Source organism: Nocardia sp. JCM 34519.1, assembly GCF_020361265.1.
Classification (GTDB): domain Bacteria; phylum Actinomycetota; class Actinomycetes; order Mycobacteriales; family Mycobacteriaceae; genus Nocardia; species Nocardia arthritidis_A.
Genome location: NZ_JAIRBR010000009.1, coordinates 168,409 through 226,079, shown reverse-complemented (window position 1 = coordinate 226,079; position 57,671 = coordinate 168,409). Strand labels below are relative to the sequence as shown.

56 protein-coding genes and 1 tRNA gene are annotated in these 57,671 nt (G+C 67.0%); 24 read left to right on the top strand and 33 right to left on the bottom strand.

The features are described from left to right. Positions 1–214 precede the first annotated feature (214 nt). The gene (locus LGY53_RS23240) at positions 215–1,327 is read left to right on the top strand and encodes a hypothetical protein (protein WP_225728798.1); all 1,113 of its coding nucleotides are present in this window, start codon (positions 215–217) and stop codon (positions 1,325–1,327) included. Positions 1,328–1,356: 29 nt separating this feature from the next. Here the strand turns inward: LGY53_RS23240 and LGY53_RS23235 are convergent, their stop codons facing one another. The 6 genes from LGY53_RS23235 to LGY53_RS23210 all read right to left on the bottom strand — a co-directional run bounded on the left by LGY53_RS23235 (position 1,357) and on the right by LGY53_RS23210 (position 7,264). After that, positions 1,357–2,280 (bottom strand): EamA family transporter, encoded by a 924-nt coding sequence (locus tag LGY53_RS23235; protein WP_225728797.1) that lies wholly within the window; start codon positions 2,278–2,280, stop codon positions 1,357–1,359. 139 nt (positions 2,281–2,419) lie between these two features. Then, the gene (locus LGY53_RS23230; RefSeq protein WP_225728796.1) at positions 2,420–3,307 is read right to left on the bottom strand and encodes a dihydrodipicolinate synthase family protein; all 888 of its coding nucleotides are present in this window, start codon (positions 3,305–3,307) and stop codon (positions 2,420–2,422) included. 10 nt (positions 3,308–3,317) lie between these two features. Continuing rightward, positions 3,318–4,358, bottom strand: a complete 1,041-nt coding sequence (locus LGY53_RS23225) for a C45 family peptidase (protein WP_225728795.1) — start codon at positions 4,356–4,358, stop codon at positions 3,318–3,320. Beyond that, entirely contained in the window at positions 4,355–4,615 is a 261-nt protein-coding gene (locus LGY53_RS23220) for a hypothetical protein (protein WP_225728794.1), read from the bottom strand. The genes LGY53_RS23225 and LGY53_RS23220 overlap by 4 nt, the downstream gene beginning before the upstream one ends. Beyond that, positions 4,560–6,095 carry an AMP-binding protein gene (locus LGY53_RS23215; protein ID WP_225728793.1) on the bottom strand — a complete coding sequence of 512 codons (1,536 nt, stop codon included), beginning with the start codon at positions 6,093–6,095 and terminating at the stop codon, positions 4,560–4,562. Before LGY53_RS23215 ends, LGY53_RS23220 begins: the two co-directional genes overlap by 56 nt. Positions 6,096–6,109: 14 nt before the next feature. After that, a complete protein-coding gene (locus tag LGY53_RS23210) occupies positions 6,110–7,264 on the bottom strand; it encodes an acyl-CoA dehydrogenase family protein (protein WP_225728792.1) in 1,155 nt (384 codons plus the stop codon). Positions 7,265–8,293: 1,029 nt separating this feature from the next. On the opposite strand from LGY53_RS23210, the gene LGY53_RS23205 reads away from it, so the two are divergent. The 5 genes from LGY53_RS23205 (at position 8,294) to LGY53_RS23185 (ending at position 13,389) form a co-directional block, all read left to right on the top strand. Continuing rightward, positions 8,294–9,634, top strand: coding sequence for a TrpB-like pyridoxal phosphate-dependent enzyme (locus tag LGY53_RS23205; protein ID WP_225728791.1), 1,341 nt, complete (start codon positions 8,294–8,296; stop codon positions 9,632–9,634). A gap of 4 nt (positions 9,635–9,638) precedes the next feature. Beyond that, positions 9,639–9,923, top strand: coding sequence for a phosphopantetheine-binding protein (locus LGY53_RS23200; RefSeq protein ID WP_225728790.1), 285 nt, complete (start codon positions 9,639–9,641; stop codon positions 9,921–9,923). Next, positions 9,920–10,621 carry an alpha/beta hydrolase gene (locus LGY53_RS23195; RefSeq protein WP_225728789.1) on the top strand — a complete coding sequence of 234 codons (702 nt, stop codon included), beginning with the start codon at positions 9,920–9,922 and terminating at the stop codon, positions 10,619–10,621. The genes LGY53_RS23200 and LGY53_RS23195 overlap by 4 nt, the downstream gene beginning before the upstream one ends. After that, positions 10,584–11,498, top strand: a complete 915-nt coding sequence (locus tag LGY53_RS23190; RefSeq protein ID WP_225728788.1) for a hypothetical protein — start codon at positions 10,584–10,586, stop codon at positions 11,496–11,498. Before LGY53_RS23195 ends, LGY53_RS23190 begins: the two co-directional genes overlap by 38 nt. Positions 11,499–11,589: 91 nt before the next feature. Further along, on the top strand, positions 11,590–13,389 hold the full coding sequence (locus tag LGY53_RS23185; protein ID WP_225728787.1) for an amino acid adenylation domain-containing protein: 1,800 nt from the start codon (positions 11,590–11,592) through the stop codon (positions 13,387–13,389). Between the two features lie 92 nt (positions 13,390–13,481). Here the strand turns inward: LGY53_RS23185 and LGY53_RS23180 are convergent, their stop codons facing one another. The 6 genes from LGY53_RS23180 to LGY53_RS23155 all read right to left on the bottom strand — a co-directional run bounded on the left by LGY53_RS23180 (position 13,482) and on the right by LGY53_RS23155 (position 21,831). Then, positions 13,482–14,147 (bottom strand): S1 family peptidase, encoded by a 666-nt coding sequence (locus tag LGY53_RS23180; RefSeq protein ID WP_225728786.1) that lies wholly within the window; start codon positions 14,145–14,147, stop codon positions 13,482–13,484. Between the two features lie 461 nt (positions 14,148–14,608). After that, positions 14,609–15,112, bottom strand: a complete 504-nt coding sequence (locus LGY53_RS23175; RefSeq protein WP_225728785.1) for a hypothetical protein — start codon at positions 15,110–15,112, stop codon at positions 14,609–14,611. Positions 15,113–15,126: 14 nt separating this feature from the next. Beyond that, positions 15,127–15,906, bottom strand: coding sequence for a BPL-N domain-containing protein (locus LGY53_RS23170; RefSeq protein ID WP_225728784.1), 780 nt, complete (start codon positions 15,904–15,906; stop codon positions 15,127–15,129). Continuing rightward, positions 15,903–17,135 (bottom strand): heparan-alpha-glucosaminide N-acetyltransferase domain-containing protein, encoded by a 1,233-nt coding sequence (locus tag LGY53_RS23165; RefSeq protein WP_225728783.1) that lies wholly within the window; start codon positions 17,133–17,135, stop codon positions 15,903–15,905. The genes LGY53_RS23170 and LGY53_RS23165 overlap by 4 nt, the downstream gene beginning before the upstream one ends. Then, the gene (locus tag LGY53_RS23160) at positions 17,132–17,887 is read right to left on the bottom strand and encodes a BPL-N domain-containing protein (RefSeq protein ID WP_225728782.1); all 756 of its coding nucleotides are present in this window, start codon (positions 17,885–17,887) and stop codon (positions 17,132–17,134) included. The genes LGY53_RS23165 and LGY53_RS23160 overlap by 4 nt, the downstream gene beginning before the upstream one ends. After that, positions 17,884–21,831, bottom strand: a complete 3,948-nt coding sequence (locus LGY53_RS23155) for a Pls/PosA family non-ribosomal peptide synthetase (protein WP_225728781.1) — start codon at positions 21,829–21,831, stop codon at positions 17,884–17,886. The genes LGY53_RS23160 and LGY53_RS23155 overlap by 4 nt, the downstream gene beginning before the upstream one ends. Positions 21,832–22,378: 547 nt before the next feature. Between LGY53_RS23155 and LGY53_RS23150 the strand changes: the two genes are divergently transcribed. Continuing rightward, positions 22,379–23,014 (top strand): LysE family translocator, encoded by a 636-nt coding sequence (locus tag LGY53_RS23150; RefSeq protein WP_225728780.1) that lies wholly within the window; start codon positions 22,379–22,381, stop codon positions 23,012–23,014. Positions 23,015–23,029: 15 nt separating this feature from the next. Here the strand turns inward: LGY53_RS23150 and LGY53_RS23145 are convergent, their stop codons facing one another. Next, a complete protein-coding gene (locus tag LGY53_RS23145; protein WP_225728779.1) occupies positions 23,030–23,512 on the bottom strand; it encodes a hypothetical protein in 483 nt (160 codons plus the stop codon). Between the two features lie 95 nt (positions 23,513–23,607). Between LGY53_RS23145 and LGY53_RS23140 the strand changes: the two genes are divergently transcribed. Further along, complete coding sequence (locus LGY53_RS23140; RefSeq protein WP_225728778.1) at positions 23,608–23,814, top strand: hypothetical protein; 207 nt, start codon at positions 23,608–23,610, stop codon at positions 23,812–23,814. 625 nt (positions 23,815–24,439) lie between these two features. On the opposite strand, the gene LGY53_RS44470 is transcribed toward LGY53_RS23140, so the two are convergent. From LGY53_RS44470 to LGY53_RS23090, 10 genes are all read right to left on the bottom strand, one after another. Continuing rightward, a complete protein-coding gene (locus tag LGY53_RS44470; RefSeq protein WP_225728897.1) occupies positions 24,440–24,757 on the bottom strand; it encodes a trypsin-like serine protease in 318 nt (105 codons plus the stop codon). Between the two features lie 35 nt (positions 24,758–24,792). Continuing rightward, a complete protein-coding gene (locus LGY53_RS23130; protein WP_225728777.1) occupies positions 24,793–25,590 on the bottom strand; it encodes a HEAT repeat domain-containing protein in 798 nt (265 codons plus the stop codon). Between the two features lie 59 nt (positions 25,591–25,649). After that, positions 25,650–26,504, bottom strand: coding sequence for a polymorphic toxin type 34 domain-containing protein (locus LGY53_RS44185; protein WP_225728776.1), 855 nt, complete (start codon positions 26,502–26,504; stop codon positions 25,650–25,652). A 202-nt stretch (positions 26,505–26,706) separates the two neighbouring features. Continuing rightward, positions 26,707–26,904 carry a hypothetical protein gene (locus LGY53_RS23120; protein WP_225728775.1) on the bottom strand — a complete coding sequence of 66 codons (198 nt, stop codon included), beginning with the start codon at positions 26,902–26,904 and terminating at the stop codon, positions 26,707–26,709. 4 nt (positions 26,905–26,908) lie between these two features. Further along, a complete protein-coding gene (locus LGY53_RS23115) occupies positions 26,909–27,208 on the bottom strand; it encodes a WXG100 family type VII secretion target (protein ID WP_225728774.1) in 300 nt (99 codons plus the stop codon). Beyond that, positions 27,205–27,555, bottom strand: coding sequence for a WXG100 family type VII secretion target (locus LGY53_RS23110; RefSeq protein WP_225728773.1), 351 nt, complete (start codon positions 27,553–27,555; stop codon positions 27,205–27,207). Before LGY53_RS23110 ends, LGY53_RS23115 begins: the two co-directional genes overlap by 4 nt. Before the next feature lie 569 nt (positions 27,556–28,124). Next, a tRNA-Val gene (locus tag LGY53_RS23105) sits at positions 28,125–28,196 on the bottom strand. A 29-nt stretch (positions 28,197–28,225) separates the two neighbouring features. Further along, positions 28,226–28,690 carry a peroxiredoxin gene (locus LGY53_RS23100; protein WP_167473694.1) on the bottom strand — a complete coding sequence of 155 codons (465 nt, stop codon included), beginning with the start codon at positions 28,688–28,690 and terminating at the stop codon, positions 28,226–28,228. 91 nt (positions 28,691–28,781) lie between these two features. Beyond that, a complete protein-coding gene (locus tag LGY53_RS23095) occupies positions 28,782–29,204 on the bottom strand; it encodes a DUF3052 domain-containing protein (protein ID WP_225728772.1) in 423 nt (140 codons plus the stop codon). Between the two features lie 153 nt (positions 29,205–29,357). After that, complete coding sequence (locus tag LGY53_RS23090; RefSeq protein WP_225728771.1) at positions 29,358–29,909, bottom strand: hypothetical protein; 552 nt, start codon at positions 29,907–29,909, stop codon at positions 29,358–29,360. Between the two features lie 338 nt (positions 29,910–30,247). On the opposite strand from LGY53_RS23090, the gene aceE reads away from it, so the two are divergent. From aceE to LGY53_RS23060, 6 genes are all read left to right on the top strand, one after another. Next, on the top strand, positions 30,248–33,043 hold the full coding sequence (gene aceE / locus LGY53_RS23085) for a pyruvate dehydrogenase (acetyl-transferring), homodimeric type (RefSeq protein WP_308102977.1): 2,796 nt from the start codon (positions 30,248–30,250) through the stop codon (positions 33,041–33,043). An 11-nt stretch (positions 33,044–33,054) separates the two neighbouring features. Then, positions 33,055–34,389 (top strand): CdaR family transcriptional regulator, encoded by a 1,335-nt coding sequence (locus LGY53_RS23080; protein ID WP_225728769.1) that lies wholly within the window; start codon positions 33,055–33,057, stop codon positions 34,387–34,389. A gap of 128 nt (positions 34,390–34,517) precedes the next feature. After that, positions 34,518–35,432: an ACP S-malonyltransferase gene (locus LGY53_RS23075; RefSeq protein WP_225728768.1), complete on the top strand. Its 915-nt coding sequence runs from the start codon at positions 34,518–34,520 to the stop codon at positions 35,430–35,432. Positions 35,433–35,549: 117 nt separating this feature from the next. Next, positions 35,550–35,855: a meromycolate extension acyl carrier protein AcpM gene (gene acpM, locus LGY53_RS23070; RefSeq protein ID WP_167473698.1), complete on the top strand. Its 306-nt coding sequence runs from the start codon at positions 35,550–35,552 to the stop codon at positions 35,853–35,855. Positions 35,856–35,865: 10 nt separating this feature from the next. Next, positions 35,866–37,116: a KasA/KasB family beta-ketoacyl-ACP synthase gene (locus LGY53_RS23065; RefSeq protein WP_167473699.1), complete on the top strand. Its 1,251-nt coding sequence runs from the start codon at positions 35,866–35,868 to the stop codon at positions 37,114–37,116. A 123-nt stretch (positions 37,117–37,239) separates the two neighbouring features. Then, positions 37,240–38,673 carry an acyl-CoA carboxylase subunit beta gene (locus LGY53_RS23060; RefSeq protein ID WP_225728767.1) on the top strand — a complete coding sequence of 478 codons (1,434 nt, stop codon included), beginning with the start codon at positions 37,240–37,242 and terminating at the stop codon, positions 38,671–38,673. 49 nt (positions 38,674–38,722) lie between these two features. On the opposite strand, the gene LGY53_RS23055 is transcribed toward LGY53_RS23060, so the two are convergent. After that, a complete protein-coding gene (locus tag LGY53_RS23055; RefSeq protein WP_225728766.1) occupies positions 38,723–39,427 on the bottom strand; it encodes a vancomycin high temperature exclusion protein in 705 nt (234 codons plus the stop codon). A gap of 79 nt (positions 39,428–39,506) precedes the next feature. On the opposite strand from LGY53_RS23055, the gene LGY53_RS23050 reads away from it, so the two are divergent. Next, positions 39,507–40,376, top strand: coding sequence for an SAM-dependent methyltransferase (locus LGY53_RS23050; protein ID WP_225728765.1), 870 nt, complete (start codon positions 39,507–39,509; stop codon positions 40,374–40,376). Next, on the top strand, positions 40,364–40,972 hold the full coding sequence (locus tag LGY53_RS23045) for a TetR/AcrR family transcriptional regulator (protein ID WP_225728764.1): 609 nt from the start codon (positions 40,364–40,366) through the stop codon (positions 40,970–40,972). The genes LGY53_RS23050 and LGY53_RS23045 overlap by 13 nt, the downstream gene beginning before the upstream one ends. 43 nt (positions 40,973–41,015) lie before the next feature. Here the strand turns inward: LGY53_RS23045 and LGY53_RS23040 are convergent, their stop codons facing one another. Next, the gene (locus tag LGY53_RS23040; RefSeq protein ID WP_225728763.1) at positions 41,016–41,378 is read right to left on the bottom strand and encodes a hypothetical protein; all 363 of its coding nucleotides are present in this window, start codon (positions 41,376–41,378) and stop codon (positions 41,016–41,018) included. A 109-nt stretch (positions 41,379–41,487) separates the two neighbouring features. Here LGY53_RS23040 and LGY53_RS23035 point away from each other — a divergent pair, with 109 nt between their 5' ends. Beyond that, positions 41,488–43,452 (top strand): Eco57I restriction-modification methylase domain-containing protein, encoded by a 1,965-nt coding sequence (locus tag LGY53_RS23035; RefSeq protein WP_225728762.1) that lies wholly within the window; start codon positions 41,488–41,490, stop codon positions 43,450–43,452. A gap of 6 nt (positions 43,453–43,458) precedes the next feature. Here LGY53_RS23035 and LGY53_RS23030 read toward each other — a convergent pair whose 3' ends face one another. From LGY53_RS23030 to LGY53_RS23015, 4 genes are all read right to left on the bottom strand, one after another. Further along, entirely contained in the window at positions 43,459–44,082 is a 624-nt protein-coding gene (locus LGY53_RS23030) for a TetR/AcrR family transcriptional regulator (RefSeq protein WP_225728761.1), read from the bottom strand. A gap of 126 nt (positions 44,083–44,208) precedes the next feature. After that, complete coding sequence (locus LGY53_RS23025; protein WP_167473706.1) at positions 44,209–44,394, bottom strand: hypothetical protein; 186 nt, start codon at positions 44,392–44,394, stop codon at positions 44,209–44,211. A 132-nt stretch (positions 44,395–44,526) separates the two neighbouring features. Continuing rightward, on the bottom strand, positions 44,527–45,042 hold the full coding sequence (locus LGY53_RS23020) for a gamma carbonic anhydrase family protein (protein WP_225728760.1): 516 nt from the start codon (positions 45,040–45,042) through the stop codon (positions 44,527–44,529). Positions 45,043–45,182: 140 nt separating this feature from the next. After that, positions 45,183–46,193 carry a GlxA family transcriptional regulator gene (locus tag LGY53_RS23015; protein WP_225728759.1) on the bottom strand — a complete coding sequence of 337 codons (1,011 nt, stop codon included), beginning with the start codon at positions 46,191–46,193 and terminating at the stop codon, positions 45,183–45,185. 72 nt (positions 46,194–46,265) lie between these two features. Between LGY53_RS23015 and LGY53_RS23010 the strand changes: the two genes are divergently transcribed. Continuing rightward, the gene (locus LGY53_RS23010; protein ID WP_225728758.1) at positions 46,266–47,027 is read left to right on the top strand and encodes an MBL fold metallo-hydrolase; all 762 of its coding nucleotides are present in this window, start codon (positions 46,266–46,268) and stop codon (positions 47,025–47,027) included. A 47-nt stretch (positions 47,028–47,074) separates the two neighbouring features. Here the strand turns inward: LGY53_RS23010 and LGY53_RS23005 are convergent, their stop codons facing one another. Further along, complete coding sequence (locus tag LGY53_RS23005) at positions 47,075–47,959, bottom strand: helix-turn-helix domain-containing protein (RefSeq protein ID WP_225728757.1); 885 nt, start codon at positions 47,957–47,959, stop codon at positions 47,075–47,077. 78 nt (positions 47,960–48,037) lie between these two features. On the opposite strand from LGY53_RS23005, the gene LGY53_RS23000 reads away from it, so the two are divergent. Together LGY53_RS23000 and ald are read left to right on the top strand one after the other, a co-directional pair. Then, entirely contained in the window at positions 48,038–49,207 is a 1,170-nt protein-coding gene (locus tag LGY53_RS23000; RefSeq protein WP_225728756.1) for an MFS transporter, read from the top strand. A 304-nt stretch (positions 49,208–49,511) separates the two neighbouring features. Next, positions 49,512–50,627 (top strand): alanine dehydrogenase, encoded by a 1,116-nt coding sequence (gene ald / locus LGY53_RS22995; RefSeq protein ID WP_225728755.1) that lies wholly within the window; start codon positions 49,512–49,514, stop codon positions 50,625–50,627. Position 50,628: 1 nt separating this feature from the next. On the opposite strand, the gene sigJ is transcribed toward ald, so the two are convergent. After that, complete coding sequence (sigJ, locus tag LGY53_RS22990) at positions 50,629–51,570, bottom strand: RNA polymerase sigma factor SigJ (RefSeq protein ID WP_225728754.1); 942 nt, start codon at positions 51,568–51,570, stop codon at positions 50,629–50,631. A 360-nt stretch (positions 51,571–51,930) separates the two neighbouring features. On the opposite strand from sigJ, the gene LGY53_RS22985 reads away from it, so the two are divergent. Together LGY53_RS22985 and LGY53_RS22980 are read left to right on the top strand one after the other, a co-directional pair. After that, positions 51,931–52,587, top strand: coding sequence for an MspA family porin (locus LGY53_RS22985; protein WP_225728753.1), 657 nt, complete (start codon positions 51,931–51,933; stop codon positions 52,585–52,587). Between the two features lie 54 nt (positions 52,588–52,641). After that, positions 52,642–53,586 (top strand): cobalamin biosynthesis protein, encoded by a 945-nt coding sequence (locus LGY53_RS22980; RefSeq protein WP_225728752.1) that lies wholly within the window; start codon positions 52,642–52,644, stop codon positions 53,584–53,586. Between the two features lie 166 nt (positions 53,587–53,752). Here LGY53_RS22980 and LGY53_RS22975 read toward each other — a convergent pair whose 3' ends face one another. Both LGY53_RS22975 and LGY53_RS22970 read right to left on the bottom strand, forming a co-directional pair. Beyond that, a complete protein-coding gene (locus LGY53_RS22975; protein ID WP_225728896.1) occupies positions 53,753–54,640 on the bottom strand; it encodes an SURF1 family protein in 888 nt (295 codons plus the stop codon). A gap of 2 nt (positions 54,641–54,642) precedes the next feature. Next, positions 54,643–55,152, bottom strand: a complete 510-nt coding sequence (locus tag LGY53_RS22970) for a low molecular weight protein-tyrosine-phosphatase (protein ID WP_225728751.1) — start codon at positions 55,150–55,152, stop codon at positions 54,643–54,645. Here LGY53_RS22970 and cobC point away from each other — a divergent pair. Both cobC and LGY53_RS22960 read left to right on the top strand, forming a co-directional pair. Continuing rightward, complete coding sequence (cobC, locus tag LGY53_RS22965; protein WP_255663944.1) at positions 55,122–56,234, top strand: Rv2231c family pyridoxal phosphate-dependent protein CobC; 1,113 nt, start codon at positions 55,122–55,124, stop codon at positions 56,232–56,234. The two genes, LGY53_RS22970 and cobC, sit on opposite strands and share 31 nt — an antisense overlap. A 128-nt stretch (positions 56,235–56,362) precedes the next feature. Further along, positions 56,363–57,484 carry a Nif3-like dinuclear metal center hexameric protein gene (locus LGY53_RS22960; RefSeq protein WP_225728749.1) on the top strand — a complete coding sequence of 374 codons (1,122 nt, stop codon included), beginning with the start codon at positions 56,363–56,365 and terminating at the stop codon, positions 57,482–57,484. Positions 57,485–57,671 lie beyond the last annotated feature (187 nt).

Here is a 57,671-nt window from a genome sequence, read left to right as displayed (position 1 = left end):
CCGTGTCGCCGAGATGGACCGGATGCTGCCGAGATCATTCGCCGACGTGAACCGTCTTGTGCCGCAGCGTCGAATCCGCGTCGGCGGCCATCGAGACCGGACGGGTTGCGGCGGACAATCGCGGCTAATGGACGAATCTCGGTTCGGACCAATCGAAACGGGCTCGGGCATCGAAGCAGTTGGCGAGTGGTCTTGTTCGAGTAGAGGTTTGGCTATGCGATTTACGGCGGGTATTTCCGCGGAACGAACGATTGCGCGTGCGGTGCTCCTTCCGGACGCGACCGACGAGGCGGAACACCTCCGATTCATGGAGTTGCGCGGTCCCGGTGGTGTGGACCGGATCGGACCCCGATCCGTACTCGACCAGCTAGCGGCCGAAATCGATGAGCCGGACACGATCGATGATGTCGGCGTCGTCTACCGGACCGCCGAGGAGCGGCGCGCCATGGTCGCCGAACTCGCCTCGGGCGCATGGCATTCGGCGTCACTGGTGTCGGTGCGGTCCGCGCTGCTCGCCGCGATCGGGAATGCGCGGGAACTCGATGATTTCGGCACGGTCGCGGCCTTCGACGTCGCCGAACATCAGGTGACCTTCGTTGCCGTCGGCGCCGATCGGGACCGCATCGTGGCGACCGGCTCGTGGCGGTCGACGGTCGCGGCCGCCGGTGTCGCCGACGCGATCTCCCGCGCGTGGCGCTCGGCCGATACCCCGGAACTGCGCATCGACGCGGCCATCGTATGTGGTTCTCTGGCAGGGGAATCGGCCATGTCCGCGGTCCGCCGCCTGGGCTCGCGAAAGTCCCCGATCGAGGTGCGGTATCGCCCAGAGGCGGTGACGCTGGGCGCCGCGCTCGTCGCCGCCGGTCCGAGACACAGTGCGCCGGTGACGATTTCGAGCACGAGATCACGCGGCCCGCTGCTCGCCTTCGGCTGCGCGGCATTGGCCGTCGCGATCGGTCTGATCGCCATTCGCGTCGAAACCGGTCGCCCTTCGGTGGCGCACGCCGCAGGCGTCCCGGTCGCACTGCCGACGCCGGGCCTGCCGCACCCACCGCCCGCGCCACCGCTGCCCGCGGTGACAATCGCCGCGCCGACACCCGAAATCTCCTCGATACCAACACAACCCGTAGCAACCGATGCGCCGGGGCCGACTACGGAAACCCCATCGGCCACCACCCAGCCCCCGACAACCGTCGGCGCCCCGAACATCGTCGGCCTGTTCCCCAGCGAATCCCCGCCACCCCCCATCGGCGCGGGCCCAACCGAATGGCAGACCTGGTGGGACAACCACCTGAAGCTGAACCGCCAATGGCTGAACGGCGGCTGAATCCACCTGCCGCAGTTCGCACCTGAGCGTCACAGGCGGCGCCGCCGCGCGGGTATGGCGGGGTCGCCGACGGTTACGGCGTGGGGGCGCGGCCCGGCCGATTGGGGTTGGGCCAGCAGCGCGGCGCCGATGATCGCCAGAATTCCGATCAGCTGGAGTATCGACAGCGTCTGATGCAGAAACAGATATCCGAGCAGGGTCGCCACGATCGGGCTGCCGAGGGAAAGGAAGGACACTGCCAGCGCGGGCAATTCGCCGATGCCGCGGAACCAGATCGCGTAGCTGATCACGGCGCCGATGAAGATGAAATAGGCGAATCCGGCGATATTCGTCCCGGTGATGGCGGTCGGCAGGCCTTCGGCGCACAGCAGGAATGGCAGCAGCACGATTCCGCCCGCCACGAGCTGCCAGCCGGTGAAGGTGAGCAACCCGACCCCATCCGGACGTCCCCATCGTTTGGTCAGCGTAATGCCGGTGGCCATGCAGATCGCGCCGCTCAGCGCCGCCGCGACACCGGCGAAGTTCAGTCCCACCGTTCCCTTGAATACGAGGAGTACGGCGCCTCCCGCCCCGAGGGCGCAGGCCACCACATGCACCGGCCGGATTTTGTCCCCGATGAACAGCGCAGCCAATATCAGGACGAACATCGGCTGCATCGACATGATCACCGCGATTATGCCGCCCGGCAGCTGAAAGGTTGCGACGAACAGTAGGTAGAAGAACGCACCGATATTGAGCGTCCCGAGTATCAGCGACCGCCACAGCCAGATTCCGCGCGGCAAGGTACGAGTGCAGGCCAGCAGAATCAGGCCGGCGGGCAGCGCGCGGACGGTGGCGGCCAGCAGCGGCCGATCCGGCGGCAACCATTCGGTTGTCGCCAAATACGTGGTGCCCCAGGACGCGGGCGCCAGCGCGGTCACGCCGGTGGTGCGGAGTCGCTGACCGGCTTTCACGCCGTATCGCCGAATCGCCGGCCGCGTGACATATCCGCGTTCACGTTGAATTGCTCCTTTACGGTTGCGCCCAACCGGTACCGGCGGCTCGGCGCACTGGCTGAAATTGTCAGTGCGCCACCGCTTTTCAATACGGGCGTCACACCCGGACGCCCAGTGCGTCGAGCGCCTTGGCCACCTCCTGCCGGGCGGGCGCCGGAAGTTCGCGAAGTGGCCGGGGAAGGTTCGGCGCGTGCAGGAATCCGAGCTGTGCGGCGGCGGCCGTGAGGACGCGCAGGCTCCCGTAGCGGCGGAACAGATCCCAGAACGGTTCCATCCGGTCCGACAACGCCATGGCCCGCTCGGTATCGCCGTCCGCGATGGCTCGCACGATCGTCAGGCATTCCTCGGGCAGCAGGCCGCCGATGACACTGAACCACATATCGGCACCCGCGATCAGGCCGCCCGCGCCGAATTCATCGAGGCTGAAGCCGATGGCGACGTCGCCGCGCACCTCGGCGCGCAGCGCGGCAATTCGGGCGGCCGCCTGATCAGCGGTGGCGCCGGGAGTTTTCACCGCGCCGACATTCGGCAATTCCGCGACCCGCCCGTGCAGTTCGTCGCTGAAGGTGAACTTCGTGGTGCGCGGGTTCTCGTACACGCACAGCGGCACCGACAATTCCCTTGTGACGTCCTCGTACAGCCCGAATACCTCCTCATCGGTGAGCGGCTGGTAGGAGACGGGGGAGAGCAGCACCGCCGATGCGCCCGCATTTTGCGCATCCTCGGCCAACGAGAGAACGTCCTTCGTGGTCAATGCGCCGATGCTGATCATGACCGGAACGTCGCCCGCGGCATCGACGGCGATTTTCGCGATGCGTTCGCGCTGCGCGCGGGTGAGATAGGCATAGTTTCCGGTCGAGCCGAGCGCGCCGATCAAATCCACGCCCGCCGTGACCAGCCGGGTGACGAGGTGCCTGAATCGTTTCTCGTCGACGTCGTCACCTTCGGTGGGGGTGAGGGGAAAGGCGCTGAAACCAGTGAACATGGAAATCCTTTCAATTCCCGACAATATGTGGCAGGTGAGCCGCCGAAAACACGTGCTCGTTCGCGGTCGATGGATCGCCGGGCCACAGCCGCAGCTCGCCCAGATCCGGCCGCAGCAGCACAGCGGCGACGGTCCGTTCCCGGCGGATATCTCCGTTGTCCGGGACGCATATCGGTGCCGCGGCGAGCAGCCGGTGATGCCCCCGGATGTCATCCGCGGCCGGAATGCCAACCGCGCGAACCGCTTCGAGACGCCGCCGGGACGAGTTCCCGGCGAACACATTCAGCTCGTCGCGCGCCCCGAAATCCGGATGCAGGAAGTGGTTGGTGTGGAACAGCTTGTCTCCCTCCAGGATTCGCCGCTCGCAGGCCAATGCCTCGACGCATACGGTGCGGTCCGCGTCGCAGAGCAGGAAGGCCCGCGAACTCGCCAGCGGGAGGTCGTGCAGGATAGCGACGGCGTGCTCGACGCTGTCGGCGGTGTCGAGCAGATACCGGATCGCCAGGTAGGGCGGTACACCCGGCCCCCAATTCCCGCCGAGGACGAGATTGAGGCCGATGGCAAGCCCCGCGTCGTTGACGCCCAGATAGCCGAGGAGTCCGGCGAAGCTCAGCACCACCGAGCGGTGGCGCGGACCCGAGACGGCCAGCACCGCGATCTGATCGTCGAGATTGCCGTTCAGGTCGATGGTTTGGCCGAGCACCGGCGCGCCGCGGCTCGTCGCGTAGCTGGTGCAGTCACCCGCGGTGATCCGGTTGTAGCCGAGTATTTCGCGACGCAGTTGCAGCAGCCACGCCTCGTCCCGGCTGATGCCCGCGCCGATCGCCAGACCGTCGACCTCTTCGGCCAGATCCGGTAGCGCGGTGATTACCGCATCGCGATGGGCCGCGATGCGGGGCCGCACCGATTCGAGGCTCACCGGCCGATCGGTCAGGTGCCCGAGGCGGGCGAGCGAATCGTCGAGGAAGTCGCGCAGTCGCCCGGCGACGGCTTGCCCGTGGGTGAGTCCACGGGTGCGGGCGGATCCGGCGATTTCGAGCAGCGGCGTCAACGGCCGCGCCCATTCGATCGGAGTGCGGTGACGACGTCGCCGAGGGTGCGCATCCGGGCGAGGTCGTCCTCGGTGAAGTGGTCGAGCCCGACCTCGGCCGCTTTACATAGGGAGGTCAGGAACAAGATCTTGTTGAGCGAGGTGAGTCCGTAGGCCTCGACCAGGTCCAGGTCCGGGTCGAGCGCCGCGGGTTCGGGACCGTTACGCAGTACCTTCGCGAGCTGGTCGCGGGCCAGGGTGTCGAGATCGGCCGGCATGGATGCCCTCCTTCTGGTCGTCGAGTTGGTCGCGGTACCGTTCCCGGATCCGGTTCCTTATCGGCTTGAATTGACCGGTGATCAGCCCGTTTTCGAGGGTGAAAGGTTCGTCGGCGACGACGGCCCGCGCGATGCGCTCGTCGGGTTCGCCCGCGGCGTTGACCGCGTCCAGCGCCTCGGCGATGGCCGCGGCGCCGCCCGGGCCGGGTACGACGACGGCGACCAGTTCCGTCTGATTCGGGCAGAACACAACGCATTCGGTGACGGCGCCCGTGTCGCGGAATCGGGTCTCGATGGGCCGCACGACGATCTTCTTACCGTTGTCGAGGACGATGACGTCATCGGATCGGCCGAGGATATAGAGGTAGCCGTCCTCGTCGAGTCGCCCGAGATCGCCGGTGCGCACCACACCGCCGGGTTTGAACATCCGCTCGCTGTCGCCGGGTGCGGCATAGGTGTACGCGGTGTTGACGGGATGATCGCTGCGGACGCAGACCACGCCGTCGTCATCGATGACGATCTTCTTGCCCGGCAACGGTTTACCGACGCTGCCCGGGCGGTGCGCGCCGGGATGGTTCTTGGTGGCGATGCAGGTTTCGTTGAGGCCGTAGCCCTCGAAGATCGGCAGCCCGGCGTCGTCGAAGAACCGCAGCACGGCGGGGTCGGCGGGCGCCGAACCCGTCCACAGGTAGCGGATGCGGTCGCCGAACAGTTCCTCGGCGGCGGCCCCGTCGCCCGAACGGCTTTCGATATGCCGTTTGGCGGCGTCGAAGAATCCGGGCACGCCCATGACGACGGTCGGCCGCACGGTGGGTAGCACCGCGAACACCGACTGGTAATTGGTGATGGTGATGTCGTGGCCCCAGCGCAGCGCGGAATACAGCCAATAGCGTTGCTGGAGTAGCGAAAGCGGGAGGAAGACGAGCAGGTTGTCACCGGGGCGGTGGTCGAAGATGCCCTGTACGGCTTCGATGCTGGAGTCGATGCTGCCGACGGTGGCCTCCAGCCCCTTCGGCACTCCGGTGGAGCCGGAGGTGAACTTGACGGTGGTGCATTCCAGGGGGCCGTATCCGACCGGATCGAGTTCGGCGGGTGGTTCGTCGGCGTAGGCGGAGATCTCGGCGATCGGCAGCACGCCGGGCGCTGCGTCGATCACCTTGTCGCAGTAGAGCATTCGTAGCCCGTAGCGGTCGATCAGGTCGGCGCCCGCGGTGAACTTGCCCGGCTCGAAGCCCGCTGTCTGCGCTTTGATCATCAGTGCCGCGAGGTCGAGCAGCGCCCATTCCAGGCCGTTGGCGGCGAGTACCCCGATTCGATCGCCTTCGCTGATACCCTTGCGCCGCAAGGCATTCGCGACGGCTCGGGCCCGGTCGTGGAATTCGGTGAGCGGCATCGTCCGAGTTCCGCCGAGGCTTGCGACAGTGAGGGCACCGGCGTGTTCGGGCCGGTGCGTGACGATGTGGTTGATGACGGATGTCACTGGCCTCCCTTCGTTCACAGGGCGTCGGCGATGATCATTTCGAGCACCTCGGACGGCCCCTCGTAGATGCGCAGGGATCGGACCTGGCGGTAGAGCCGCTCGACCGGGCTGTCCGCGACGAGCCCGGCGGCGCCGAAGATCTGTACCGCGGCGTCGGCGATCTCGCCCGCCGCCTCGGTGGCGTTGAGTTTCGCGACCGCAGCGTGTTTGGCGTATTCCGCGCCGTTGTCGGCGGACCAGGCGGCGCGGGCGGTCAGCAGCGAGGCGGCCGCGATCTTGACCTCCATTGCCGACAGCGCGGATTTGACGAGCTGTAGGTCGGCGAGGCGGCCGGAGTAGGCGCGCCGCCCGCGGGCCCGTTCGAGCGCGTATCGGTAGGCGCGCCGGGCGAATCCGATGGCGGCGGCGGCGACCGTGACGCGGGCCCGTTCGAGCACGTCCAGGGCGACTATGTAGCCGTGGCCGCGCTCGCCGAGTATCGCGTCCGGTCCGACGCGGCAGTCGGTGAAGGTCAGTTCGGCCCAGGAGCGTGGTGCGATCGCGTTGATCGGCGCGGCCTTCAGTCCGGGGGTGCCGCCGTCGACGAGGAAGGCGGTGAGCCCCAAAGGGCCTGGCCCGTCGCCGGTTCGGGCGAGTACGACGCACAGGTCGGCGATATCGCCTTGGGCGATCCAGGTTTTGCTGCCGTTGAGGACGAATCCGGTTCCGTCCGTTGCGGCTTGGAGCGTTACCGCGCCGAGGTCGGAGCCGGCTGCCGGTTCGGACAGGGCCAGCGCCCCGGCGCTGGTTCCGGCGGCGAGGCCGGGCAGATATCTGCGGCGCTGTTCGGCGGTGCCGTGGCGGATGACGGCGGCGGCGCTGAGTTCCTGGATGGAGTAGACGAAATCAGCCAGGTCCTCGTGGAAGCTGAGGGCCTGGCGTCTGATGCAGACCGAGCGGAGGTCCGAGCCGTCGCGGTGTTCGGGGTGTAGATGGTGAAGCCAACCGGACTTGCCGAGGTCGGCGAGTAGGGCGCGGCAGCGTTGCGCGGGACCGATTTCGGTGGGATGCGCCCAGCTATCGGCTCGTTCGGCGCACCAGCGTTCGATCCGCTGGGCCAGTGCCCGGTGTTCGTCGTCGAACAGCGGGAGCTCGAGTATGCCGGGCTCGAACGTGGTCGGAAGGGGCACGGTTACAGACCATTTCTGATCGTCAATGGATTGTACGTGTTTCGTCCGCGAGTTCGTCTTGATTCTTGACGGGGTGGTAATCCTTATTTACCGCATCGACAATCGGGATGCGCTCAACGACTCTGGAGCGAATCTCCGGAAATGGCTCGGCGACGCGTGTCGAATTCGATTATCGTCCGCTGAAGATCTCGACGTCCCCCAATGCAAAGAAGTGCTACCGGCCTCGCCACCGGTCCCTCTCCGGAGGGCTGGTTCAGTGTATCACGATATGCAACCATCTGGAAGGGATTTAATTGGCTGCTGGTGCAAGGTGTTTCGTCTCCGGCCTCGATGATAGTGGATGGATTTCCTTGAAAGGGCTTGGCTGCCAGGTCGATTCATGGATGCGCGGTTCCGTGGTCGCAACCATCGACTTCAGCGGAGGCTGGGCCGACTTGAACTGTACGGCCGTCCGTCTCGTGTGGTCTACATGCCGAGAGTGGGTGTCTAATACATTGCACGCTACTGACTTTCGCTCTTTTCTGACCTCCGAATCGGCGGGGAGCATATCGTTCGCACAACGAAGGAGTTGTGGTCGTCCACGCGATCCGTGTCCCGGCTGGCGGGACACGGCGAGGACCGAATCCGCCTGTGGCCAGCGGCATTTCCGGCGGCTGTCGGCATCCATGATCGTGTCAACGGGTCCTGTCACGATGCCGAACGGCCGCCGTCAACCGCCCTCGATCGTGAAACAGATTGGGTGGCAACAGATATACCCGATCGCCAGCTGCATCGAGCAATCATGGCATCGCGACCTCGCCGCATCGGTAGCGGTATCGACACCGCTGTAGACCTCGTTCGGCGAGCAACCTTCCGCGATCTTGAAATAGCAGCCGGACGTATATTCAAACGATCATTCTTTTACCGGTTGTGTAGCCCCGATAACTCGGGGCACCCGCACAGTGAACGTCTTGACTGATGCGGCACAACGGGATTGAATAGCATCGACGTGGATTAACCAAGAATCATCCCAACCCTGTGAAGGCGCAGATGACGAGACCTTCCGCGAACACGGGCGACGCGCCGAAAAATTGGTACAACATTCTCGCCGACATTCCGTTCGAGCTGCCACCCGATATTCCGCCGCCCGCCCGTTCCGGCCAGCCGGATGCGATGAAACTACAGCTGCCGCTCGCGCTGGTCCGGCAGAGCATGACTCGCGAGCGGCTGATCCCCATTCCGGAGCCGGTTTTCGAGAAATATCTGTCCTGGCGCCCGACGCCGCTGCGGCGAGCGCGGGCGTTCGAACAGCACATCGGCACCCGGGCACGCATCTACTACAAGTACGAGGGCGGCAACGCGAGCGGCAGCCACAAGCTCTGTTCGGCGGTGGCGCAGGCGCATTACTACGCGGCCGCGGGGGCGCAGCGCCTGGTGACCGGCACGGGCGCGGGCCAATGGGGTACCGCGCTTGCGGTGGCGTGCCAGCAATTCGGGCTGGCCTGCAAGGTCTACATGGTCGCGAAGAGCTTCCGCGAAAAACCCTACCGCCAAACGATCATGCGGATGTACGACGCCGAGGTCGTCCCGAGCCCACATCCCGATGCCGCGCCATCCGCGCGCCGGGGCGAGGTCCATGCGGAGAATATCGCCTACGCGGTGACCGAGGCCTTCGAGGACGCGCTGGCGCATCCGGGGACGCAGTTGAGCGTCGGCAGCGGGGAGGCGTACTCCATCCTCCACTCCACCGTGGTCGGCCAGGAGGCCCGTGAACAACTCGGGCCGGCGAATCAGCCCGACATCGTGATCGGATCACTCGGTGCCGGAAGCAATTTCGGCGGTATCGCCATGCCGTTCATCGGTGCGAAACTGCGCGGGGAGGCCGAGGTGCGCTGCATCGCCGTCGAGGCGCAGCGGTGCCCGAAGCTCACGCGCGGCCGGTACTGCTACGACTACACCGACGGCTCCGGCGTATCGCCGCTGCAGAAGATGTACACGCTCGGGTCGCGGTTCACCACGGCGGGCGGGCATGTCGGCGGCCTGCGCTATCACGCCTGTTCGAAGATCATCAGCGCGCTATACCACCACCGCATCGTCGAGGCGCTCGCGTATCCCCAATTGGATGTCTTCGCCAGCGGAGTGCTCTTCAGCAGACTCGAAGGCATACTGCCCGCGCCCGAATCGGCGCACGCCATCCACGCGGCGATCGAATTGGCCAAACAAGCGGACGCGGAAGGCGCCGCCCCGGTGATCCTGTTCTGCCTCAGTGGTCACGGCCTGTTCGACCTGGCCTCCTACGAGGCGTACCTGAACGGAACCATGCAGGACATGCCGGTGTCCGACGAAGAGATTCGCCGGTCCCTGGCCCAGCTTCCGCAACTGAACGGATAAGGCAGTGGAACCGAAAACCCTCAGCAGACAAGAGATTCGCGCCACGGTGGTCTCGGCGCTGCTGGCGACCAAACCGGATCAGCAAGCCGCCGCGCTCGTCGACGACGAGACGGCCATCGGTGGCGCGGGCCTCGGCATCAGCTCGCTGAATATGCTGCAGGCACTGGTGCGGATCGAGGACAGCCTGGGCATCGTCTTCGACGACCGAACCGTCGCCGACGCGGCGCTGAGCTCGGTGGGCTCGGTGGTCGATCTCGTCGAACATATGCTGGCGGAGCAGCGCAGGTGACGAACGTCCGGCAGCTGCATACGGGGCTCGCCGTCGCCGAGGAGCGGGTAGCGGGCGCACCCGCCGTCGTGCTGTTGCACGGCTTCGGCAAATATCACGGCCATCTCCTCGATCTGTGGCCGCGATCGGATATCGACTGGTCGGTGGCGGCGGTCCGAGCGGGTTTCCGGATGGGGCCCGCAGTTTACCGGTGGTTCGGCTACGAGGATCTTCCGGACGGCAGCGTCGCGATAGTGATGGAGGAGGAACGCCGCAGCCGCGCGGCGCTGATCGCATACCTCGACGAAACCCGCAGGGACGAGCCACTTTTCCTGTTCGGCCACAGCCAGGGCGCGATGATGGCGTTGAGCGTCGCGCTGCTGCGACCCGACCTGATAGCCGGCTGCGCGGTGGTGAACGGGCGCATCCTTCCCGAAACGCTGGCCCTGCTACCGGAACGTCCGGACCTGGATGGCATGCCCATATTCGTCGGCCACGGCATCTCGGATCCCATCGTGAAGATCGACAAGGGCCGGAACGCGCGAGACCTGCTGGAAGACATGGGAGCCCGCCTGACCTATCGCGAATACCGCGGCGGGCACGACATCACGCCGGACATGGTGGCCGATGTCGTTGCGTGGCTTCGAATTACGTTGGATCAGGGGTTCGGAGGGAGGTGTCGTGAACGTCCGGGTATCGGTTCGGGGAGCATCCTATGAACTCGGCGAGCATGCGGTCGGCTACCGCGGCGCCCATCGTTTCGCGGAGAAGATCGTCAGCTACGAGATGCTGGACGACGCCGAAACATGGGGCTGGGGGCGGTATTTCAAATCCGATCGCGATCGCGCGGACCTCGCGGTGGCATCGGCGCGCCGCACACTGACGATGACGGGATGCGCCGGTACGGATGTGGACGCCGTCATCCTCTGCGCCGCGGAATTCCCGTCGAGCGTGGACTGCCATGCCAGTTACTGCCGGGTGGTGCTCGAAACGCTCGGCCTGGAGAACGCGTTCGTCATCGGCGTGACGCTGGGGCGGTGCAATACCCTGCTGTCCGCGGTGCATCTCGCGGACCGGCTCGTCGCCTCCGGGACGTATGAGAGCGTACTCGTCATCGTGAGCGACCGAATCACGGACGAGGAGAAGCGGTTTCAGCAGTTCGCACTGTTCAGCGACGGTGCGGCCAGCTGCCTCGTCACCGCACGGCCCGGTGATCTGGCCATCATCGCGACCGGATCCGCGCTCGACCCTTCGGCTTTCGACGCGATGGGGCGGTTCAGCGGGCGGCTCGGCCGCGTCGCCGCCGACGGGATCACCCGACGGTGCGGTGTCCGGCCGGACGAGATATCCGTTGTGCTGCCACCGAATCTGTTCGTGCCGATCGTCCGGATGAGCGAAGGCCAATCCGGCTTCCGGCCCGATCAGTTGTATCTGCGGAATATCGCGAACCGGGGACACTGCTTCAGCGCGGACCCGCTGGTGAATCTCGTCGATCGGCAGCGTACGGACGGCACGCGGCCCGGCGAATACGTCCTGCTGACTTCGAGCGTGCCGGGATCGCGCGTGAGCATCCTGGCCCAGGTGCTCGATCCTTGATCTCGGCTATTTCGATGTGCTGCCACGGAATTGGTGCGGATAGGCGAGGCGAACTCATACACGTTGTGTCACAAGATATTTGGAGGATGCCATGACACACGACGTCGGCATGCTGGATGCGCGGGAAAGTTGGGAAAGCGCAAGCGGTTCGACCACCCTCGCCGAACTCTGGGAGCGCACGGTCCGGGCCTACCCGGGCAATACCGCGATCGTGTCGGATGAGGAAACCCTCACCTACGCCGAAGCCAACGAACGGGCGAACCGCCTGGCCCGCTTGCTGATCGAGCGCGGCGCGGGCCCGGAACGCATGGTCGCGCTCGCGCTGCCCCGCTCGGTCCACATGGTGGTGGGCGTGATAGCCGTCGCGAAGGCCGACGCGGCCTTCCTGCCGATCGATATCCGGTACCCGGCCGAGCGGGTGCACGCGATGCTGGCCGATGCCGCGCCCGCCCTGCTGTGCACGACGAGCGCCGCCACCAGGAACCTGCCCGACGACCCGCCGGTCCGCCGAATCATGTTGGACGGCACCGAGGAGGCCGCCGCGCTCGCCGCGCTGGACGGCGCCGATATCGTCGGCCGCAGGGGGTCCACCGCGAATCTCGCGTACGTGATCTACACGTCCGGATCGACCGGTCGGCCGAAGGGCGTCGCCGTCACGCACGCCGGGCTGGCCGGGCTCGCCGCGGTGAAAGTCGCGTCGCTGCAGGTCACTTCGGACAGCCGGGTGCTGCAATTCATGTCGCCGAGCTTCGACGCCTTCCTGACCGAGCTGCTGGGCACCTTCGCGGCCGGGGCCGTGCTCGTGGTGCCCGCCGGCGCCACCCTCGTCGGCCAGCAGTTGACAAAAGCCTTGCGGGACAATGCGATCAGCCATGCGGTGCTGCCACCGGCGGCGGCCGCGACGGTATCGCCGTCGGATGTTCCCGACCTGCGGACGCTGGTACTGGCCGGTGAAGCGTGCCCGCCCGATCTGCTCGCCCGCTGGGCGCAGGGACGCAGGGTGATCAATTCGTACGGCCCGACCGAGGCCACGGTGTGCGCGTCGACGAGCGATGCGCTCGACGGCAAGGAGGAGGTCACCATCGGCCGCCCGATACCGGGCGCGTCGGTGTACATCCTCGACGACCAGCTGCGCCCGGTGCCGCCCGGCGACGCGGGCGAAATGTACATCGGCGGAGTCGGATTGGCCCGAGGTTATCTCCGGCAGCCGGGCCGCACCGCGGAACGATTCGTGGCGAATCCGTTCGGCGGGGAGGGCGCGCGAATGTACCGGACCGGTGATCTCGCGGCGTGGCGCGCGGACGGCGCCATCCGATTCCACGGCAGGCTGGACAACCAGGTCAAACTGCGTGGATTCCGGATCGAACTCGGCGAGGTGGAGGCCGTGCTCGGCACGCACCCGGATGTCGGCCACGTCGTGGCCGTCGTGCGCGGGGACGGTGATAACGACGCACGGCTCGTCGCCTACGTGGTACCGGCGAACGGCGCCGCGCCGACACCGGATGCGTTGCGCGAGCACGCCGTTCGCTATCTGCCCGCCTTCATGGTTCCCTCGGTCTATTCGATGATCGATGCCATTCCGCTCACCCCGAACGGTAAGGCCGATCGCGCCGCACTGCCCGATCCGACGGTTCCCGCGCCGCGGCCCGCCCGGCCGCCGCGCACACCCGCCGAGGAAGCGCTGTGCTCGATCTTCCGCCAATTGTTCGACGACGCCGAGATCACCGTGTACAGCAATTTCTACGAACTCGGCGGAACCAGCATCCGCGCAATGGATCTCATCCAGCTCGCCCGCGAACAGGCCGGTCTGAAGATACTGCCGTGCGGGGTGGTCAACCATCCCACCGTCGAGGCGATGGCCGCGGCCGCCACCCCGATCGAGGTCGGGTGAGGATCGCCGATGTCCCGGGCGCGGATGGTCGCGTCCGCACCGACTCGCCGGAGTCCGAATCCGTTCGGAGCGGCCAGGTTTCGGCCTAGGAGCTAGATGGGCCGGAAGCCGGAACCGATCACGCCACGTCCGTTCAGATCGGCGACGATGGCCGACATATTCGTGCCCACCTCGGGTCCGAGGCAGGGCACGCCGAGATAGGCGTTCACCATGCCGACAAGGTTGGTGCCGACGACGACCGGACTGCCCGAGTCGCCTTCGACGACACACATCTGCGTCCAGGTTTGCGCACCGGCTTGCGCGTCACCCCAACTGATTCCGCAGGTGTTGCCGGTGGTCCTGCCCTCTTTGCACGCGACCTCCGGAAAGTCCGGCGGCGCACCGATTCCGGTAATGGTGACGTTGCCGATGCGGTTCACCGGGATTATCGTGCCGGGTTCGAATTCGATGATCCCGTAGTCGAGATCGGGGTTGGTGTAGGCGACATGCCCGATGCGTCCCGCGCCGCGGTCGGCCTCGGCGGAGATCGCGGCGCCGACGCCACCGCAGTGCCCGGCCGTCAAGCCGACCAGCCTGCCCTGCGCGTCGTGCCCGACCGTGGTGACGGTGCACAGCGCTTTGTCGTCGATGACGATTCCGGATCCGCCGCCGATCACCGGCGGACCGGGCTGCGCATCCGCGACGGCCGAACCGAGCACCAAGATGGCCAGAAGGCCGAAAACTATTGCCGCAGTTTCTTTTACAGACTTACGATGCATTGGTCTTCCAATCTCTTGTGCTAGTTCGCCACCGCGTCCAGTCGTCCCGCGGTGCCGACTCGATCTATCCGCGGAACGCGGACTCTGCCAGATTTGCGCACGGGTGATGTCTCCCACATTCCGGCCGCCATGGCCACGATATGTCTCGCCATGGCAGTTATCGCCCCAAGTTAGCAATTGATAGGCAATTCTGCAAAAGGTCCCATGTATTGCATTTCGGCATGGGTCTGCCTCTGGGTTGACGTGGGGTTTTCCTGGACCTAAAGGGGATTTGGTTGAACATTGCTTCCTATTGGAAGCCTCGAGGGTAGACGCAGGATAACTGAACGAATGACCATCATGAATATGGGCAAATATTCAGTTAATGCTCAGATTCCGGAGGCGGACGGTGCGATCGAGAACGGTCGCCCGCACCGACCCGTACTCCGAGCCAGCCGACGCCGAAACGAACGGCGCGGGCTTCAGCGGCCCGGCGGCGTAGCCTCCGGTGTCGTCGATGGGCCGGGCGCCCGCGCGTCGTCGAGGGAATCCAGCTCGCACTTGTCGTTCGACGTCGTCTGCATGAAGACCGCGTCGACCGTATCGGGGTAGATCTTGTGGAAGTCGACCTCGATGCTGTTCTGGCCCGCCGCAATATCTTTCGTGCGGACGGCCACCCGGTCCGAATCGTGCAGCACCGTGACGGTGACCCGGCCGGGCTTCGTCATATTGCGCATGTTGACGCGGATGCCGCGGCCGTTCGGCGCGGAGGTCCACAGCGCCGTTTCGGGGCAGGCGTTCACCCCGGCGCGGGCGGCGGCCAGCGCCGAGCCGGTGGGCGCCTGCGCCCGGTGCGCCGTCGACGCGGAATAGGCGGACAGGCCGAATGCGAGCGCGATTCCGGGAACCGCGAGCAGGACGGCGACCGCGATGGTCACCCGGGAGGTGCTCTTCAGCCATTGGGGAATGGCTCGGTTACTGGACATGGCTTCCTGTTTCCTCAGACGGGTGGGGCGGATTGCAGTGGGGTGAGGGCGGATTCGATGAGGTCGTGCCCGAGTTCGGGGTGGATCGCACCCTCGGGGGAGAGCTCGGGCGGCTGGAACCAGGTCTTGTCGGCCTCGGGATGGGGGCCGACCAGACCGAGCTGCCCCTTGCCGCAGGTGGTGACGAGTGCGGCGGGCTCGCCGGTGGTGTAGGTGGCCAGCCGCAACGCGGGCGCGGCCGCGTTGAGCCGGAAAGCCGGACCGTCCTGGAAGAACAGGCGGTAGCGCCGATCGCGCCAGTCGATCGGGATCACCGTGTCGCGGGTGGAGGTGACGATGGCGTGCGGTGTGCTGATGTATTGATCGACGTGACCGTCCAGCAGCCGGTACCCGAGTTTGCCCGCCAGATAGGCGCCGAGGCAGAACCCGAGATAGATACCGCCCGCGCGGACCCAGTCCCGCACGGGTTCGGCGTGTGCGCGCAGGCTCGGCCACGCGTCCTCCACCTCACCGCCGCCGGGCTGCGCGAAAATCGTTGCGCTGGAGAGTGTTTCGGCAGTCAACGGAAGCTGTTCGCGCGGGCCGACATAGGCGACCCGCAGCGCGGTGGCGGTGGACGACAGCAGCGCGGCCACCGCTTCCGGGCAGCCGGGTTTACTCGCCGGGCCGCGATACACCAGCGCCAGCGGATCCGGCTCGCGGTGGCGATAGGTTTCGTAGACGGCCGCGCCACCGGCCGCCGCCGTCCCGGTGACGGCGGCGGTGGCGATCAGGAAGGTGCGGCGGCGGATCACGGCGCGGGCTCGCTCGATCGGGTGCGGCGCACGGCCGCCGAAGCGCGTCGTGCCGCGGTGGTGACGAGGGATTCCAGCGGTCCGCGCCCCGCGGTCGTCGTCCAGGCCAATCCGAGGAAAAGCACTGCGGCGGTTTGGATCACGAAGCTGACGGGGCGCGAATAGCGGTCGTAATCGGAGTTGATGAACACCAGGTGCAGCGTGTAGAGCGTCAGCGTCATCCGGCCCGCGGCGGCCAGCGGCACCTGGATGGCTGTGACAACGCGCTTCGCGGAGAGGTGTTCGGCGAGCAGCATCGCACCGATTACGGCGTAGGCCGCCCCGATGGTGGTGAGCAGATCCAGCGGCGCGCCGGTGTGCGGCAGATCGACGGCCAGCCACCACCAGGTGCTGTTCGGCACGGTGCCGTCGGCGCCGAAGTCGAGTAGTTCCTGAGTTTCGTCGAGGGTGCGATCGCTGCCGGGCTGGGCCGCCAGGATGTGGTCGATGCCGTGGTAGGTGCCGAGCAGTTCGAGCGAAAGTACGTGCGCCGCAACAGCTATCGTGATGCCGATCGCGGTGAGCGCCAGCGCGGTGCGCAACCGGGTGAGGGTCAGCCTGCCGATCACCAGCCCGGCGCACAGATAGGCCATCCACGTCAGCGCCGGAAACTCGCCGGTGACAGTGATTTCGGAGAGCAGCTGCACGGGGCGGGTGATCAGATCGGTGAAACCGAAGTTGTCGCCGGTGGAGTCGGGGAGCCGGTCCAGGAGCAGGTGGGTGGCCACCGGCGCGCCCGCGACGAAGCCGAGCCCGGCCAGCGCGACACCCCAGGTGGGCAGGAATACCAGCGGAATCGTCGCGAGGAACATCACGGCGTAGTACGGCAGGATGACCGTCGCGAGCGCGGGATCGGTATAGCCCAGCAGCAATCCGATCACGGCGACGACGCCCGCGCGCGCCGCGAGCCCGGCGGCCGTGCCCGCGCCGTCGGCGAGCCGGACCCGCCTTCTGCGGGTGATCAAGGCGATGGATACCCCGGCCAGCGTGGCGAACAGCGCGGAGGCGCGGCCGCCGAAAAGGGTGAAGCTCCAGGTCGGGTCGCCGTCCACGGTGGCGTCCGGCAGCACGTGCACGGCCATCATGCCGATCAGCGCGATACCGCGGGCGGCATCGACACCGCGCAGCCGGATGGCGGAAGTGCCCGTGTGCGAAGGGGATTCGACCGGTGCGGGAATGGTCAGGGTCATCGGGTCAGCACCGTATCGACGAGATCGATGGCCAGGTCGTGCCCGTAGGCGATATGCGGATCGGCCGCGCCCCGGCCCGGATCGCGCAGGCCCGCATCGGTGAACCAGTCACTGGTCGCCTCTGGATGCGGTCCGCACACACCGACCCGCCCTCGGCCGAATTCGGTGACCGCGGCGGCGATGGTTCCGTTGGTGTAGGTGGCCAGAACCTGTGTGCCGCCGTCGGTTTCGATATCGAAAATCGGGCCGTCCTGGAAGTACAGCTGCCTGCGCTGGCCGCGCCACCGCACCGAGATCACGGTGTCGTCGTCGTGGTCGACGGTGGCGCCCCTGGTATCGATATAGCGGTCGGTATCCCCGGGCAGTAGATCGAATCCCGGTGTGGCGCCTGCCAAATAGCCGCCCAGGCAGAATCCGAGATAGCCGCCGCCGTCGCGCACGAAGTGGCGGATTTCGCCGCGATGCGACTTCAGGTGCCGATAGGCGGGCTCGAGTTCGCCGCCGCCGGGCTGGACGTAGATCGCGGCCCCGGTCATGGCGGAGTCGCCGAACCGGAGGTGTTCGCGCGGGCCGATGAACCGGATGTCGAAGTTCCAGCGGGAGGCGGCCAGCACTGCGGCGGCCGCCTCCGGGCAGCCGGGCAGGGTGGCCGGGCCGCGGTAGACGAGTGCGATGGGCCTTGCGGATTCGGCGTCGGATCGGAAGTGTCGAAACAGATTCATGGATTGCTCGCAGTCGTCGGATGTGGTCATCCGGCGGCCGCACCCGCGAGTTGCGGTGCGCCGCCGATGGTTTCGCGGATGTTCTGGATGACGGCCGCCCGCGGCTGCGCCGGAATGCCGCCCCAGCGGGTGGCCGGGGTGAGGTGTTCGCCCTTCATCAGCAGCGATAGCGAGTCGAGCACCACGTCATCGCCGACGACGGCGTCGTAGAGCACGATGGCGCGGGTGCCGACGGTCGCGCCGGGCCGGATGGTGACGGTGGACATCTTCATCACCCGGTCCTCGAAAAGATGGGTCTGTAGCGACACTTCCAGTCCGACGGCGGCATCGTCGCCGATGACGCACAGGTCGAATTCGGTGAGGTAGGTGGTGCCGATCCAGGTGCGCTTGCCGATATCGGCGCCGAACCAGCGCAGCATCATCGGTAAGAAAGGAGTCCCGGTCAGCAGGGCCAGGCAGGCGGGCACGGCCGCCGCCTCGTACAGACCGGTGACGAATTCGCTCTTGCGCACGAACGTATCCCACAGCGGCTCGACCCGCGGCCGGTAGCGCCCGATGACGTTGCGCTTCACCGCCGCGCAGTAGCCGGCGATCGCGACGCCGACGGCCCCGGCGACCAGCGGCGACAGCACCGCGGGCAGGCCGATGTCATTGCCGTGCGCCAGCCCCGACAGCGTCCACAGGTACAGGTAGAACCCGGTGCCGAGCACGGTCGCGGGCAGCGTCGCGCGGAAGAATTCGATGGCCAGCCGCTGACGCACCAGCCGTGCCGGCGGGTCATAGGTCGCCGCCTCCGGAAAATCGCCGGAATCCTGCCGCACCGGCAGATGCATCGCGGGTGAGCCGAGCCACGAAGTCCCGTCCGGCACACCGGATTCCGGCGGCAGCGTGCCGACCCCGACGAGCGCGCCCGCGCCGATGGTCGACCCGGCGGCGACGACGGCCGCGTTGCCGATGAACGAGCGCAGCCCAACGGTGGTGGGCGCGAAGGCGATTCGGCCGTGTGCGAAGGTGGCCGCACCCACGCTGGCCATATCGGCGACGAAGGTGCCCGCATCGAGTTCCAGCAGATCCGGATCGAGGTGCGCGACGGTCGACACCTCCGAGCCGCGGCCGATCCTGGCGCCGAGCAACCGCAGCCACGGCACCGTGTACAGGGTGGCGTACAGCGAGTTGGTGAATTCCAGGCTGTACTCGAACAATTTGTCCGCCACCCATTTCCTGATGCCCAATCCGGAACGCGCGGAATGGATTCCGATCGGCAGCCGGGGCAGGATCAGCAGTTTGCCCGCCGCCACCACCGCGCACACCGTCACCAGGAAGATCGGCCCGACGATCAGCGTGGACAGCAGCCCGACGAGGATGTCGAACCGCAGCAGCGCCCACCAGACGAAGGCCGTCGCGGGCACGATCATCGCGATCGCGGCCACTTCGACGACGAAGGCGGCGAATCCGATGGCCGCCAGCTGCGCCGCCGTCCACGGCGTGCGGTCCGGCTCGATGGCCAGCAACGTTTCGACCGTATCGGACAATCGATCGGTGACGGTGGCGGGCGAACCCGCCCAGCGGCTGCCCGCCGTCACGGTCTGCCCCGCGCCCAGCGCCGACTGCTCGCCGAGCGCGCCGCCCGCCTCGACCGTCGCGCCCGGATCCAGCATCGCGTGCGCGCCGACGAACGCGTCCGCGCCGACGGTGATCGGTGCGACCACCACCCAGCCGTCCTCGACCCGCCACGGCAGCATGGTCACCCCGTAGCCGACGGCGGCGCCCGCACCGATATCGAGCATCGTCGGCAGGCTGACCGTCGCGGTGGCGATATGGGCGCCGCGCCCGATCCGCGCGCCGAGCAGCCGCAGATAGACATTGGCCAGCGGCGAACCCGAAAGCACCGGCAGCGGGCCGACCGAAAGCAGCAGGTGCAGCGTCCAGATGCGCAGATAGGTCAAGCCCCACAACGGATATCGGCCCGGCCGGATACCCGCGACGAGCAGTCTGCCGAGCAGCACCGGGACCACCCAGCGCACGTTCAGGTAGGCGACGAGGATCGCCACCAGCAGCTGCCCCAGCACCTCGAACGACACATCACCGTCGTTGACGGTGTACACGTACACCACCGGCAGCGTGATCACGAACAGCAGCAGGTACAGCGCCGCCGCCTGTGCCAGTCCGCCGCGGGCCACCGCGATATTGCTGTGCCGCAACGGTTTCGAAGCCACCTCGGCCGCGACCGGTTCGGCTTCGGGAAGTTGCCCGGCCATCGCGCGTACGTTGCGATACCGGTAGAGATCGCGCAGGGCGGCGTGCGGTGCGACCCCGCTGGACCGCAGCAGCGTCACCGTGCGCGCCGCCAGCAGCGAATGCCCGCCGAGGTCGGTGAAGAAGTCGGCGGTCACCGAAACCGCCTCGGCGGGCAGGCCGAGCGCGTCGGCCCAGATATCGCGGATGCTCTCCTCGGCCGGGCTTGCGGGCGCGACCACCGGCCCGGATCCGACGAAGCGGTGTCCGGACGGCGCGGGCAGCTGTTTGCGGTCGACCTTGCCCGACGGCATCGTCGGCAGCGCCGGCAGCAGTTCGACATAGGACGCCACCATGTAGGCGGGCAGTCGCTCGCGCATGCGCTGATGCAGCCGGGCCCGCAGATCGTCCTCGACCGGTGCGTCGTCCGCCAGCACCACATACGCCGCCAGGTCCGGGCCACCGTCGCCCGCCGTCGTCGCCACCACCGCTTCGGCGATCGACTTGTCCTCCAGCAGCACCGATTCGATCTCGCCGAGATCGATGCGATGCCCGCGGATCTTGACCTCGGCGTCGGCGCGGCCGTGGTACTCGATCTCGCCATCGGCGTCGATGCGGCCGAGATCGCCGGTGCGGTACAGCTTTCCGTCCGGCGCCGCCGGGTGGTCGATGAATTTCTCGGCGGTGAGGTCGGGCCTGCCGACATAGCCGAGCGCCACCCCGGGCCCGCCGATGCAGATTTCCCCGATCTCCCCGTCCGGCACCGGATTTCGATCATCGTCGAGCAGCACCACCGAGTAGGTCGGCAGCGGCCGCCCGATGGTCACCGTGCGGCCCGGCAGCAGCACGCCGACGGTCGCGGTGACGGTGGCCTCGGTCGGACCGTAGGTGTTGAGCATGCGGCGGCCGGATCCGGCCCAGCGCTCGACCAATTGACCGGGGCAGGCCTCGCCGCCGACGAGAATGCTTCGGATGGCGGGCAATTCGCGCGGGAGGGTCGCCAGCAGGGTCGGCACGCAGTACAGCACCGTCACCCCGGACGACTCCAGGAAATCGGCGAGCTCGGCGCCGAGGCGGCGCGAATCCGTCGGTCCGACAACCAGCGTCGCGCCGCGGGCGAAGGTCGGCCAGATCTCCTCGATGGAGAAGTCGAACGAGATGGTCATGCCCTGGTACACCCGGTCACCGGGGCGTACGTCGTACACCTCGGGCACCACATCGAGGAAATTGCAGATGCTGGACTGGGCGATCAACACACCCTTCGGCCTGCCGCTCGAACCCGAGGTGTACATGACATAGGCCACCGGGTCCGCGACATCGTCCGCCAACGGCTCGGGCCTGCCGCACGGTGCGGCCGCGATCCGCTCCGCATCCGCGTCGACCCGCACGACGACGCGGTCCAGTCCGGCCAGCGCGGAGTCCAATTCGGTCGAGGTCACCACCACCGCGACCGCGGCGTCCTCGATGATGTAGGCGACACGGTCGGGCGGCGCACCCGGATCTATGGGTACGAATGTCGCGCCCGCCTTGCCGATGCCGAGCAACGCGACATAGGTCTGTTCCGAGCGCGGCAACAGGATCGCGACCCGGGTGCCCGAGGATACGCCCAGTTCGCGCAGGTGATGCGCCAATCTGTTCGCGCGTGCGTCCAATTCGGCGTAGCTGTAGGTCGTGCCGTCCCGGTCCACCGCGATCGCGTCCGGCGCCGCGTCACAGCTGGCCTCGAACAGATGATGCATTCGTCGCGCACGATGAGCCCCATTGTTGCCCGCGACCGCGATCCGTCTGTCGATCGCGTCCATGTCCCCCAAACCAACCACCCAGTCCTTAACGGCACTCACCCCTGCTGCGAAACGACTTATGTTGCAACGGGTTTCGCCTGGGCTGACGTTTGTGTTACGGAATCTAACAAAGAGCGCTATTGGGGAACCAGCTGTGCGGGACAGATTTCCCTGTGCGGCAACCTATCTGGGGAGGTGTGGTTACCGCCGCTTCGGCGACAATTCAAGGAACGCACCGAGCCGAATTCTTGACAGTTTGTACGTTGTGATCACGTGCGATGACGACCGAATGTGCGCGGTTGGCCCTCGTGTGCCGGAACAGTCCGGCAATTCGGTCATGTTACCGCCTCACTCCGAAATGTCCGTTTCGTTTGGAATTTCTTTCACATTCGGTAGCTGGACAATCGCCGTGGACTGCGAGATGTCTCCAGCAACTTCGTGAGAGGGGAACCTCACCAAGGCAATTCGCTTCGATCATCCGGTGGTAAGGGGTTACGCTGCCGAGGTGGTGCCTGTTTCACATGCGGCCGCCTTCGCGCTCGCCGCGCTCATCATCATCGTCATACCGGGCCCGAACGTGCTGTTCGCCATCGGGCGGGCGCTGGCGCTGGGGCGTCGGTCGGCCATCCTGTCGGTGGCGGGCACCGTCGCCGGATCGCTCGTGCCGTTGCTGGCGGTGGCCCTGGGGCTGGGTGCGGTGTTGACCGCCTCGGCGGCGTTGTTCTTCATCGTGAAGATCGCAGGGGCCGCGTATCTGATCTATCTGGGCATCGCGACGATCCGGCACCGCAAGAAACTGGTGGCGGCGCTGGCCGCCGAAGTCCCGGACGCCGATGCCAAGCGGGTCCTGCGGCAGGGATTCGTGGTAGGCGCCACCAACCCGAAGACGATGGTCTTCTTCGGCGCCGTACTCCCGCAGTTCACGGCGCCCGAATCCGGTTCGCTGCCAGCCCAACTGCTGATACTCGGCCTCATCTTCCTGGTGATCCAAGCACTTTCGGACGGACTGTGGGCACTGCTCGCCGCCACCGCCCGAACATGGTTCGCGCGCTCACCGCGCCGCCTCGAGGCGATCGGCAGCACCGGCGGACTGATGATCATCGGAGTCGGCACCAGCGTGGCATTCTCCGGAACCAACTGAACCGAACCAGTTCTGCTAGTGACTCGGTGGGGTCACCTGGGATGCGGGCGGATTCACGGGCGCCCACTGCTGGAGTTCGACATTCCAGCCCAGGACCTTGCCGTGCAGCGAAGGGGCGGTGGGATCGAGATCGAGCAGCGCGAGCCGCGCTTCATCAGGCAGATCGGCAGTCACCAGGATGGCCGCGGAATTCGCGTCCCCGATATCGATCACGGTGGACAGCTCATCGGTGCCCGTGTTCTGCGTTGGTCTCCGAAACCAGCGTTGACGCAGTTTTCCCGGCATCCCCGCCACACTCTCGGCGGTCCGCTTGGCCAGCGCCTCCAAAAATGCTTTCCCGAAGATCGTCGCCACCGGCGCCGTCGCACTGAACGCCGTCGACCACTCCAGGACCCCGTCCGGCATAGAGCCAGGCGCGACCATCGGCGGGTCGGCCGGAATCGGCTGCGGCACACCGCTGCTCGGCTGCCTCACGATCGGCCGCGTCGGCTCCGTCACGAACCTGCCCCCAATCCTGTTGACGTGCAACGTGATCGTACTCCAACGGCCGCATCACGCTCCAGGGCCACCGAATGCGGCACCCGTGATGGCGAATGCGGAGAAACAGGTCGAGTACCCACGAGCAGCTGCTCGCCGCCAACGGGCAGACCTATCTCGGCGCCACGTTCCCCGCGGCCGACCCCTACCGGGGGTTACTGATCGACTACGGCCTGCGCGTCGGGGAGGCGCTGTGCGCCAAGGGAATCGAGCGCGGAGACTACGGGGTCGACTTCATTGTGGTCGGCCGCGACGGGGGCTGAAACACGCGTATGTCTTTTCTCGAATATCGCGCGCCGCCGCCACGCCGCCGAATGCGCGAGCCAGAGCGCGAACCCATCGACATCCTGAGGCACCACCGAACTCGGATGCGCCGTCGGTGAGAAGTGCTGTCTACAGCCATGTTTCGCATGCGGCCCGGCATGAGCTGGCGCCGATGTTCGGTCAGGTGGTCGGCATCTCCGTTCGACGGTCGGACGGAGTGCCTTCAACTCGCGACCGGACGGTATCGAGAATATATTATCGACACCGGTGCTGAATATATTCAGAAAAACGTACTCGGCTTCCGTATCCAGAATCTAGAGACATGGATATCTCAGCAGAGGCCGGGCAGCGGATAATTCAGAGACACAGCTGATCCCAGACTCGACGGCAAGGCGTCCGAGTCACCCGTCATCGCAGTTGTATCAGTTGAGCCCCAACACATGACCTATGCCGTTGAACAGGGCATAAACCCCTCCTATCGCTATGAGGGGCGCGAGGATCACGAGCCAGATAAGGGCGCCTTCCGTATTATTGACATCCATTTGCCAGATCCTTCCAACGAGCTTGCGAATTGCATTGTACGCAATGCGGATATTCATCTTATCAGATCGACAACAGCAGATGTTACCGCCATCGGAAAATCGGCAGCAAATTTCCCGATCCAGCCGACGCCGACAGGTCCGGACCAGAACCCTCCGAGGTCCGGATCGCCCGGCGGCATGCTGTGTTCGTGCCAGATTTGTGCGGTTGTCCGCTGCGGTTGTTGTCGATCCAGGTGCGCAGGTCGCCGATTCGGGTGTAGATATCGGGATAGCCTCGCGTGCCGCAGCCGTTGCGCCAGGAGTAGAGGCCGATCAGGACCTTGTACGCGACCAATGGACCGCCGTCGTCGCCCCGGCAGGCTCCGGTCCGCTCGCCGCTGGCGCTGTTATGGGCAGGCAGACCCAGGGAACTGGCCCACGACCCCGGGGAATTGCCTATTTCGGGAGTTTGTCGCGGATGGCCCCGGCTTGCCGCGAGTAGAGCGGCCAGCGCATCGCGACCACATTGAGAATGGTCTCGATGCGCGCAGCGTCTTCCGGAAGTGTTGGTGGTTGCGGGCTCCGCAGTAGATCTTCGATGTCGTTGAGGAGGCGGGCCGATTCGTCCTCGTCCAGTCGGGCCGCGTCAGCGGCGATCTCGTCGAGCTGTGTTTGATCGCCCAATCGGTATGCGGCGATGCGCAGTTGGGGCCCGATCTCCGGCTCGTGTCCGAATTCGGCTACCAGAGTGGACATTTCGGCACAGGTGAGGTCGCCGGTGCGGGCGAGTGAGCCTATCGCGTAGCGCCGCACCTCCCCGAATTCGTCGACCTCGCGCACGCACCGGACCAGCGCGGCGGCCGCCTGTCCGGGGTAGGCACCCAACGCCTCGGCGATCGAAGCTCGAACCATCCACGACTGTTCGGTGCCCAACAGTGACACCAGTGCGTCGCCCGCGGGCTGATACCGAACGATGCCGAGTGCCTCTGCTGCCTCGTTACGAACCATCTCATCCGAATCCGACAGCATCCGCATCAGCACCGGACCGATAACCGGCGCCTGCGCGATACCCAGGTAGCCGATCGCACGCACCGCTTCGCTACGAACCGCGGCATCGTCCGAATCGACGAGAGGCAGAATTTTGGCAACCGCGGCGCCATCGCCACCCTTGATCAGTTCGATCAATGCGTCGACCTGCTGATCCGGATCGCCTGAGACGAGTGCCGAATCGAGAGGGGAACTTCCGCCGTCCACCTGTCCTCACATTCTTCGACTACGGCCGAGCGGCACGGGCTGTGTCGGCAGCGCATACACTATCGACCACCGCCGCCACTGGAGTGACGACAATCGTACTTCTTCTGCGTGCGCTTGATCCGCTGCCGCCGTGCGTTATCCCCTTTTGCTTGATCCCATAGTTTCGCCAGAGCAGCACAGTTGCCGATCGCCGCGCCGGCGGCAATCAACGCACGCATCTCATCCTCGATTCCCGTGTCGCCGCCGTTCTGCTTTCCGCCCTTTGCCATTTCGGCGACAAAAACGCCGGCAACGGTAGCGGCAACGAGCGATGCGATCTCGTCCAATTTGGACTGGATATCGAGAGGGTTGACAGCATTGATGGCTTCAGCAATTCCAACCCCGACTTCGAGCGTCTGGAACAACCGGCAGATGTTCCACAGATTCCGAATCCGTGTGGCAGCAGTCGCTACCGCGGCGGTTCCCGCGGCCGTCCCTGCGGCGGCCTCTGCCTCGGCTGGCCCCAGGGTTGCCAAGCCTGCTGTCAGGATCTCGGTCAGCGCAACAGCGGCCGCAGTACCGATGGCGATCCAGAACAGGTCTTTCATCAGGCTGTTGACGTGACCGTCGAGGTCGGATCTGAACGCCACCAAGTTCGTATAGTACTCAGCTACCGCACCGGAAAGCGACACCGATACCGAGGCGATAGCGGCTGCGCCGTTCGACAGGGTGGTGAGGTGCGTCTCGACATCGGCTACATCCGGTGCAGCGGTGTTCGCCGAGTGGATATCGGTGATGATCGCTTTTATCCCGTCGGCGGCGTTCTTGACAGCTGACGTTTCAGCGAATGTCTTCCATGCGCCGGCTGCGGATTTCAAGCGATCCGTATCGCCGTTTGGCACCGTGTAGCCGATCTGATCCAGAAGTCCGGGCACACTGGTATCAAGCCCTTTGGCTGAGCCGCCGAAAGCCGATGGAGGAGGCTTTATGTCATTTTGGAAAACCACACCCTGCGGGACATGGAAGGGCCGGGCCCTTCGCTGGATCCGGATTTGCATTCCAATTCGAGTACGCCCAATTGTCTCCCGCAGTGTTCAAAATATTGGAGAAATTTGCGAGGGCATTCGTCAATGAGGCTCAGGTACTGAGCATATCGGCCGTGTTCTCGTCGTACCCGGAAGCCCAACCGGCCGCCTTGTCATAACTACCCGCCATTTGGCTGGAGTTCTGCGGCGAGTTCCACAACGCCGATAAGGCGGAAAGGATCTCGCTGTTTATCTTCGCGCATTTAGCGGCGGCGTCATAATAAGTTTGCGGGTCGACGTTGATGGCCACCCGATCACCCGCTGCGCATCATCTTCGAGTTGACGTCCGCGGCTTCGGAGTACGCTCCATGGGCTGTCTTGGCCGCATCGCTCATGTCGCGGATGCCCTGCGCGAATTCCCGCGCACCCGAGATCCACTGTTGATGAGCCGCCGAATACGCTTCTGCGGCAACACCGTCCCACCCGCTTCCACGCAGGGTCTCGACCCGCCTATCAATTTCATCGAGATGGTCCGCGACGAACGCGGCCAACCCGGACAGTCGAGCAATGATCTGCTCGAGTTCATCGAGGTCGACGGTGAAAGGGTTCGTCACGACAGCGGCGGTAGGTCGAGGCTGGAGTTCGACAGGGAATCGGCGTTGGATCGGTCGCGGCGCTGGTAAGTATCGGCCGTAACTCCCAACTTCTCGGCCAGCTCTGTAAGAGCGGAGATGATTTGCTCGCCGCCGTCGCTGACCTCGTTCCATCCCGTGCTGAACCCGATAGCAGCATCACCTGTCCAGCTACCTGTCGTCACGGATTCGACTTCACGACCAGCAGAGCCGAGCGCCGATTTGAGGGTATTGGCAAGATCATAAATGTAGGCGCCAACCTCTCGGACGCTATCTGGAACGACCGATAACGACTGACTGGAGCGCGGCGTTCCCCCTGAAGTGCCCATGAATCGAACTCTACCGGCGGCAATCAGGCACCGTCCAACAACGGCAGGCCACAAGGTGCGGAAATGGCCTCGGCTAGGGGAGAGCCAATCGCCCGATGTGGGGAAAACGCTCGTCTGATGAGCCTCGTGCCCCATGTTTGCCCCACGGACTCGGTGGAATCGTCAGGATTGCCCCACGAAAGCCGCTATCGACCTGCATCTCAAGAGTGGGCCTAACGCTTCCCAGCCCGAACGCCCCGGGCAGCCGACTTCACCACAAAAGGTGACCACAAAATCGGGGGTCCGGGAGGCGTAGCGACGGCGTCGGGTAGGCGACCCAGGGGGTGGGGGTCCCGGGGCGTAGCCCCGCCGGGTGAGGCGTGGGGCTCCGGAACGGAAGAGTCCTCGGATAGGCGACCCCGCGTGGGCGGTCCGAGGGACGTAGCGACGGCGTCGGGTAGGCGACCCAGGATTAGGGGGTCCGGGGGCTCGCCCCCGGCTGGGGTGTGGGGGCTTGGCCCCCACAAAACACGACGATGATCGAACCCACCGAAGGCGTGCCCGCCAAGCAGGGCACGCCTTCGATCGGGTGGGCGCAGAGGGGTTCGAACCCCCGACCGCTGGTGTGTAAGACCAGAGCTCTACCGCTGAGCTATACGCCCGGAGTCCGCCGAATCCGGCGGGCAACGGTCTATGAATCTAGCGCGGCGAGCGCTTTCTCCCAAGCCGCCTGGTCACGAGGCTCTCCGGGGCCGTTCATTTCGGCGAATCGGATGATTCCGGACTTGTCGACGACGAAGGTGCCGCGGTTGGGGTAGCCGGATTTTTCGTTGAAGACGCCGTAGGACTGGGCGACGGCGCCGTGCGGCCAGAAGTCGGACAGGAGCGGGAACAGGTAGCCCTGTTCGGCGGCCCAGATTTTGTGGGTGGGTGGCGGGCCGACGGAGATGGCGAGGATTTCGGCGTTGTCGTTGTGGAACTTGGGTAGTTCGTCACGGACCTTGCATAGCTCGCCTTGGCAGATGCCGGTGAACGCGAGCGGGTAGAACACCAGCAGCACATTCTTCTGGCCGCGGAAGTCCGACAGCGTGACGTCCTGGTTGTTCTGGTCCTTCAACGTGAAATCCGGCGCGACCGTGCCAATTTCGAGCGGCATCGCGAATCCTCCATCGTGTCGGGCCTGCACCCGGCGGGGTGGGGTGAGCGCCGGGCGGCCGAAGCCGCCCGGCGACACCATAGCGAACGGGTCAGCGCTGTTTCGTCGGCGTCTTCGGCTGGACGAGGCGGCTGCCGCTCCAACCTCCGAGTGTCACAGCCGACGTCGAGGTCAGTCCCGCGGTTTCGGCGGCTTCGGCGATTTCGCTCTGATCGACATAGCCAGGTTGTCCGGTCTTGGGGGTGAGAACCCAGACGAATCCGTCGTCGGCGAGCGGGCTGACAATGCCCATCAACTCGTCGGCGAGGTCGCCGTCGCCTTCGCGCCACCACAGCAGGACGGCGTCGACCACCTCGTCGGTTTCGTCGTCCACCATTTCCCCGCCGCTGGCGTCCTCGACGTCGGCCCGAATGTCGTCGTCGGTGTCCTCGTCCCAGCCCAGTTCCTGGACCACCATGCCGTGTGTAATGCCAAGCTTCTGAGCGTAGTTCTGCGCGTCCGCCGCGGCGACCACGGTGGTGTCCTCCTCAACTCCCGACAGTAGGTAGTTGCAAGCGAACATGGTTAAGCGCTCCAGCGCAAGCCGATCGGGCGAATTACCCACCGAATGTCGCGCGGGAGCGAGCTGTGAGTGTCGCTGAACACCATGTCAGCGCGGCTTATCGGCCTACTTTTTCGGGCAGGCATCGCGAACGGCGTTGCGCGCGTCGTTGACCCGGCGGCTGGCGGCGTTGAGTGGATCCACCGATGCGGTGTAGGTCATCTTCCTGGTTTCGGCGGCCAGGCCGCGCGCCGCGGCGACGTACTCCTTGAACTTGGCGGCGATATCCTCGGGCAGCGCGTCGGCGGCGTCGTTCACGCCGGTTTCCACCTTCCTGGCCGCCTCGTCGAGGGTGCTCGCCGCCAGTTCCCGCTTGGGCAGGTAGTCGGCGGCGTTGGCGTCGTGCGCGTCGACGAACTCGTTGTATTTGGCCACCCCTACACCGGTGGTGGTGGGGAATTGATCGCAGTTGTCGCCGATCGCTTTTGCTTGTGCCGCCGCTTTTTTCGACGAGGTCGCGGCCTGCGACGAGGATGAGGCGTCGCTGCGGTACGCCACGAGATCCGCCGGACTCGGCCCGGCGATGCCGTCGACCTGTTTCGAACAACCCGCGACGATCACTCCGACGACGATCGCCCCGGCCGCGCACACCAACCCGAACCCGCGTGGGCTCAGCATGTATTCGTCCTCCCCGCTTCCATAGTTTTCGGCGGCTTGCTCTACGGTGGCTGACTCACGGTTGCGCGCGTCACGGTACTGCATTTCCGGGGGCACGTGATGACCTGGGCCACATCATCGGCAAGGATGGAGGGTGCGCCCGAACCTTTCGTAACGGATGATCCGCCAACCACGCGGGTAGTCCGGGGATACAGACGCCATCAGCATGTCCGAACCCCCTTGTACGAGGAGCAGATTTGACCGACCTGATCCACTCTTCCGCTCCAGCGAAACCCGCTGCGTCCGATTCCGGCCCGGAGGCTCGTGATCCGAACGGATCGCCGCAGCCGGCCGGCCGGGTGCGGGTTATTCGCGAAGGGGTGGCGTCCTACCTACCGGATATCGATCCGGAGGAAACCAGCGAATGGCTCGAGTCGTTCGACGAGATGCTGGACCGGGAGGGTCCGGGTCGCGCGCGCTACCTCATGCTCCGTTTGTTGGAGCGGGCCGGTGAGCGCCGGGTCGCCATCCCCGCGTTGACATCGACCGACTATGTGAACACCATTCCGACCGAGAACGAGCCGTGGTTCCCCGGCGACGAGGAGGTGGAGCGGCGCTACCGGGCCTGGATCCGCTGGAACGCGGCGATCATGGTGCATCGCGCGCAGCGTCCGGGTATCGGTGTGGGCGGCCACATTTCGACCTACGCGTCGTCGGCGGCGCTGTACGAGGTCGGCTTCAACCACTTCTTCCGCGGTAAGAACCATTCCGGCGGCGGCGATCAGATCTACATTCAGGGTCACGCGTCGCCGGGTATCTACGCGCGCGCGTTCCTGGAGGGCAGGCTCGGCGAGGATCGCCTCGACGGGTTCCGCCAGGAGTACAGCAACGGCGGTCTCGGCCACGGTCTGCCGTCGTATCCGCATCCGCGTCTGATGCCCGATTTCTGGGAATTCCCAACGGTTTCCATGGGTCTTGGCCCGATGAACGCCATCTACCAGGCGCGGTTCAACCACTACCTGCACGATCGCGGTATCAAGGACACCTCGGATCAGCATGTGTGGGCGTTCCTCGGCGACGGCGAGATGGACGAGCCGGAGTCACGCGGCCTCGCCCAGGTCGCGGCGATGGAGGGCCTGGACAATCTGACGTTCGTGATCAACTGCAACCTGCAGCGGCTCGATGGTCCGGTGCGCGGTAACGGCAAGATCATTCAGGAGTTGGAGTCGTTCTTCCGCGGCGCGGGCTGGAACGTGATCAAGGTCATCTGGGGCCGTGAGTGGGACGCGCTGCTCGGCGCGGATCGCGATGGGGCACTGGTGAATTTGATGAACACCACCCCCGATGGCGACTACCAGACCTACAAGGCCAACGACGGCGCGTATGTCCGCGAGCATTTCTTCGGGCGCGACCCGCGGACGAAGGCGCTGGTCCAGAACATGTCCGATCAGGAGATCTGGAATCTCAAGCGCGGCGGGCACGACTACCGCAAGGTGTATGCCGCGTACGCGGCCGCGATGGCGCACAAGGGTCAGCCGACGGTGATCCTGGCCAAAACCATCAAGGGCTACACCCTCGGCAAGCATTTCGAGGGCCGCAACGCCACGCATCAGATGAAGAAGCTGACGCTGCAGGACCTCAAGGATTTCCGTGACCTGCAACGGATTCCGATCACCGACGCCGAACTCGAGCGCGACCCGTACAAGCCGCCTTACTACCACCCCGGTAAGGACGCCAAGGAGATCCAGTACATGCTGGACCGGCGGCGGGCGCTCGGCGGATTCCTGCCCGAGCGGCGTTCGCCGGCAAAGCCGTTGCAACTGCCCGGCGACGAGGCGTACCGCTCGGTGCGCAAGGGTTCGGGCAAGCAGAACGTCGCCACCACCATGGCGCTGGTCCGCCTGATGAAGGAGCTGTTGCGGGACAAGGAGATCGGTAAGCGGATCGTCCCGATCATCCCGGACGAGGCCCGCACCTTCGGTATGGACTCCTGGTTCCCGTCGTTGAAGATCTACAACCGCAATGGGCAGTTGTACACCTCCGTCGACGCGGAATTGATGCTTGCCTACAAAGAGAGCACGGTCGGGCAGATCCTGCACGAGGGCATCAACGAGGCCGGTTCGACCGCGTCGTTCACCGCGGCGGGCACCTCGTACGCCACGCACGGCGAGCCGATGATCCCGCTGTACATCTTCTACTCGATGTTCGGTTTCCAGCGCACCGGTGACGGATTGTGGGCCGCCGCGGATCAATTGGCGCGTGGTTTCGTGCTCGGAGCGACCGCGGGGCGAACGACACTCACCGGTGAGGGTCTGCAGCACAACGACGGTCATTCGCTGCTGCTCGCCTCGACCAATCCGGCGGTGGTGAGCTACGACCCGGCCTACGCCTACGAGATCGCGCATATCGTGCGGGACGGTCTGCGCCGGATGTACGGCGGCGGAACACCTTCCGGGCCGAACACCCTGCCGGGTGCGCATCCGCACGGGGAGCCGGGCGATTTCGGCGGCGAGGACGTCTTCTACTACATCACCCTCTACAACGAGCCGTATGTCCAGCCGGCCGAGCCGGACGATCTGGATGTCGCGGGTCTGTTGAAGGGCATCTACCTGCTGAAGCGCGGGGGGGAGGGCGACGTGCGCGCCCAGATCCTGGTCGCGGGCGTCACCGTGCCCGACGGTCTGCGCGCGCAGGCGCTGCTCGCCGAGGAGTGGGGTGTGCAGGCCGATGTCTGGTCGGTCACCTCATGGGGTGAGTTGCGCAAGGACGCGCTGGCGAAGGAGATTGCGGCGCTGCGCAATCCGGGCGCCGATGTCGGGGTCCCCTATGTCACCCAGGCGCTTTCGCGGGTCGAGGGCCCCTATATCGCGGCCTCCGACTGGATGCGCGCGGTGCCGGATCAGATCGGCAAGTGGGTCCCCGGCGACTACACCACCCTCGGCACCGACGGATTCGGCTTCTCCGACACCAGGCCCGCGGCCCGGCGCGTATTCAATGTCGATGCGCAGTCGATCGCGGTCGCGGCGCTGGCCGGCCTGGCCAGGACGGGCAAGTTCGACCGGGCCAAGGTCGTCGAGGCGGCGGCGAAATACCGCATCGACGATGTGGACGCCGCGCCGAAGGCGGCGGTCGGTTCGGAAGACGACCTGGCGTAGCGGACTATTGGATGGTGGACCGTAAACCGCCGCGGCCGCGGAGGATCTCCGAAGGCTCGTCCGAGCACGAGGTGTATCTGCCGACCGGCGCGCTCTCCCCGAACCGGCAAACTCGCGACCCGCTCCCGGACACGCTGCTCAAACGCGTGAAGCAGTTCTCGGGCCGCCTGTCCACCGAGGCGGTCGGGTCGATGCAGGATCGGCTGCCGTTCTTCGCCGATCTGGACGCCGCGCAACGCGCGGGCGTCCAGATGCTGGTGCAGACCGCGGTGGTGAACTTCCTGGAATGGCTGCAGGATCCGGAGAGCGATATCCGGTTCAGCCTGGACGCCTTCCAGGTGATTCCGCAGGATCTGGCGCGGCGGTTGACGCTGCGCCAGACCGTGGACATGGTCCGGGTGGCCATGGAGTTCTTCGAGCAGTGGCTACCGGCGTTGGCGCGCAACGACCGTCAGCTGGTCGCGCTCACCGAGGCGGTGTTGCGATACGGGCGTGAGCTCGGTTTCGCCGCCGCCTCGGTGTATGCCAGCGCGGCCGAATCCCGCGGCGCGTGGGATACCCGGCTGGAGGCGCTGGTCGTCGACGCGGTGGTGCGCGGTGACACCGGTCCGGACATGTTGTCCCGGGCCGCGACATTGAACTGGGATGCCACCGCCCCGGCGACGGTGCTGGTCGGCACGCCGCCGCGGGAGGAGGGTGTCTCGGCGGTCGGCGCGGTGCACGCGATCGCGGCCCGGCACGGTCGCGCGGCGCTCGCGGTGGTGCAGGGCACCCGGCTGGTGATGGTGGTCAGCGGCCATCTCGGCGACGCCTCTTATATACAGCCGTTCCTGGCCGACCTGCTGGCCGAGGTGTTCTCGGACGGTCCGGTGGTGATCGGCCCGACCACCAGGACGCTGGGCGCCGCGCACGCCAGCGCGGTGGAGGCGCTGGCCGGTATGGAGGCGGTTGTCGGCTGGCGCGGGGCGCCGCGGCCGGTGCATGCGGCGGAGCTGTTGCCCGAACGCGCCTTGTTGGGAGATCGTGCTGCGATCGACGCGTTGAACGAGTACCTTGTCCTACCGTTGGCCGCTGCCGGTTCGGCGCTGGCGGACACCCTCGATGCCTATCTGGACTGTGGTGGCGCCGTCGAGACGTGTGCGCGTCAGCTGTACGTCCATCCAAATACGGTTCGATACCGTCTCAAACGAATCGGCGAGATCACGGGCCGCGATCCGATGAATCCGCGTGATGCGTACGTGCTCCGGATTGCCGCCACAGTAGGTCGTCTGACACGAACCCGTAACGAAACGTCAACATCAGCCCCAGAAGCAACATATGTCCCATCGGGACATGAGGGGTTGTAACGCGATCGGCAATTGGGTCGATCAGGACAACCCACGTGGAGTTTTGTGGGGTTCACACAAAACGGGTCCGCAAACCTCATTCGCGTCGACATCTCGTGAGTTCGGCCTCACAGTGTTTTCTTAGAGGCGTGATCGCGTTGTTCGCCCCAGGACAGGGCTCCCAGACTCCCGGCATGCTCACGCCGTGGCTCGAAGTTGCCGGTGCAAGTGATCGCCTCACCATGTGGTCGAAGGCCTCGGGCCTCGACCTGGTTCGCCTCGGCACCACGGCAACCGCCGAGGAGATCGTCGATACCGCCGTCACCCAGCCGCTGGTGGTCGCCGCCGCGCTGCTGGCGTACGCGGAAATCGGGCAGGATTCACTTCCTGCCGATACCATCGTCGCCGGACACTCGGTCGGCGAGTTCGCCGCCGCTGCGGTCGCCGGGGTCATCTCACCCGATGACGCGGTGGCACTGGCCGCTATCCGCGGCGCGGAGATGGCCAAGGCGTGCGCGCTGGAGCCGACCGGTATGTCCGCGGTGCTCGGTGGCGATGAGGCCACCGTGCTCGCCCGGCTCGACGAGCTCGGCCTCGTTCCGGCCAACCGCAACGCGGCCGGTCAGATCGTGGCGGCGGGCACACTGGGCGCCCTGGCGGAGCTGGCGGCGAACCCACCCGAAAAAGCCCGGGTTCGCGCGCTGTCTGTCGCGGGGGCTTTCCATACGGCGTTCATGGCTCCGGCCCGGGACGCTGTGGCGAGCGCCATAGCCAAGATCGTGCCCAACGAGCCGAACCGGACGCTGCTCTCGAATTTCGACGGCAAGCCGGTCGCCTCGGGCCAGGACGCGATCGATAAGCTCGCCGCCCAGGTCACACGCCCCGTGCGCTGGGACCTGTGCACCGAAACCGTGCGTGCCGCAGGGGTTTCGGGCGTGGCGGAGTTGCCGCCGGCGGGCACCCTCGTCGGTATCGCGAAACGGGAGTTGAAGGGCACGCCGACATTGGCCCTGAAAACTCCGGAAGACCTCCCCGCGTTGGCCGGACTCGGAATGTCCGGCTAGCTTTTCCATCCGCGGCCATGCATCGGACGCATGGTTGTGACCGGGCGGACGTAACAGCGTCCGTCTCAACCCGAAAAACAGTAGAGCCCTACACAGTAACAAGAAGGGAGCCACCAAGTGGCCGCTCTGACCCAGGAAGAAATCGTCGAGGAACTCGGCAAGATCATCGAAGAGGTTACGGGTATCGAACCCTCCGAGGTCACCATCGAGAAGTCCTTCGTCGATGACCTGGACATCGACTCGCTGTCCATGGTCGAGATCGCGGTGCAGACCGAGGACAAGTACGGCGTGAAGATCCCCGACGAGGATCTGGCCAGCCTGAAGACGGTCGGCGACGCGGTGGCGTACATCCAGAAGCTCGAGTCCGAGAACGCCGAGGCCGCCGAGGCGCTCAAGGCCAAGTTCCAGAACGAAGCCGAGTAGGGCCGAACCTGTGACCACTCCTTCCACCTTGAACGGGAACTTCCCCAACGTCGTCGTAACTAGCCTGGCGGCGACCACGTCGATCGCGGGTGACGTCGATGCGACGTGGAAGGGACTCCTCAACGGCGAGAGCGGGATCGAGGCTCTCGAGGATTCCTTCATCGAGGAATACAACCTTCCGGTCCGCATCGGCGGTCACCTGAAGGTGAACCCGGACACACTGCTCGATCGAGTCGAGATCCGTCGCATGGCCTATGTCGAGCGACTGGCGATCGTGCTCGGTCGTGAGGTGTGGAAGAACGCGGGCAGCCCGGAGGTCGACCCCGAACGTCTGGGTGTGGCCATCGGTACCGGGCTGGGCGGCGCCGACGCGCTGATCGATTCGGTCGACAAACTGAAGAACGGTGGCTATCGCAAGATTTCGCCGCTGGCTGTTCAGATGGTCATGCCGAACGGCCCGTCGGCCGTCGTCGGTCTCGAACTGAAGGCCCGGGCGGGAGTGGTCACTCCGGTCTCGGCATGCTCGTCCGGCTCCGAGGCCATCGCCAACGCCTGGCGAATGATCGTCATGGGTGACGCCGATATGGTCGTCACCGGTGGCGTCGAGGGCTACATCGATTCGATTCCGATCGCGGCCTTCTCGATGATGCGGGCGATGAGCACCCGCAACGACGACCCGAAGAGCGCGTCGCGCCCGTTCGACAAGGATCGGGACGGCTTCGTCTTCGGCGAGGCGGGTGCGCTCATGGTCATCGAGACCGAGGAGCACGCCAAGGCGCGCGGTGCGACGATCCACGCGCGGCTGCTCGGCGCGGGCATCACCTCGGACGGATACCACCTTGTCGCGCCGGAGCCGTCGGGCGAGGGTGCGGCGCGGGCGATGACCAGGGCGATGCAGACCGCGGGTCTGACCAAGAAGGACATCACCCATATCAACGCGCACGCCACCGCGACGCCGATCGGCGACACCGCGGAGGCGAACGCGATCAACAAGGCCGTCGGCAATCACGCGTCGATCTACGCGCCGAAGTCGGCGCTCGGCCACTCGATCGGCGCCGTCGGCGCGCTCGAATCGGTTCTCACCGTGCTCAGCATCCGGGACGGGATCGTCCCGCCGACGCTGAACCTGGAGAACCAGGATCCAGAGATCGATCTGGACGTGGTTCACGGCGAGGCTCGCCGCCAGGAGATCGAGTACGCGATCAACAATTCCTTCGGGTTCGGTGGGCACAACGTCGCGCTTACCTTCGGTCGGGCCTAGGCCGCACCGGGCGACTCACCACAGATCCGGGGTGGGGTCGGACGCCAAAGGCGTTCGGCCCCACCGGGATTCGACTTTCGCAGCCGCCGTTGCGGCCTACTCAGTGAGGATGGAGAAGACGCGATGACCATCATTGCTCCCGCGTTTCATGCCGAAACTGCGACCGATCCGCGCGATCCACTCGGCCGGCTGCAGCGCTTCTTCGATCCCGGCACTGTTCTTCCGCTACACCCCCGTGACAAGTCCGGTGTGCTGGCCGCCGTCGGCGAGGTGGACGGTGTGCGCACCGTCGCCTACTGCTCCGACGCCACCGTGATGGGCGGCGCGATGGGCGTCGAGGGCTGTAAGCACATCGTCGACGCCATCGACACCGCCATCGATTCCGGTATCCCGGTGGTCGGCATCTGGCATTCGGGTGGCGCCCGGCTCGCCGAGGGCGTCGAGGCACTGCACGCGGTCGGCCTGGTATTCGAGGCGATGGTTCGCGCCTCCGGGCTGGTCCCGCAGATTTCCGTGGTGCTCGGTTTCGCCGCGGGTGGCGCCGCCTACGGTCCCGCGCTCACCGACATCGTGATCATGGCCCCGGAGGGCCGGGTCTTCGTGACCGGTCCGGATGTGGTGCGCTCGGTGACCGGTGAGAACGTCGATATGGAGACCCTCGGCGGCCCGGTGACGCACGGCAAGAAGTCGGGCGTATGCCATATCGTCGCCGACGACGAGGCCGATGCCGTGCACCGCGCGCGCCGCCTGGTCTCGATGTTCGCCGAGCAGGGTGAATTCGACCTGGTCGCCGCCGAACACGGCGATGTCGACCTGAAGGCGATGCTGCCCGCCTCGGCCAAGCGCGCATACGACGTGAAGCCGATCGTGCACGAACTGCTCGACAACGTCGACGGCGAATCCACTTTCGAGGAGATGCAGGCCGGATACGCGCGCTCGATGGTGACCGGTCTCGGTCGCCTGGCCGGGCGCACCGTCGGTGTCCTCGCCAACAACCCGCTGCGGCTCGGCGGCTGCCTGAACTCCGAAAGTGCCGAGAAGGCAGCGCGTTTCGTGCGACTGTGCAATTCGTTCGGCATCCCGCTTGTGGTGATCACCGACGTGCCCGGCTATCTGCCCGGTGTCGGCCAGGAGTGGGAGGGCGTGGTGCGCCGCGGCGCGAAGCTGCTGCACGCCTTCGCCGAGGCCCGCGTCCCGCGCGTCACCCTGGTGACCCGCAAGATCTACGGCGGCGCGTACATCGCGATGAACGCCCGCTCGCTCGGCGCGACCGCGGTGTACGCGTGGCCGGGTTCGGAGGTCGCGGTGATGGGCGCCAAGGCCGCGGTCGGCATCCTGCACAAGAAGGCACTGGCCGCCGCGCCGGAGGAGGAGCGGGAGGCGCTGCACGAGCGGTTGACCGCCGAGCACGAGCGCATCGCGGGCGGTGTCGAGCGGGCCATCGCGATCGGCGTCGTCGACGAGGTGATCGACCCGGCGAAGACGCGGTCCACCATCGCCGCCGCCCTGGCCGCCGCGCCCGCGCGCGCCAGCCACAACAAGAACATTCCGCTGTAGGGCTCGGCGGGAACGAAGTGGGCCCCGGGTACTCCCGGGGCCCACTTCGTTATTCGGTAGGACTGGGCGACGCGTTGATCGCGTCGCGGACGGTGGTCTCCTGGCGCCCGAGGAATTTCGGGTCCGGGTGGACCACCATGTCGAAGACCGCCTTGGTCGCCGCCAATTGGTCACGCAGCCAACACTTTTCGTAGGTGAAGTTATGTGGTTGGGTGTCGTCGCCGATGCCGGTGGTTTCGATGCCCGCATTCCGGCAGAGCGCGACGGTTCTGGGCAGGCTGAAGTCCTGGGTCACCACGATCGCCTGCCGGACGCCGAAGATCCGGTGCGCGCGTTCGCACGACTCATAGGTGCTGAAACCCGCGTAGTCCAGGGCTATCTTGTTGGCGGGCACACCTTTTCGCACCAGGTATCCGCGCATCGCGGACGGCTCGTCATAGGTGCTGGTGCCGTTGTCGCCGGTCAGCAGCAGTGCCCGCACCTTGCCCGCCTCCAGTAGACGGCGGCCGAGCTCCAGCCGGGCCGCCAGATAGGGGGAGGGCTGGCCGTTGCCGTAGACCTGTGCGCCGGGAATCAGCGCCACCTCGGCGGCGGGGACGTTGTCGAGCGAATATTCGGCGTCGCTCGCCTGATGACGCACCCACGCGATCGAGCCGAATCCGACGAGTGCGGCCGCGGCGATCGCGAAGACGGCCAGCCGAAGAACAGTGCGCAGTCGAAGCCAGGTCCGGATCCGCCCCCGACTTCGTGCCATGAGGTCACGAAATCCCATACGACGAGTGTGCCAGCTATCGCTGGACGGCGATACAAACAGAATATATATTCTGTTTGTGGTGAGTTTCACGGCACAGACCATGGCATTCCAGCGGGCGCTGGAATCCGCGCGGTCCATCGAATCCCGGCTATTCACCGATCCTTTGGCCACGCGGTTCCTGTCCCCGCCGTTGCGAGCGCTGGCCGGGATGGCCCGGATTCCGGTGGCGGGCTCCCTGGTGGCGCGGCTGTACGATCTGGCCTTTCCCGGTCCGCGACCATCGGCGGTGGCGCGGACGCGGTTGATCGATGACACGATCGTCGAACTGGTCGCGGGCGGCGTGCGCGAGATCGTGGTGCTGGGCGCGGGATTCGACAGCAGGCCTTGGCGATTGCCGGAACTGCGTGGGGCGCGGATCGTCGAGGTCGACCGGGCGGGCACGCAGGCGGTGAAGGCGGCGGCCGTGCGCGCGGCGGGCGTCGACGCCGGGCACGTCGGATTCCTGCCGGTGGATTTCGAAACCGATGATCTGGCAACGGCATTGCGCGCGGGCGGCGTCGGCGAGCGGCGCACGCTGTTCGTGTGGGAGGGCGTCACCAATTATTTGACCGCGGCCGCGGTGGACCGGACGCTCGCCGTGCTGCGCCGGGTCGGCGGGCCGGACGGCATGCTGGTCTTCACCTATGTGCACGCCGGTGTAATCGACGGCACCGCAACGTTTCCCGAGGCCGAGCGGTGGCTGCGCGGCGTCGCGCGGGTCGGCGAGCCATGGACGTTCGGCCTGGACCCGAACCGGCTCGGCGCATTCCTGGCCGCCCGCGGATACGACCTGATATGGGAGCAGTCGACGGCCGCGGCCGGAGATCGGTACTTTCGCCCGCGCGGTCGCGCCGACCGCGCCTCCGAGCTGTACCGGGTGGCGCTGGCGCGGATCGCATGCCCCGCCTGACGCCCGCGACGGAACGGGAGCGGCGGCGGCGCATCATCGACGCGGCCCTCGACTGCTTCGCCGAACGCGGGCTGCACGCGACCACCATGCAGGACATCTGCCGCCGATCCGGCCTGAGTCCAGGCGCGGTCTACTGCTGGTACCCGAGCAAGGAGGCGATCATCGATGCGGTCGCCGACGAACGGCATCGGCACGAACGCGAGCTGCTGCAGACCGCGCTGCGGGCGGCCGATCCGCGCACCGCGCTGCGCACCTTCCTCGACGCCTATTTCGACTGGCTCGCCGATCCGGCCGAACAGCGACGGCGGCGGGTCAGCGTGCTGGTGTGGGCGGAATCGCTGGTGAACGAGCGGATGCGGCCCGGCGTAGACGAGGGCATCGCGCAGCGAACCATGGCGCTCGACGCGATCCGGGCCGGTCAGGCAGCGGGTGTGATAACCGGCCGGGCCGACGCCGACGCGATCACCCGCATTGCCCTGGCCCTCATCCAGGGCTTCATCCTGCAGCAGGCGTGGGAACCGGATATCGATATCGCCGGATACCGTCGCGCCCTGGAGCTAGTTGTCGAAGCTGTCGCGCCGGATGCTGGACAGTAGGGGTGGTTGCGCGGATCGGCCCGGGATCGCTCGTTCGCCCGGATCAGATCGTGATGACGTTGACGGCGAGGCTGACGAGAACCGCGATGGCACGGATTTGGTTGTAGCGGTGTAGATCTCGTGGTGGTCGCAGCGCGGCGTACAGCGAGAGCAGCACGTAGGTGAGTACCGGGGCGAGCCAGTCGTTGGCGGAGAAGCCGGGTAGGCCGTCGGTATTGAGCTGGGGCAGGTTGGCGCTGGTGCGCCACAGCCAGGTGGCCGCCCCGGTGACGATGGTGACGCCGACGATATCGATCCAACCCGCACGGCCCAACCGCCAGACAGCGAAGGGTGCGGTGATCGCGGCGGTGACAACGGCCGTGAACAGGATGTGGGCGTGGCTGAAGACCGGGTCGGTTGCGCTCATCGCGGGTCCTAGGTGGGCTGAGGCGAGGTCGGTGGCGTCCGGGGTCGCCCACAGTATTCTCCGGCCGCGTCGTAACGCGGAATAGGGGGCGGCCCGGCAGAATCCAGGGATGGCATCCGAGGCCTCGGGCGGGCGGGACCGGAAGCGGCACGGTCGGCATTACACGCCGCCCGCGCTGGCGCGGTTCCTGGCGCGGCGGTTGCTTGCGCATATTCCGGTGTCCGACCCGCGGCGGGCCGATGCGCTACGGGTGCTCGATCCGGCATGCGGTGACGGGGAACTGCTGCTCGCGGTGTGCGCGGAAGCGGCGGCCCGGCTGCCTCGGCTGCGGCTGGAATTGCTCGGCTGCGATCTCGATCCGGCGGCGGTCGAGGTCGCGCGGGACCGTGCGGACCAGGCCGGGATCGAGATCGATTGGCACACAGGCGATTTCCTACTCGACTCGGCGGATCTCGCGGACGGCTCGTTCGACGCGATCATCACCAATCCGCCGTATGTCCGGACCCAGCAGCTGGGTGGCGCGACCGCGCAGCTGCTGGCCAAGCGCTTCGGGCTGCGCGGCCGGATCGATCTGACCCACCCGTTCGTCGCGACCATTCCCCGGCTGCTGGAACCGGGCGGTGTGCTCGGATTGCTGTGCGCCAACCGGTTTCTCACGACCAAGGCGGGCGCCAATATTCGCAGGCTGCTGCTCACCGAATTGGCGCCGGTCGAACTGTACGACCTCGGCGACACCAAACTGTTCGAGGCGGCGGTGTTGCCCGCCGTGACCATCGCGACGCGCGGCGAGGTCACACGCGCCTGCCGCTACGTCTCGGCATACGAGATTCCGCCGACCGGCATCGCCTGCGCGGCAGACCTTTTCGAGGCATTGGTGGCCGAGAGCAGCAGTGTCGTCGCGCACAACGGCCGGGTCTTCGCGGTGGAGGTCGGCCTGCTGGCGACCGGCGAGCTCGGGCGGATGAGCGCTGCCGCTACGACCGATCTGTCGCCTGCACAGTCTTGTTCGCAGAGCGGCGATGGGAATCCGCCCGCGACAAGCGATTCGAGCGAGTCGCACGATAATGCCGGTGCCGCAGGAGCTTCCGGCGGATTCGCGGTGCCAGGGAGCGCGGCAGCCGAGCCGACCGGTGGCGCTGAGGCAGTGGATTCAGCGGAACTGAGCGACGAAGTCTCTGCCGCAGCGGTTTCCGGCCGTGAGCTTGTGCGGCCGGGCGATGTGTTGCGTCCTGCGGTTGTGCGGGTCGGGGGTGAGGGGGCTTGGCGGATGTCGCGGCCGGAGGTGGATGCGTGGCTTGGGCGGATCGGGGCGCGGACGTGGCGGACGTTCGGGGAGGTGGGGCGGATTCGGGTGGGGATCAAGACGACCGCGGATCGGGTGTTCATCTCGGATCGGTGGGGGGAGCGGGTGCCGCGGCCGGAGGCCGATCTCTTGCTGGCGCTGATAACTCACGACGATGTGGCGGCGTGGCGGGTGCGCCGGGCCGGTGACACCAGGGTGTTGTATCCATATGATACGGCGCGGCCGGTGCGCACGCCGATAGACCTGGCGGAATTCCCTTGTGCGGCAGAGTATTTGCGGACGCACAAGGATACGTTGGCGGCCCGCGGCTATGTGATCGCCGGCGGGCGGGAGTGGTTCGAGATCTGGGTGCCGCAGCGTCCGCATCTGTGGCGGACGCCGAAGGTGGTGTTCCCGGATATCAGCGATCGGCCGCGGTTCGCGCTCGACCGTTCGGGTGCGGTGGTGAATGGGGACTGCTATTGGATATCGCTGACCGATCTGGCGCAGGCCGGCGATGCGGAACGGCTCGCGTATCTGCTGATGGGTGTGGCGAATTCGGCGCTCGGGCTGCGGTTCTACGACGCGGTGTGCGGCAACCGCCTCTATTCGGGGCGGCGCAGATGGATCACGCAATACGTTTCCCGCTTGCCGCTGCCGGATCCGGCAGCGTCGTCCGCGGCCGAAATCATCGCCCTCGCAAGGGATCTCGCCGATGGTTCGGCGGCGCCGGACCCGGCAGCGCTCGGCGAACTCGATGAGCGGGTGTCGGCCGCCTTCGGCCTACGGTGAATCCGGTCAGGCCGAGGTGCGCACCCCGACCATGGGCAGCAGGGTGCGCCGCGCGAAGTTCCGCCCGGCCTCCGCGTCCTCGATCGGGATGAGTCCGTCCGGGGTCAGCGCGAGCGAAAGCGCGAGGCGCGCCATGATTTCGGCGACCAGCTCGGCGTCGAAATCGTCGACGCCACCGGCGTCGCGCAATTCCCGCAGCTTTTCGGCCAGGTAGCCGCGGCCGACGGCCAGCACCGGCCCGGCGTCGGTGGTGAGCCGGGGCAGGATGAGTTCGGGTTCGGTGCGCAGCAGCCTGCGCAGCAGCTCGTTGCCCGCGATGGCGGTGATGAAGGCGACGAAGATCTCCACCAGCTGTTCGTCGCTGCCCTGGACACCCTGTACCCGCTTGTCGATCTCGGCGACGAAGCGCTGCGCCTCGCGCACGCTGACCGCCTCGACGAGTTCGTTCTTGGATTCGAAGCGGCGGTACAGGGTGGCCGGGCTGATTCCGGCGCGGCGGGCGATCTCACCCATGCTGGTGCGTTTGATGCCGAAGTCCAGGAACGCCGACAGCGCGCTCTCCAACAGCTTTTCACCGTCGGCGACGGGTTTGTCGAGGATGCGCTGCAGCATGGGCGGAACGGTCGGCATCGGCTCTCCAGTCATTCGGCGCGGCAGCCGATCCCCGGGGATGCGGCGCGCGACGGTGCGGATGATTGCCGTTCATTATTTCATCCGGGGGGATGGCTGGAGCCGAGTTCCGGGCCGAACGGCCCGTCACGGACGCGGAAGATCCAGCGCCACCATTTCCTGCTCGATCGCATTGGCCGCGAAATCGACGCCGCGGGACCGTAATTCGTGAACCCTACGCTGTAATGCCTCGATGCCACCAGGTTGGGCCGCGATATCGGCCACGCTGATCCGCCCCACCGGCCGGTGCATACTGTCCTGCCCGTACGCCACCGTGAAACCTCCTGCCCTGCACGCTCGCGTTCCCACCTCCCGGCGGATTCGGCGCAAGCCCCGTGGCCACCGGGAACGCTGGCAGCATGTTACCAATGATTCCGAATGGACGTCCGACCTGTGTGCGCTGAGTCACACCGTCCGTGCGGCCCGGTGATTCGCCATGTTGTGCACGTATACCGCGCCGTTGAGCCGGATGCCGTCCTGCTCGGCCTCGCTCAGCTCGCGCCGCACCTTGCCCGGCACGCCCGCGACCAGGGATCCGGGCGGGATCTGCGCGCCCTCCGGAATCAGCGCATTGGCCGCGATGAGACTGCCCGCGCCGATCACCGCGCCGTTGAGCACGGTCGCGCCCATGCCGACCAGGACATCGTCGCCGATCGTGCAGCCGTGCAGGATCGCGTTGTGCCCCACCGAAACTCCGCTGCCGACAGTGAGCGGGAAGCCGGGGTCGGCGTGTAGTACGCAACCGTCCTGGATATTGGTGCGCTCACCGATCGCGATGGCCTCCATATCGCCGCGGATCACCGCGCTATACCACACGCTGACCTCGGCGGCGAGCGTCACGCGTCCGATCACCGTCGCATTGGGCGCGAGCCAGGCGCCCTCGTCAATTTCCGGCGTGAACCCGCCTACCTCGAGCTGCATGTCAAGAACCTAGCGGTGTGCTCCGCAGCGGTAAGCGGCAGGGCAGCCCACCCCGCGATGACCGGACGGCGGCAATGGGCCTGACGTAACAGCTGATTTCGCAAGGACATGGGTAACTCGCCGGGGACGGGCTAACTCGCTCACGGTCCTACCGCCGGCCGCCAACGCAAATCTTGCGGCACACGAGTCTGGCCTGAAACCACGGGGAGGCGGGACGAGAACAGCGCGCGATGGGCGGCCGGGCTGGTGCCGAGGATGCGGTGGAAGTGGTGGCGCAGGCTGACGGCGGTGCCGAAACCGGTTTCCGCGGCGATGCGGTCGACGGTGTCGTCGGTGGATTCCAGCAGCAGGCGGGCGCGGTCGGCGCGCTGGTGCAGCAGCCACTGCTGCGGGCTGTCGCCGGTGCGTTCGCGGAATCGGCGGGTGAAGGTGCGCCGGGACATGAGCGCGACCGCCGCCCAGCCGTCGAGGTCGATGGGATCGCCGAGATGTGTTCTGGCCCAGACCATCGCGCGCTCGATCGGGTCGTCGTCGGCGGCGTCGGGCACCGCGACGGGAATGTATTGCGCCTGAGATCCGCTGCGGTGCGGCGCGGTGACCAGGGATCGGGCCAGCTCCGTCGCGGCCCGGCTGCCGAGATCGGCGCGCACCAGGTGCAGGCAGCAGTCGAGTGCGGCGGCGACGCCGGCGGAGGTGACGACGTCGCCGAGATCGGTCCACAGCGTGTCGGCGCGCACCCGGACCGCCGGGTAGGCGCGGGCCAATTCCGTCGCGGAGGCCCAGTGGGTGGTGATCTCGCGGCCGTCGGCCAGGCCGCTGGCCGCGATCACCCAGGCGCCGAGACATAGTCCGACGATGCGGGCGCCGCGGGCGTGCGCGCCGTGCAGTGCGGCGCGCAATTCGTCGGAGATATCTCGGCCGCGTGGCCAACTCGGGATCACCACGAGATCGGCGGTGGCGAAGCTCTCCAGCCCGTGATGCACGACGATCTCGAATCCGGCCGGGGTGGAAAGGCTTCCGGGGCGTTCGGCGCAGATTTCGATGCGGTAGGGGGCTTTTCCTTCCACCCCGATGCGGCCGAACACCAGCGCGGGCACGGACAGATGGAACGGGCTGTTGCCGTCGAAGGCGAGTACGGCCACGGTACGCATGGCCCGATCTTAGCGCTAGGCGGCCTGCGGGCCACTTTTGAGGTGGATCCGCGATGGCGCAGGATTCATCTCATGAGTACGAACAACGTCCAGCTGACGGCCCTGCACATCGGCGGGCCGACCCTGCGCTTCGAATACGGCGGGCTGACCTGGCTGACCGATCCCACCTTCGACGAGCCGCGCGACTACCAGGGCGGCTCCAGGCTGCACAAGCTCACCGGGCCCGCGGTGCCGGTGGACGAGATCGGGCCGGTGGACGTGGTGCTGCTCTCGCACGACCAGCACGCCGACAACCTCGACGAATCCGGGCGCGAATTCCTGGGCGCCGTCGAGACCGTACTGTCCACACCGGAGGCCGCGGGACGGATGAACGGCGTTCGGGGACTGGCGAATTGGGAGTCGGTGCGGCTCGGCGACGTCACGGTCACCTGGGTGCCCGCGCTGCACGGGCCGGAAGGTTGCGAACCCTTGACCGGCACGGTCACCGGATTCGTCCTACAGGCCGACGGACAGCCCACCGTGTACGTCTCAGGCGACAATGCCTCCGTGGACCTGGTCCGGCAGATCGCCGAGCGGTTCGAGCGGATCGATATCGCGATCCTGAACGTCGGCGCGGCGAACGTCGGCCGGTTCGGCGATATCGATCTGACCCTCAACGGGCGCACCGCGGTCGAGGCCGCCGAACTGCTCGGCGACGCGGCGATCATCGCGATCCACGCCGAGGGATGGGCGCACTTCAGCGAATCGCTCGACTACCTGGAACGGAACTTCGGCTACGCCGGACGTGCCACGCAACTGCACGTCCCGCCGCTGGGCAAGGTATTCACTGTGTGATCCGAAACTGATGTCGCGCAACGTTTTTCGTTTGGTAGCCTCGGATATCACTCCGGTGACCGGTGTGTGGGCGGGGAATCGGGCTCCGGGGCGATCGTTCGTCCCCGGGGTGGCCGTGCGCCGGGCTCGCGGGTGAGTCGGGGCAATGCGTAGGTCGACGGCGAATCCGATTCCCGCGCACTGCGATACGAGCCCGGCGTATGCCCGAGGGTGCGGCGGTAGACGTCGATGAATGCGCTCGGAGTCGCCCATCCGCAGCGGTGTGCGACCACGGTGACCGGTACCGCGTCGGCCAGCAGTTGGACGGCGCGGTGCAGGCGCAGCTGGGTGCGCCACTGCGGATAGGTCATCCCGAATTCGGTGCGGAACAGGCGGGACAGCGTGCGCTCGGCCGCGCCGACCCGGTGGCCGAGCTCGGCGAGCGACCAGCCGACGGTGAGGTCGTCTTCGATCAATTCGCAAGCCCGGCGCAACCTTTCATCGGTGGCGACGGGCAGGCGCAGCGGTTGTTCGGTGCTGCGCCTGAGCTGGTCGAGCAGCACCTGCCGCATCCGCCGCAATTCCGGTTCCGGCAGCGGGCCCGGCATCGAGCACGCGATGATGAGCTCGCGCAGCAGCGGATGCACCGCTAGTACCGAAGGCGTTGTGCCGCCTAGGGATTGGTCCAGCGGAAAGGCCACCGTGTGGAATCTGGTCGGGCCGTAGAAGTGGTGTTCGTGCCAGTAACCCCCGGGAATCCAGATCGCCCGGTCCGTCGGCGCGAGCCAGCTGCCGCCCGCGGTGCGTATTTCGGCGACGCCGGAGCTGAGATAGACGAGCTGATGTTCGGGATGCCGATGCCGCTCGATGCGGTCGCCCGCCTGCACCGTGCGGGTCCGGGTCGCCGCGGGCAGTTCGCTGCTGAGCACCGGCTCGTGGCCGATTATCGACATGAATTGGCATTTTATCGGAAGCCCGCCCGGTCGTCGCCGACCTACGCTCCGATTCGTGGGACGAATGGAGGGTTGGTGATGGCAACACAGGTCGCGGTCACGCCTGCGGCGGGCCGCTGGGCGCTCTTGCACCGGATGCGCTACTGGGTGGCCGCGCACGCGGTCGACGATTTCTATCAGGGACTGGTGCCTGCGAGCATTCCGTTCTTCGTGCTGGAGCGGCACTACAGCTACGTCGCCGCCTCCGGGCTCGCGTTGGCGGCGACGCTGGGAAGTTCACTGCCGCAACCGATTCTGGGCGTGCTCGCCGATCGGCGTCGGCTGCTCTGGCTGGCTCCGGCCGGGATGAGCCTGGCCGGGCTCGGGGCCGGGCTCGCGGGTTTGGCGCCCGGCTATTTGCTGGTGTGGATGTTGCTGCTGCTCTCGGGCGTCGGCGTCGCCGCATTCCATCCGGCGGCGGGCCGGGACGCGCGACGGGCGGCTGGTGCGAGCGCCACCGGGATGAGCCTTTTCGCGGTGGGCGGCAGCATCGGCTTCTTCCTCGCGCCGGCGCTCGCGACGCCCGCGCTGGTGGCCTGGGGTGTCGGCGCGACGGCGATATTCATTCCGCCCGCGGTGCTGATGGGATTCCTGCTCTGGCGGCATCAGCTGCGGCAGGTGGAGCAGGCCGCCGCGGGCAAAGCCGTCACCGGCCGGGATCGGTGGGTGCCGTTCCTGATGCTCAGCGCGCTGGCGGTGGTCCGGTCGGTCATCGCCTTCGGCGTGAACACCTTCATCGCGCTGTACTGGATCCGGCATCTGGGCGCGTCACAGTCGTTGGGCGGCGTCGCGCTGACGGCATTCCTGGTCGGCGGCGTGGGCGGAACCCTCGCCGGAGGCAGGCTCGCCGACCGGCTCGGCATGCTGCGCACCATTCAAATCGGCAGTGTCGCAGCGATTCCCGCGCTCGTTGCACTGCGCGTGATACCCAATCCGCAGCTGGGACTGGTGTTCGCGGTGCTCGCCGGTATCGCGACCAATATTCCGTTCGCGGTGCTGGTCAAACTCGGGCAGGACTATCTGCCCAGCCGCCCGGGCACCGCCGCCGGGGTCACCCTCGGACTGGCCATCAGCATCGGCGGACTGGCCGCACCGGTGCTCGGCGCGATCGCCGACGCGCACGGCCCGCAGGCTGTGCTGACTGTGCTGTGCTTCGTCCCGTTGGTCGCGATCGTGCTGGCGTGGTTGCTGCCCCAGCCGGAACACTGAGGTGCGCGCGCATCCGCGCATTGCCGATCGGGGCTCTGCGCGGTGCCCACCGCGATGGGCTGTTCTTATTTCGCTCGGGGCTGCGCGGTGCGGAAAACCCTGCTGCGATGGGGCCACTTGTGTATCGCCTCGGGCTGCGATCGCGCTAGGTGGTCGTCGCATCGGGGAGCGCCGAGTCGCTCGCACCGATCCTGCCTGCGCGCGGTGCGCAGAAAAACATCGCTGATGGGACCGAGTGTTGGCAGGGTGCGACACCGGCGCGGCGGTCGTGGCGCGGGGTGGTCCGGTGGTCCACGATGACCGTATGAAAATCGGAGTGCCGCGGGAGGTCAAGGAGCAGGAGTTCCGGGTCGCGCTGACGCCCGCGGGTGCGGGTGAGCTGGTGGCGCTCGGGCACGAGGTTTTGATCGAAACCGGGGCCGGCGCCGGATCCGGTTTCGCGGACTCCGATTACACCGCGAAGGGCGCGGCGCTCGCGGCCGACGCGGATCGGGTCTGGTGGGCCGCGGATCTGGTGTTGAAGGTGAAAGAGCCGATCCCCGTTGAATATTCGCGTATGCGGTCGGAGCAGGTGCTGTTCACCTATCTGCATCTGGCCGCATCGCGGGAATGCACCGACGCGATCCTGCGCTCGGGTATCACCGCGATCGCCTACGAGACGGTGCGGGCCGCCGACGGCTCGCTGCCGCTGCTCGCGCCGATGAGCGAGGTCGCGGGCAAACTCGGCGCGCAAGTCGGCGCCTATCACCTGATGGCCCCGCTCGGCGGCTCCGGTGTATTGCTGGGCGGGGTGCCGGGGGTGCGGCCCGCCGATGTCGTGGTGATCGGCGGCGGTGTGGCGGGCGCGAACGCGGCCGCGGTGGCGGCGGGTATGGGTGCGCGAGTCACCGTGCTGGACACCAACCTGGCCCGCTTGCGCGAACTCGACGCCCGGTTCCGCGGCCGGGTGAGCACGCTGGCCTCCAATGCGGCCGAACTCGAAAAGGCGGTGCTGGCAGCCGATTTGGTGATCGGTTCGGTGCTGGTGCCGGGTGCGCGTGCGCCCAAACTGGTTTCGAACGAGCTGGTCGCCGCCATGCGCCCCGGTTCGGTGCTGGTGGATATCGCCATCGATCAGGGCGGCTGTTTTGCCGGATCGCATCCCACCACGCATGCGAATCCGACCTTCCGGGTGGCGGATTCGCTGTTCTACTGCGTGGCGAATATGCCGGGCGCGGTGCCGCACAGCTCCACCGTCGCGCTCACCAACGCGACCCTGCCCTATGTGAAAGCCATTGCGACGCAGGGTTGGAAGGTGGCGTGCTCGGCGAATCCCGAACTGGCGCACGGGTTGACGGCCGACGCGGGCGTGCTGCGTTCGGTGGAGGTGGCCGCGGCGCACGGATATTCGGCGCCGCGGCCGGTCGGCCTGGTCGGCTGAGCTACTGCGCGTTGAGATACCAGTCGGGGTCGCCCTCGGTCGGCAGATCGCGCAACTTCTCCGGATTGCGGATGACGTTGATGGCGACGATGCGGCCGCCGTCGACGGTGAACGAGAAGACGCCGGTGTGCGTGCCGTCGAACACCAGCAGGCCCGGTTCGCCGTTGACCAGCACCGCGCGGCCCCACGCGCCCTGAGCGGACGGCGCGTGGTACCAACCGAGCAGCATCTTGGCCACCAGCTCGGCGCCGCGCACCGGCTGCCGGATGGCGGGCACCTTGCCGCCGCCGTCCGCGGCGAGGCTGACGTTCGAGTCGAGCACGCCGAGCAGCGCGCTCAAATCGCCTGAGCGCCAAGCGACCGCGAACGCCGAAACCACCTTCTGCTGTTCGTCCGCCGACGCGGGGAAGCGCGGCGTGCCCTCCTCGACCCGTTTGCGGGCACGGGAGGCGAGCTGTCGCACCGCGGCGGGGGTGCGGCCGACCACCTCGGCGACCTCCGGGCCGCTCATGCCGAATACGTCCTGCAGCACGAACGCGGTGCGCTCGGCCGGGGACAGGGATTCGAGCACAACCAGCAGCGCGGTGGTGACCCGCTCGTCCTGGGTGACCCGGTCGGCCGGATCGTCGATGGTGGTCACCTCCGGTTCGGGCAGCCATTCGCCGACGTATTGCTCGCGACGGGCGCGGGCGGAGCCGAGATAGTCGAGAGCGAGCCGGCCGGTGACGGTGGTGAGCCAGGCGCGCAGATTATCGATCTCGCCCGCCTTACCCGCGTCCTGTTGGCGCTGCAGGCGTAGCCAGGCCTCCTGTACGACGTCGTCGGCGTCGGCGAGGCTGCCGAGCGTGCTGTAGGCGAGCCTGCGCAGGTAGGGGCGGTGCTCCTCGAACTGGCGGGCCAGTTCGGCCCGGTCGGTCGAGTGCGGTCGTTGCTCGGAATTCACTGCTGTCGCCGTTCGTCGTGCCTGGCCCTGTCGAGGCCGAGTTTAGAAGTGGTCATCAGGGTGACGACGCGGGACGGTCCAGTGTGACATCGCGGCCGAGATTCGGTGTGCCGGGTCACATTCGACCGGTGCGGTAGGTATCGGTGTGGCATATCACAAAACGGTCGTACGACTAATAAATCCGGCCATAAGCGGCTGGGGAATGAAATGCCGCCCTGGTGAAACCCGGTTTGGGCAGCTCACCGAGCCTATCAATTGTTGCCAAATGATAGCCAGAGAAGTTTCACTTAATCCATCACCTTTGAGGACGCAGCTGGGTTCATCAGCGCGTAGCGAGCGGAAAGTAGAAGAACAACCCCCATGAACCTGGCTGGAATTCGCCGAGGAAGTATCGCCGCCACAGGGCTGGCCGCCCTGGTAACGACCGGATTGCTGATGGGCTCCGGTGTGGCCGCCGCCGATGCGTCCGCCGATAAATCGCGCACGACACGGACCGATGACGGCTGGGACCTCACCGTCACCAAGACCGCCGAAACCCTCGACCGATACCCCAACCTGGCCTCGACCCCGACCACCCGCGAAGGGTTCGTCTCGCTCAAGGGGATCGCCGAATACCACGGCGCCGGCAAGCACAAGGTGGATGCGGGCGATATCGCGTTCGGCTACCAACTCGGCTGTCAGGTGGACGTGTCGAGCGGCCTGCAACTCGGCCTCGGCTTCTCGTTCGGCCCGAATGTCGGCGTCACCGTCGGCGGGACGCCCGGCGTGACCGTCGGCGGCTCGGCCGCGGTGATCCCGAGCATGCAGACCACGCTGAAGCCCGGCGCCATCACCACCATCGTCTTCGGCACCAAACCCCTTGCCGGTCAGCGCGCTTCGATCGCGGCCGAGCAGGTGGAGATCAAGGTCGACGCCTGCGCGGGGCCGGTGACGCTGCGCTCCTTCGCCACCGCGACCATCAAGACCTCCGCCGCCGACCACGCGGTCACCGTCTACGGCGACCCGATGACGCTCTGAGCGTCCAACCGACCACTCGCGACGCCGGGTAGGGGCACCCGTTACCCTCGCCCGGTGTCTACGGGGACCTCGACTGCCGCCGGGCTGCTGCTCGGCTTCGCGCTCGACCGCGCCTTCGGTGATCCGCGGCGCCGGCATCCGGTGGCCGGATTCGGCACGGCGGCAAGCAAACTCGAAGCCATAACCTATGCCGACCGCCGGTCGGCCGGCGTACTGCACGAGGCGATCGCGGTCGGCGCGGTCGCCGGATTCGGTGTGCTGTTGCGCCGCGGCGGCATCGCGGCCACCGCGCTGGCCACCTGGACCGTACTCGGCGGGCATACGCTCGCGCACACCGGCCGGGCGATGGCCGACCGGCTCGAAGCGGGCGACCTGGCCGGTGCGCGTGCGCTGTTGCCGTCGCTGTGCGGACGCGATCCCGACGTGCTCGATGCCGACGGATTGGCCAGGGCCGCACTGGAATCCGTCGCCGAGAACACCTCGGACGCGGCCGTCGCGCCGCTGTGGTGGGGTTCGGTGGCCGGGGTGCCGGGGCTGCTCGCATACCGCGCGATCAACACCCTCGACGCGATGATCGGCTACCGCAACGAACGCTATCGGCGTTTCGGTTGGGCCGCCGCGCGGGTGGACGACCTGGCGAACCTGATTCCGGCCCGGATCACCGGTCTGCTCACCGCGGCGCTCGCGCCGCTGATCGGCGGGCGGCCCGCCGACGCGCTGCGGGCGTGGCGGCGCGACGCGGTGAAACATCCGAGCCCGAACGCCGGTGTCGCGGAGGCCGCCATGGCCGGTGCGCTCGGCGTGCGGTTGGGCGGGCGCACCCAGTATCGGTACGGCACCGAATTGCGTCCGACGCTGGGCGACGGTCCCGCGCCCGGCATTTCGGATCTGCGCCGGGCTGTGCTGATTTCGGAGGGGGTGCAGGTGGCTGCTGTTGTTTTCGCGGCGTTGTGGGCGGCAGCCGGGTTGTGCCCGTTAGGTGCTCGGATCAACAAGTGAGTGATCGATGCGCTGATAGGTGATTGCGCCGCGAAGATGTACGGATCGCCGGAGGCGGCTTGCGGCGTTCAGGTTTCGCATCCGAATGACGCTGTTCCGGCGTGGGTTCAGCTACCCGCGTGTGGTAGGCAGCGCGGGTAGCCGATTGGTGTGCGCGGTTCGCGACTTACTTCCGACCGTAACGATCGGCCAGTCGTGTTTCGGTTGCCGTCGGTGCCGGTTTCGGTTCGGGGGCTTCGGGTTCCGGCTTCGGACTCGCGGATTCCGTTGACGCGGAACCGGATTCGCCCTTCGTGTCGCCTTTTTCCTTGCGGCGCTCCCGGATCTCCGCATAGACGAAATACCCGAGCCCGAGCGGTGCCATGATGCCGAAGGCGAGCCACTGCAACCCGTAGGAGAGGTAGGGGCCCGCATCGAGTTGGGGGAGCGGGTCGGGGGTGAAGGCGCCCGGCTGGCCCGATTCGAGTTGCAGGTAGCCGCCGCGGTCACCGCCGGGGAGCGCGGTGAGCGGCAGTTGCAGCGTCGTCATCTCCTGGGTGACGTCGATCGAGTACACCTGGCGGAACCCGTCCTGCACACTCGGGTCCTTACCGGGAATCACGCCCTCCGCCACCCGGATTCGCCCCTCGATGCGTTGCGGACCCGAGGGCGGGGCGGCGACCTCCGGCGGGCGGGTGCCGTTGACGGCGGCGACGAGACCGCGGTCGACGAGCACGATGCGCCCGTCGTCGAGTTTGAACGCGCCGAGCACCGAGTAGGCGGGCTTGTCGTCGAGATGGCGCAGGCGGACCAGCACCGTGGAATCGGGCAGATAGGCGCCGTTGGCGGTGACCCGCTGCCACTCGTGCACCTGAACCCTGCCGTCGGCGGCGGCCAGCACGTCGACCGGGTCGGCGTGCACCGAATCGGCGATGAGCTGGTTGCGGTGTGAGGTGGTGGTGTTCTTGCCCAGCTGCCACGGCGCGAGCACGGTGAAACACAGGTAGGCGAAGGCGATCACGATGATCGCGAGGATCACCCAGCTGGGGCGCAGCAGGAAGGAGAGTCGGCGCAGCATCAGCGGTGCCCGCCCTTCGTGGTCTCGGGGGCGTCGCCGAGCGCGGCGCGGACCCAGGCGAGCAGACCGGGCACGGCCGCCTCGATCTGTTCGCGCACCAACTCGAAATCGGTCAGGTCGCCGTAATAGGGGTCGGGTACGTCGGGGCCGTCGGCGGACGGATCGAAGCTGCGCAGCAGCCGGTGCCGGTCCGGCGGGACGCCGAGCCGGGCCAGATCCCGGTCGTGCCCGCGGTCGAGCGCGACGAGCAGGTCGGCGCTGAGATGGTCGGCATCGAGTTTCGCCGCACTGTGCCCGGTGGGGTAACCGTGTTCGCGCAGGGTCGAATTCGTGCGCGGATCGGCCTCTTCGCCCACATGCCATGCGGTGGTGCCCGCGCTGCTCACCCGCACCCGGTCGGCCAGACCGGCGCGGTGTAGTTGCGCGGCGAAGATTTTCTCTGCCATCGGAGAACGACAGATATTGCCGGTACACACGAATGACACGTGCAGCTCACCCACGACAGACATTCTGGCCGGTGCCTCTACTACAGCGCCACGTAGGGTGTGCTGTCATGGCAGGGAACAGCGCCGACCACGCGAAGCTGCGCTATCACGGCGATATCGCGGCCCGGCCGGGACTGCTCGATTTCGCGGTGAACGTGCGCGGCGCCGCGCCGCCGGACTGGTTGCGCGCCCGGCTCGCGGCCCGGTTGGACGAGCTGGGGCGGTATCCCGACGCCGCGGAGGAACTCGCGGCGCGGACGGCGGTGGCGGCCAGGCACGGCCGGACGCCGGAGCAGGTGCTGCTGCTCGCCGGTGCGGCCGAGGGTTTCGCGATGCTGCCGCGGCTGGCGCCCCGGCTGGCCGCGGTGATCCATCCCTCGTTCACCGAACCGGAGCTGGCGCTGCGCAAGGCGGGCGTTGCGGTGACCCGGGTGCTGCTCGACGCGCCCTACCTGCTCGATCCCGCTCAGGTTCCGGCCGACGCGGATCTGGTGGTGCTCGGCAACCCGACCAATCCGACCTCGGTACAGCATTGCGCCGCAACGATTCTCGCGTTACGCCGACCGGGTCGGGTGCTGGTGGTGGACGAGGCGTTCGCCGACGCGGTGGCCGGGGAGCCGGAATCGCTTGCCCGCCGGTCACTTCCGGATGTGCTCGTATTGCGCAGCCTGACCAAGACCTGGGCGTTGGCCGGATTGCGTTGCGGATACTGGTTGGGCGCACCGGAATTGCTCGCCCGGCTCGCACACGGCAGGGCGCACTGGCCGCTCGGCACACTGCAATTGGAGGCGATCGCGGCGACCGCTACGCCCTCCGCCGTCGCCGAGACCGAATATGCCGCGAAAGTCATTGCGGCCGAGCGTGCTTCGATGATCGAGCGGCTGCGTGGGCTGGGTATCACGGTGCACACGCCTGCCGAGGGGCCGTTCCTCCTACTGCGGGTGCCGGACGGTGAACTGCTGCGCAAACGATTGACCGACCTCGGTATCGCGGTGCGGCGGGCGGATACATTTCCAGGGTTGGATCAAAATCATCTGCGCGTCGCGGTCCGAGACGCGCAGGCGGTGGACCGGTTGATTGCGGCGATCACGACGGTCGGTTTGTGACGGCTGTGCTATCGGTGTTGTCGGCGTCGTCGGTCGGAGGCTGTGCCGTCGACGTGGGTGGTGTCGTTGATTGCGGATGTTGCTGTCGATCAGAGCTATCGACCGAAATGAACGAAGGAGGCTGAGCGGTGACGACGTTGGCCGAGCTCATCGGCGTACTCGACGCGGCCTACCCGCCGTGGCTGGCCGAATCCTGGGATTCCGTCGGCCTGGTGTGCGGCGATCCGGCGGAGGAGGTGACCCGCGTGCTGTTCGCGGTCGACGCCACTGCGGGCGTGGTGGACGAGGCGGTCGCGTGGGGCGCGCAGGCGCTGGTGGTGCATCATCCGCTGCTGCTGCGCGGCGTCGACACCGTGGCCGCCGATACGCCGAAGGGTGCGCTGCTGCACCGGCTCATCCGCGCGGGCTGCGCGCTGTTCACCGCGCACACGAACGCCGATTCCGCCGATCCGGGGGTCTCGGATGCGCTGGCCGGGGCGCTCGGGCTCACCGTCACCGGCCCGATCGATGCGAAACCCGAAGCGCCCATTGACAATTGGGTCGTCCAGGTACCCAGCTCGCACAGCGATGCGGTGCTGGCGGCCATGTTCGCCGCCGGTGCGGGCGGCAGCGGCGACTATCGGGACTGTGCGCTGCGGGTGCCCGCGGTCGGGCAGTTCCGGCCGATGGCCGAGGCGAATCCGGCGATCGGCTCGCACGGCGACCTGCAGCGGGTGGACGAGGAGCGCCTGGAGGTGGTCGCGCCGCCCTCGGTGCGCGCGGCCGTGCTCGCCGCCCTGCGCGCGGCGCACCCGTACGAATCTCCGGCCTACCACATCAGCGAACGCGCGCTACTACCCGCGCCGGTCGGCATCGGCCGAGTGGGCAACCTGCCGGAGCCGGAATCGTTGCGCGCCTTCACCGAACGCGTCGCGGCCGCGCTGCCGCCCACCGTATGGGGCGTGCGCGCCGCGGGCGACCCGGACCGCACCGTCTACACGGTCGCGGTGTGCGGCGGTGCCGGTGATTCCTATCTCGACACCGTCGCGCGCCTCGGCGTCGACGCGTACGTCACCGCGGACCTGCGCCACCACCCGGTCGACGAACAGCTTCGACGGGGCGGCCCCGCCCTGATCGACGCCGCCCACTGGGCTACTGAATTCCCCTGGTGCGCCCAGGCGCAGAGCATTGTCCGCAATGCGCTCCCAGAGTTGGAGACGCGCGTTTCGAGCGCGCGTACCGATCCGTGGACGGTCGGGGCGAAGAGCTGACGCCGCGGCGGCCGGGCGAGCCCCCGAGTTTCCTGGTGTGCGCGGATACAGCAGTGGTCCGTAATACGCTGCCGGAGTTGGAGACGCGTGTTTCGAGCGTGCGTACTGCTCCGTGGATGGTCGGGCGTAGAGCTGACGCCGCGGCCCGGCCGGGTGAGGTCGCTGAGTTTCCTTGGGTGCTCTGGCG

Coding starts and splice junctions, on each gene's coding strand:
- LGY53_RS23240 (WP_225728798.1), top strand. CDS start 215: ATGCGATTTACGGCGGGTATTTCCGCGGAACGAACGATTGCGCGTGCG.
- LGY53_RS23230 (WP_225728796.1), bottom strand. CDS start 3,307: ATGTTCACTGGTTTCAGCGCCTTTCCCCTCACCCCCACCGAAGGTGAC.
- LGY53_RS23220 (WP_225728794.1), bottom strand. CDS start 4,615: ATGCCGGCCGATCTCGACACCCTGGCCCGCGACCAGCTCGCGAAGGTA.
- LGY53_RS23205 (WP_225728791.1), top strand. CDS start 8,294: ATGACGAGACCTTCCGCGAACACGGGCGACGCGCCGAAAAATTGGTAC.
- LGY53_RS23185 (WP_225728787.1), top strand. CDS start 11,590: ATGACACACGACGTCGGCATGCTGGATGCGCGGGAAAGTTGGGAAAGC.
- LGY53_RS23180 (WP_225728786.1), bottom strand. CDS start 14,147: ATGCATCGTAAGTCTGTAAAAGAAACTGCGGCAATAGTTTTCGGCCTT.
- LGY53_RS23175 (WP_225728785.1), bottom strand. CDS start 15,112: ATGTCCAGTAACCGAGCCATTCCCCAATGGCTGAAGAGCACCTCCCGG.
- LGY53_RS23165 (WP_225728783.1), bottom strand. CDS start 17,135: ATGACCCTGACCATTCCCGCACCGGTCGAATCCCCTTCGCACACGGGC.
- LGY53_RS23160 (WP_225728782.1), bottom strand. CDS start 17,887: ATGACCACATCCGACGACTGCGAGCAATCCATGAATCTGTTTCGACAC.
- LGY53_RS23155 (WP_225728781.1), bottom strand. CDS start 21,831: ATGCATCATCTGTTCGAGGCCAGCTGTGACGCGGCGCCGGACGCGATC.
- LGY53_RS23140 (WP_225728778.1), top strand. CDS start 23,608: ATGCGGAGAAACAGGTCGAGTACCCACGAGCAGCTGCTCGCCGCCAAC.
- LGY53_RS23110 (WP_225728773.1), bottom strand. CDS start 27,555: ATGGGCACTTCAGGGGGAACGCCGCGCTCCAGTCAGTCGTTATCGGTC.
- LGY53_RS23100 (WP_167473694.1), bottom strand. CDS start 28,690: ATGCCGCTCGAAATTGGCACGGTCGCGCCGGATTTCACGTTGAAGGAC.
- LGY53_RS23090 (WP_225728771.1), bottom strand. CDS start 29,909: ATGCTGAGCCCACGCGGGTTCGGGTTGGTGTGCGCGGCCGGGGCGATC.
- LGY53_RS23080 (WP_225728769.1), top strand. CDS start 33,055: ATGGTGGACCGTAAACCGCCGCGGCCGCGGAGGATCTCCGAAGGCTCG.
- LGY53_RS23060 (WP_225728767.1), top strand. CDS start 37,240: ATGACCATCATTGCTCCCGCGTTTCATGCCGAAACTGCGACCGATCCG.
- LGY53_RS23055 (WP_225728766.1), bottom strand. CDS start 39,427: ATGGCACGAAGTCGGGGGCGGATCCGGACCTGGCTTCGACTGCGCACT.
- LGY53_RS23045 (WP_225728764.1), top strand. CDS start 40,364: ATGCCCCGCCTGACGCCCGCGACGGAACGGGAGCGGCGGCGGCGCATC.
- LGY53_RS23040 (WP_225728763.1), bottom strand. CDS start 41,378: ATGAGCGCAACCGACCCGGTCTTCAGCCACGCCCACATCCTGTTCACG.
- LGY53_RS23035 (WP_225728762.1), top strand. CDS start 41,488: ATGGCATCCGAGGCCTCGGGCGGGCGGGACCGGAAGCGGCACGGTCGG.
- LGY53_RS23030 (WP_225728761.1), bottom strand. CDS start 44,082: ATGCCGACCGTTCCGCCCATGCTGCAGCGCATCCTCGACAAACCCGTC.
- LGY53_RS23020 (WP_225728760.1), bottom strand. CDS start 45,042: ATGCAGCTCGAGGTAGGCGGGTTCACGCCGGAAATTGACGAGGGCGCC.
- LGY53_RS23015 (WP_225728759.1), bottom strand. CDS start 46,193: ATGCGTACCGTGGCCGTACTCGCCTTCGACGGCAACAGCCCGTTCCAT.
- LGY53_RS23010 (WP_225728758.1), top strand. CDS start 46,266: ATGAGTACGAACAACGTCCAGCTGACGGCCCTGCACATCGGCGGGCCG.
- LGY53_RS23005 (WP_225728757.1), bottom strand. CDS start 47,959: ATGTCGATAATCGGCCACGAGCCGGTGCTCAGCAGCGAACTGCCCGCG.
- LGY53_RS23000 (WP_225728756.1), top strand. CDS start 48,038: ATGGCAACACAGGTCGCGGTCACGCCTGCGGCGGGCCGCTGGGCGCTC.
- ald (WP_225728755.1), top strand. CDS start 49,512: ATGAAAATCGGAGTGCCGCGGGAGGTCAAGGAGCAGGAGTTCCGGGTC.
- LGY53_RS22985 (WP_225728753.1), top strand. CDS start 51,931: ATGAACCTGGCTGGAATTCGCCGAGGAAGTATCGCCGCCACAGGGCTG.
- cobC (WP_255663944.1), top strand. CDS start 55,122: ATGACACGTGCAGCTCACCCACGACAGACATTCTGGCCGGTGCCTCTA.
- LGY53_RS22970 (WP_225728751.1), bottom strand. CDS start 55,152: ATGTCTGTCGTGGGTGAGCTGCACGTGTCATTCGTGTGTACCGGCAAT.